Origin of the sequence: Rhizobium sp. NPDC090279, assembly GCF_044769665.1 — a bacterium.
In the GTDB taxonomy this organism is placed as follows: Bacteria; Pseudomonadota; Alphaproteobacteria; order Rhizobiales; family Rhizobiaceae; genus Rhizobium.
The window spans coordinates 285,029-341,795 of sequence record NZ_JBIVYI010000007.1; the positions used below are offsets into that span (position 1 = coordinate 285,029).

General features: G+C 61.3%; 51 protein-coding genes and 1 riboswitch (2 of these 52 cut by a window edge). Of the genes, 33 read left to right on the forward strand and 18 right to left on the reverse strand.

The genetic code is table 11. The annotated features are described in order from the left end of the window. On the forward strand, nt 1-107 hold the final stretch of the coding sequence (locus tag ACIQWP_RS19440; RefSeq protein WP_402790647.1) for a TetR family transcriptional regulator. Its footprint begins 529 nt before the window's first position; 107 of the gene's 636 nt are visible here — the last part of the coding sequence; the start codon falls outside the window, past its left edge; its stop codon occupies nt 105-107. A gap of 49 nt (nt 108-156) precedes the next feature. Here ACIQWP_RS19440 and ACIQWP_RS19445 read toward each other — a convergent pair whose 3' ends face one another. After that, nucleotides 157-627, reverse strand: a complete 471-nt coding sequence (locus ACIQWP_RS19445; RefSeq protein WP_402790650.1) for an Lrp/AsnC family transcriptional regulator — start codon at nt 625-627, stop codon at nt 157-159. Nucleotides 628-738: 111 nt separating this feature from the next. Between ACIQWP_RS19445 and ACIQWP_RS19450 the strand changes: the two genes are divergently transcribed. The 5 genes from ACIQWP_RS19450 (at nt 739) to ACIQWP_RS19470 (ending at nt 6,690) form a co-directional block, all read left to right on the forward strand. Then, nucleotides 739-1,527: a tryptophan 2,3-dioxygenase family protein gene (locus ACIQWP_RS19450; protein WP_402790653.1), complete on the forward strand. Its 789-nt coding sequence runs from the start codon at nt 739-741 to the stop codon at nt 1,525-1,527. 416 nt (nt 1,528-1,943) lie between these two features. Further along, the gene (locus ACIQWP_RS19455) at nt 1,944-3,302 is read left to right on the forward strand and encodes an Nramp family divalent metal transporter (protein WP_402790656.1); all 1,359 of its coding nucleotides are present in this window, start codon (nt 1,944-1,946) and stop codon (nt 3,300-3,302) included. A gap of 132 nt (nt 3,303-3,434) precedes the next feature. Continuing rightward, nucleotides 3,435-5,309: a M23 family metallopeptidase gene (locus ACIQWP_RS19460; protein WP_402790659.1), complete on the forward strand. Its 1,875-nt coding sequence runs from the start codon at nt 3,435-3,437 to the stop codon at nt 5,307-5,309. Nucleotides 5,310-5,459: 150 nt separating this feature from the next. Beyond that, nucleotides 5,460-6,116, forward strand: coding sequence for a TetR/AcrR family transcriptional regulator (locus ACIQWP_RS19465; RefSeq protein WP_402790662.1), 657 nt, complete (start codon nt 5,460-5,462; stop codon nt 6,114-6,116). A gap of 196 nt (nt 6,117-6,312) precedes the next feature. Beyond that, the gene (locus ACIQWP_RS19470; protein WP_402790665.1) at nt 6,313-6,690 is read left to right on the forward strand and encodes a DUF427 domain-containing protein; all 378 of its coding nucleotides are present in this window, start codon (nt 6,313-6,315) and stop codon (nt 6,688-6,690) included. Here the strand turns inward: ACIQWP_RS19470 and ACIQWP_RS19475 are convergent. The 3 genes from ACIQWP_RS19475 to ACIQWP_RS19485 form a co-directional block, all read right to left on the reverse strand. Continuing rightward, nucleotides 6,687-7,757 carry an ABC transporter ATP-binding protein gene (locus ACIQWP_RS19475; protein ID WP_402790668.1) on the reverse strand — a complete coding sequence of 357 codons (1,071 nt, stop codon included), beginning with the start codon at nt 7,755-7,757 and terminating at the stop codon, nt 6,687-6,689. The genes ACIQWP_RS19470 and ACIQWP_RS19475 overlap by 4 nt on opposite strands. A gap of 122 nt (nt 7,758-7,879) precedes the next feature. Beyond that, entirely contained in the window at nt 7,880-8,728 is an 849-nt protein-coding gene (locus tag ACIQWP_RS19480; RefSeq protein WP_402790671.1) for a carbohydrate ABC transporter permease, read from the reverse strand. Beyond that, entirely contained in the window at nt 8,721-9,632 is a 912-nt protein-coding gene (locus ACIQWP_RS19485) for a carbohydrate ABC transporter permease (protein WP_402791011.1), read from the reverse strand. Before ACIQWP_RS19485 ends, ACIQWP_RS19480 begins: the two co-directional genes overlap by 8 nt. On the opposite strand from ACIQWP_RS19485, the gene ACIQWP_RS19490 reads away from it, so the two are divergent. Continuing rightward, nucleotides 9,568-9,735 carry a hypothetical protein gene (locus ACIQWP_RS19490; protein ID WP_402791044.1) on the forward strand — a complete coding sequence of 56 codons (168 nt, stop codon included), beginning with the start codon at nt 9,568-9,570 and terminating at the stop codon, nt 9,733-9,735. The two genes, ACIQWP_RS19485 and ACIQWP_RS19490, sit on opposite strands and share 65 nt — an antisense overlap. Here the strand turns inward: ACIQWP_RS19490 and ACIQWP_RS19495 are convergent. Further along, on the reverse strand, nt 9,732-11,033 hold the full coding sequence (locus ACIQWP_RS19495; RefSeq protein ID WP_402790674.1) for an ABC transporter substrate-binding protein: 1,302 nt from the start codon (nt 11,031-11,033) through the stop codon (nt 9,732-9,734). The two genes, ACIQWP_RS19490 and ACIQWP_RS19495, sit on opposite strands and share 4 nt — an antisense overlap. A gap of 220 nt (nt 11,034-11,253) precedes the next feature. Between ACIQWP_RS19495 and ACIQWP_RS19500 the strand changes: the two genes are divergently transcribed. From ACIQWP_RS19500 to ACIQWP_RS19540, 9 genes are all read left to right on the forward strand, one after another. Further along, the gene (locus tag ACIQWP_RS19500) at nt 11,254-12,456 is read left to right on the forward strand and encodes an ROK family protein (RefSeq protein ID WP_402790677.1); all 1,203 of its coding nucleotides are present in this window, start codon (nt 11,254-11,256) and stop codon (nt 12,454-12,456) included. Nucleotides 12,457-12,496: 40 nt separating this feature from the next. Then, the gene (locus ACIQWP_RS19505) at nt 12,497-13,597 is read left to right on the forward strand and encodes a Gfo/Idh/MocA family protein (RefSeq protein WP_402790680.1); all 1,101 of its coding nucleotides are present in this window, start codon (nt 12,497-12,499) and stop codon (nt 13,595-13,597) included. A 24-nt stretch (nt 13,598-13,621) separates the two neighbouring features. After that, a complete protein-coding gene (locus ACIQWP_RS19510; protein ID WP_402790683.1) occupies nt 13,622-14,263 on the forward strand; it encodes a ThuA domain-containing protein in 642 nt (213 codons plus the stop codon). A gap of 766 nt (nt 14,264-15,029) precedes the next feature. After that, a complete protein-coding gene (locus tag ACIQWP_RS19515) occupies nt 15,030-16,112 on the forward strand; it encodes an ABC transporter ATP-binding protein (RefSeq protein ID WP_402790686.1) in 1,083 nt (360 codons plus the stop codon). Between the two features lie 9 nt (nt 16,113-16,121). Then, nucleotides 16,122-17,192: an ABC transporter ATP-binding protein gene (locus tag ACIQWP_RS19520; RefSeq protein WP_402790689.1), complete on the forward strand. Its 1,071-nt coding sequence runs from the start codon at nt 16,122-16,124 to the stop codon at nt 17,190-17,192. 2 nt (nt 17,193-17,194) lie between these two features. After that, the gene (locus ACIQWP_RS19525) at nt 17,195-18,067 is read left to right on the forward strand and encodes a carbohydrate ABC transporter permease (protein WP_402790692.1); all 873 of its coding nucleotides are present in this window, start codon (nt 17,195-17,197) and stop codon (nt 18,065-18,067) included. Further along, nucleotides 18,064-18,987, forward strand: coding sequence for a carbohydrate ABC transporter permease (locus ACIQWP_RS19530; RefSeq protein WP_402790695.1), 924 nt, complete (start codon nt 18,064-18,066; stop codon nt 18,985-18,987). The genes ACIQWP_RS19525 and ACIQWP_RS19530 overlap by 4 nt, the downstream gene beginning before the upstream one ends. A gap of 33 nt (nt 18,988-19,020) precedes the next feature. Next, entirely contained in the window at nt 19,021-19,287 is a 267-nt protein-coding gene (locus tag ACIQWP_RS19535; RefSeq protein WP_402791014.1) for a DUF2160 domain-containing protein, read from the forward strand. A gap of 70 nt (nt 19,288-19,357) precedes the next feature. Beyond that, entirely contained in the window at nt 19,358-21,088 is a 1,731-nt protein-coding gene (locus ACIQWP_RS19540; RefSeq protein WP_402790697.1) for an ABC transporter substrate-binding protein, read from the forward strand. A gap of 417 nt (nt 21,089-21,505) precedes the next feature. Here the strand turns inward: ACIQWP_RS19540 and ACIQWP_RS19545 are convergent, their stop codons facing one another. Next, nucleotides 21,506-22,801: an ABC transporter substrate-binding protein gene (locus ACIQWP_RS19545; RefSeq protein WP_402790700.1), complete on the reverse strand. Its 1,296-nt coding sequence runs from the start codon at nt 22,799-22,801 to the stop codon at nt 21,506-21,508. Between the two features lie 151 nt (nt 22,802-22,952). Here ACIQWP_RS19545 and ACIQWP_RS19550 point away from each other — a divergent pair, with 151 nt between their 5' ends. The 4 genes from ACIQWP_RS19550 (at nt 22,953) to ACIQWP_RS19565 (ending at nt 27,698) form a co-directional block, all read left to right on the forward strand. After that, nucleotides 22,953-23,975, forward strand: a complete 1,023-nt coding sequence (locus tag ACIQWP_RS19550) for a LacI family DNA-binding transcriptional regulator (protein ID WP_402790703.1) — start codon at nt 22,953-22,955, stop codon at nt 23,973-23,975. Nucleotides 23,976-24,014: 39 nt separating this feature from the next. Next, the gene (locus tag ACIQWP_RS19555; RefSeq protein WP_402791017.1) at nt 24,015-25,871 is read left to right on the forward strand and encodes a DUF2264 domain-containing protein; all 1,857 of its coding nucleotides are present in this window, start codon (nt 24,015-24,017) and stop codon (nt 25,869-25,871) included. Next, nucleotides 25,868-26,893 carry a hydroxyacid dehydrogenase gene (locus ACIQWP_RS19560; protein WP_402790706.1) on the forward strand — a complete coding sequence of 342 codons (1,026 nt, stop codon included), beginning with the start codon at nt 25,868-25,870 and terminating at the stop codon, nt 26,891-26,893. The genes ACIQWP_RS19555 and ACIQWP_RS19560 overlap by 4 nt, the downstream gene beginning before the upstream one ends. Before the next feature lie 217 nt (nt 26,894-27,110). Further along, a complete protein-coding gene (locus ACIQWP_RS19565) occupies nt 27,111-27,698 on the forward strand; it encodes a transglycosylase SLT domain-containing protein (RefSeq protein WP_402791020.1) in 588 nt (195 codons plus the stop codon). 39 nt (nt 27,699-27,737) lie between these two features. Here ACIQWP_RS19565 and ACIQWP_RS19570 read toward each other — a convergent pair whose 3' ends face one another. The 3 genes from ACIQWP_RS19570 to ACIQWP_RS19580 all read right to left on the reverse strand — a co-directional run bounded on the left by ACIQWP_RS19570 (nt 27,738) and on the right by ACIQWP_RS19580 (nt 31,546). Beyond that, nucleotides 27,738-29,003 carry a Gfo/Idh/MocA family protein gene (locus ACIQWP_RS19570; protein WP_402790709.1) on the reverse strand — a complete coding sequence of 422 codons (1,266 nt, stop codon included), beginning with the start codon at nt 29,001-29,003 and terminating at the stop codon, nt 27,738-27,740. 143 nt (nt 29,004-29,146) lie between these two features. Continuing rightward, entirely contained in the window at nt 29,147-30,568 is a 1,422-nt protein-coding gene (locus tag ACIQWP_RS19575) for a mandelate racemase (protein ID WP_402790712.1), read from the reverse strand. 282 nt (nt 30,569-30,850) lie between these two features. After that, nucleotides 30,851-31,546 carry a TetR/AcrR family transcriptional regulator gene (locus tag ACIQWP_RS19580; RefSeq protein WP_402790715.1) on the reverse strand — a complete coding sequence of 232 codons (696 nt, stop codon included), beginning with the start codon at nt 31,544-31,546 and terminating at the stop codon, nt 30,851-30,853. 180 nt (nt 31,547-31,726) lie between these two features. Here ACIQWP_RS19580 and ACIQWP_RS19585 point away from each other — a divergent pair, with 180 nt between their 5' ends. The 6 genes from ACIQWP_RS19585 to ACIQWP_RS19610 all read left to right on the forward strand — a co-directional run bounded on the left by ACIQWP_RS19585 (nt 31,727) and on the right by ACIQWP_RS19610 (nt 38,164). Beyond that, entirely contained in the window at nt 31,727-33,013 is a 1,287-nt protein-coding gene (locus tag ACIQWP_RS19585; protein ID WP_402790718.1) for an ABC transporter substrate-binding protein, read from the forward strand. A gap of 37 nt (nt 33,014-33,050) precedes the next feature. Further along, the gene (locus tag ACIQWP_RS19590) at nt 33,051-33,986 is read left to right on the forward strand and encodes a carbohydrate ABC transporter permease (protein ID WP_402791023.1); all 936 of its coding nucleotides are present in this window, start codon (nt 33,051-33,053) and stop codon (nt 33,984-33,986) included. A 28-nt stretch (nt 33,987-34,014) separates the two neighbouring features. Then, entirely contained in the window at nt 34,015-34,863 is an 849-nt protein-coding gene (locus tag ACIQWP_RS19595; RefSeq protein ID WP_402791026.1) for a carbohydrate ABC transporter permease, read from the forward strand. 73 nt (nt 34,864-34,936) lie between these two features. Next, on the forward strand, nt 34,937-35,962 hold the full coding sequence (locus tag ACIQWP_RS19600; RefSeq protein ID WP_402790721.1) for a Gfo/Idh/MocA family protein: 1,026 nt from the start codon (nt 34,937-34,939) through the stop codon (nt 35,960-35,962). A gap of 7 nt (nt 35,963-35,969) precedes the next feature. After that, on the forward strand, nt 35,970-37,040 hold the full coding sequence (locus tag ACIQWP_RS19605) for a Gfo/Idh/MocA family protein (protein ID WP_402790724.1): 1,071 nt from the start codon (nt 35,970-35,972) through the stop codon (nt 37,038-37,040). 44 nt (nt 37,041-37,084) lie between these two features. Beyond that, nucleotides 37,085-38,164, forward strand: coding sequence for an ABC transporter ATP-binding protein (locus ACIQWP_RS19610; protein ID WP_402791029.1), 1,080 nt, complete (start codon nt 37,085-37,087; stop codon nt 38,162-38,164). 21 nt (nt 38,165-38,185) lie between these two features. On the opposite strand, the gene ACIQWP_RS19615 is transcribed toward ACIQWP_RS19610, so the two are convergent. From ACIQWP_RS19615 to epmA, 7 genes are all read right to left on the reverse strand, one after another. Further along, nucleotides 38,186-40,654 (reverse strand): glycoside hydrolase family 2 protein, encoded by a 2,469-nt coding sequence (locus ACIQWP_RS19615; RefSeq protein WP_402790727.1) that lies wholly within the window; start codon nt 40,652-40,654, stop codon nt 38,186-38,188. Between the two features lie 78 nt (nt 40,655-40,732). Continuing rightward, the gene (locus ACIQWP_RS19620; protein ID WP_402790730.1) at nt 40,733-41,692 is read right to left on the reverse strand and encodes a DUF1839 family protein; all 960 of its coding nucleotides are present in this window, start codon (nt 41,690-41,692) and stop codon (nt 40,733-40,735) included. Between the two features lie 7 nt (nt 41,693-41,699). After that, nucleotides 41,700-42,608: an amino acid--[acyl-carrier-protein] ligase gene (locus tag ACIQWP_RS19625; RefSeq protein WP_402790733.1), complete on the reverse strand. Its 909-nt coding sequence runs from the start codon at nt 42,606-42,608 to the stop codon at nt 41,700-41,702. Nucleotides 42,609-42,613: 5 nt separating this feature from the next. Continuing rightward, on the reverse strand, nt 42,614-43,807 hold the full coding sequence (locus ACIQWP_RS19630) for an acyl-CoA dehydrogenase family protein (RefSeq protein WP_402790736.1): 1,194 nt from the start codon (nt 43,805-43,807) through the stop codon (nt 42,614-42,616). Beyond that, a complete protein-coding gene (locus ACIQWP_RS19635) occupies nt 43,807-44,058 on the reverse strand; it encodes an acyl carrier protein (protein WP_402790739.1) in 252 nt (83 codons plus the stop codon). Before ACIQWP_RS19635 ends, ACIQWP_RS19630 begins: the two co-directional genes overlap by 1 nt. A 358-nt stretch (nt 44,059-44,416) precedes the next feature. Further along, nucleotides 44,417-45,469, reverse strand: a complete 1,053-nt coding sequence (locus ACIQWP_RS19640; protein ID WP_402790742.1) for a lysine-2,3-aminomutase-like protein — start codon at nt 45,467-45,469, stop codon at nt 44,417-44,419. Further along, on the reverse strand, nt 45,466-46,530 hold the full coding sequence (gene epmA / locus ACIQWP_RS19645) for an EF-P lysine aminoacylase EpmA (protein WP_402790745.1): 1,065 nt from the start codon (nt 46,528-46,530) through the stop codon (nt 45,466-45,468). The genes ACIQWP_RS19640 and epmA overlap by 4 nt, the downstream gene beginning before the upstream one ends. A gap of 150 nt (nt 46,531-46,680) precedes the next feature. On the opposite strand from epmA, the gene efp reads away from it, so the two are divergent. Then, nucleotides 46,681-47,250 (forward strand): elongation factor P, encoded by a 570-nt coding sequence (efp, locus tag ACIQWP_RS19650; RefSeq protein ID WP_184704598.1) that lies wholly within the window; start codon nt 46,681-46,683, stop codon nt 47,248-47,250. 108 nt (nt 47,251-47,358) lie between these two features. Here efp and ACIQWP_RS19655 read toward each other — a convergent pair whose 3' ends face one another. Then, entirely contained in the window at nt 47,359-49,209 is a 1,851-nt protein-coding gene (locus ACIQWP_RS19655; RefSeq protein ID WP_402790749.1) for an ABC transporter ATP-binding protein/permease, read from the reverse strand. A 165-nt stretch (nt 49,210-49,374) separates the two neighbouring features. Between ACIQWP_RS19655 and ACIQWP_RS19660 the strand changes: the two genes are divergently transcribed. Beyond that, a complete protein-coding gene (locus tag ACIQWP_RS19660) occupies nt 49,375-50,217 on the forward strand; it encodes an AAA family ATPase (protein ID WP_402790752.1) in 843 nt (280 codons plus the stop codon). A gap of 32 nt (nt 50,218-50,249) precedes the next feature. On the opposite strand, the gene ACIQWP_RS19665 is transcribed toward ACIQWP_RS19660, so the two are convergent. Then, a complete protein-coding gene (locus ACIQWP_RS19665; RefSeq protein ID WP_402790755.1) occupies nt 50,250-51,125 on the reverse strand; it encodes an AraC family transcriptional regulator N-terminal domain-containing protein in 876 nt (291 codons plus the stop codon). A gap of 138 nt (nt 51,126-51,263) precedes the next feature. On the opposite strand from ACIQWP_RS19665, the gene ACIQWP_RS19670 reads away from it, so the two are divergent. From ACIQWP_RS19670 to ACIQWP_RS19690, 5 genes are all read left to right on the forward strand, one after another. Continuing rightward, nucleotides 51,264-52,112 (forward strand): oxidoreductase, encoded by an 849-nt coding sequence (locus ACIQWP_RS19670; RefSeq protein ID WP_402790758.1) that lies wholly within the window; start codon nt 51,264-51,266, stop codon nt 52,110-52,112. Nucleotides 52,113-52,205: 93 nt separating this feature from the next. Further along, nucleotides 52,206-52,283: riboswitch (SAM riboswitch) on the forward strand. 49 nt (nt 52,284-52,332) lie between these two features. Continuing rightward, nucleotides 52,333-53,259, forward strand: a complete 927-nt coding sequence (gene metA / locus ACIQWP_RS19675; protein ID WP_402790761.1) for a homoserine O-succinyltransferase — start codon at nt 52,333-52,335, stop codon at nt 53,257-53,259. A 3-nt stretch (nt 53,260-53,262) separates the two neighbouring features. Next, on the forward strand, nt 53,263-54,456 hold the full coding sequence (locus ACIQWP_RS19680) for a VWA domain-containing protein (RefSeq protein WP_402791032.1): 1,194 nt from the start codon (nt 53,263-53,265) through the stop codon (nt 54,454-54,456). Nucleotides 54,457-54,883: 427 nt separating this feature from the next. After that, on the forward strand, nt 54,884-55,909 hold the full coding sequence (locus ACIQWP_RS19685) for an aldose epimerase family protein (protein ID WP_402790764.1): 1,026 nt from the start codon (nt 54,884-54,886) through the stop codon (nt 55,907-55,909). A gap of 122 nt (nt 55,910-56,031) precedes the next feature. Next, on the forward strand, nt 56,032-56,767 hold the 5' portion of the coding sequence (locus tag ACIQWP_RS19690; RefSeq protein ID WP_402790767.1) for a GntR family transcriptional regulator. The gene runs 38 nt beyond the window's last position; 736 of the gene's 774 nt are visible here — the first part of the coding sequence; it begins with the start codon at nt 56,032-56,034; its stop codon lies beyond the right edge, outside the window.

Consider the following 56,767-nt stretch of genomic DNA (forward strand, 5'->3'; position numbering starts at 1 on the left):
GGCTCCGATCCAGCAAGTCCTTTTCCCTCGTTGATATCGGCGAACGGCTGATACGCAGCCTCATCGCCTCCATGCGCAGCACGAAAGCCGCTGGCGGCCTCCGATAGGGACAAAAGCTGAAACGCTGGAAGCGAAGCCGAGGGATCGCAAGGCGCCTCAGGCGCCGACGTGACGCATGGCTTCGGCAAGAGAGATGTCCGACTTGATCTCCCGCGTCGACATCGATGTCACCGTATGCCGGACGCCCGGGAGCCGGTTGAGCTCCTGCCGCAGCAGCCGGTCGAGTGCGGCCATGTCGGTCGCGAGGATATGCAGGAGATAATCGGCCTCGCCGGTGGTCGCATGACAGCGCCAGATCAACGGATGGCGGCGCACCGCGGCCTCGAAGGCATCGAAGCGCTCGACATCGATCGACACCTGGACGAAGGCTTCCAGCCCGAAGCCGAGCCGGGCCGGGTCGAGAAGCGCCCTGTATCCCCTGATTACCCCCGCCTCTTCCAGCGCCTTCACCCGCTTCCAGCAGGGCGTCTTGCTGAGACCGGCCAGATCGGCAAGCGCGGCAAAGGAGATGCGGGCGTCGGCCTCCAGCGCGGTAATGATCTTGTGGTCGAGCGCGTCCAACTCCATCGTTCTCTCCATCTAGTCCACAACGAACAATCGTACTCTATATCTCCAAATTTGAATGACAAATAGGAACAATGTTCAAGCCAAATTTCGTATCCTTGAAAAGGAGCAAACATGCTTGACGGCCGAGAGCCGGAACTAAAGGGAACGAAGATGGAGAAGAAAGACTATTACGCGCGCATCGAGGCGCCCGAAATGCGCGACTATGGCGTTTACCTGCAATGCGACAAGCTGCTCGCCTGTCAGAAGCCGTTGAACGGCATGGTCAACGGCGACGAATTGCAGTTCCAGATCGTTCACCAGGTCGAAGAACTCTGGATGAAGCTGATGGCCTATACGCTGGTCGATGTCATCGCCTTCATGGAGGAGCGCAACACCCATCGCGTCGTCACCCTCATGGGCCGCGTGCATCGGATCGTGCGCATGATGACGGCCCAGCTCGATCTTCTCGAAACCATGTCGCCAAGGGAATACCAGGAAGTCCGCTTGCAACTCGGCAATGGCAGCGGCCAGGAATCGCCCGGCTTCAAATTCCTGCTGCGCATGCCGCCCGATCTCTGGCACGCCTTCAAGACGAACTATCTCGACATCCCCGGCCTGACGGTCGAGGATATTTATGACGGCAAATACGATCATGGCGACAGCTATGTCGTCGCCGAAGCGCTGGTGGAATATGATGAGCTGTTTCAGAAATTCCGCGCCAACCACATGTATCTGATCCAGCGCTCCATCGGGCTCGGCTCGAAATCGCTGAAGGGCCGGCCGGTCGAGCTGCTGCAGGCCGGCGCGCGCCATCGCTTCTTTCCGGATCTCTGGGACATTCGCGCCGAGATGACCGATCGCTGGGGCAGCGAATATGGCGTCGTCCGCGATTCCATTTCCAAGCACGACGCCGCCGAATAGGCCTCGACCGAAGACCGCCTTCCGCCGACTTGGATATCGAGCGGAAGGCTTTCCCGCTTGCACAAGACCAAAGCCGCAATCAGACCTGCGGCCACGTCGATATCGAGCGCAGCATCGCAGATCTCGCGATGCCGCTTCTCCGAGCCTCCGCTCCAGGTGGGCCGACGCTTCAAGGCTCGACCGGCATCTTTTGCCGAAGCGCCGCACTCCCCGGATTCTCTCTTCGCAAGCTCAAGCTCGCAAGGCGCCAACCGCCGCGTTGAAACGACATGGTCATTAGCCGAGGCGAATGACGGAAAGGCCGGCATTTTCAGCCAAAAAAATGCAACAACCATTGAAATATAGCCTATTGCATAATTCTGATAACCGGCATATTTATTTAGTAACCTCACAGTTCGATCCTCCCGGAGCACAGCATGACGCAAATTCAGGAAGCCGCCACGGAGCGGCGCGCGTGGCAGTTTGCCAGCCGCGACGAGGACGACCGTCCAAGCCTTCCCGAAGTCAATGCAACGGTTAAGGTTCCCCATACCGGCAGCTGGATTCGGCGCCTGATCGCCTTCGTCGGGCCGGGCTACATGATCTCGGTCGGCTATATGGACCCCGGCAACTGGGCGACGGACCTCGCCGGCGGCGCGCAGTTCGGCTACACGCTTCTCACCGTCATCATGCTGTCGAACCTGATGGCGATCCTGCTACAGGCGCTTTCGGCAAGGCTCGGCATCGCCACCGGCCGCGATCTTGCGCAAGCCTGTCGGGATCATTATCCGCGGCCGGTCAATCTGGCGCTGTGGTTTGCCTGCGAGCTCGCCATCATCGCCTGCGACCTTGCCGAAGTCATCGGTACGGCCATCGCGCTGCAGTTGCTCTTCGGAATCCCGCTGATCGGCGGCGCGCTGATCACCGCGCTCGACGCCTTTTTATTGCTGCTGCTGATGAACAAGGGCTTCCGCTACCTCGAAGCCTTCGTCATCGCGCTGCTGATCGTCATCGCCACCTGCTTTGCTGTGCAGATTGCCGCCGCCGCACCGCCCGTTGCGGCGATCCTCGACGGCTTCATCCCCTCGCCCGAAATCGTCACCAATCCTGCGATGCTCTACATCGCCATGGGCATCATCGGCGCGACGGTCATGCCGCATAATCTCTACCTGCATTCGTCGATCGTGCAGACCCGCGCCTACAAGCGCACCGAGGAGGGTCGCCGCGATGCGATCAAATGGGCAACGATCGACAGCACCGTCGCGCTGATGCTCGCGCTCTTCGTCAATGCCGCGATCCTGATCGTCGCAGCCGCCGCCTTTCACACAAGCGGCCACTCCGATGTGGCCGAGATCGGTCAGGCCTATGAGCTGCTGTCGCCGTTGCTCGGCCTCGGCATCGCCTCGACGCTGTTTGCCGTGGCGCTGCTGGCCTCCGGCCTCAACTCGACCGTGACGGCGACGCTGGCCGGCCAGATCGTCATGGAAGGCTTTCTCCGCCTGCGGATTCCGCACTGGGCAAGGCGACTTTTGACCCGTGGCCTCGCAATTATTCCGGTTGTGTTCGTGACCGCCATTTATGGTGAAAAAGGCACTGCGAACCTGCTGGTACTGAGCCAGGTCGTCCTGTCGATGCAACTACCCTTCGCGGTCATTCCCCTGGTCCAATTCGTGACGAATCGCGAGAAAATGGGCAGTTTCACCGTCTCCAGAAGCGTCGCCGTTCTTTCATGGACAATCGCCGCGATCATCCTGGTGCTGAACCTCAAACTGCTCTACGACACCATCTTCGGTTGACGAATCATTGTTAACGCGCGAATCTGGGCCTGTGGACGATCACGGCAATTAACGGCCTCGTAATATTTGCCTAGATTTTGCCATGATTTGCCCTAGTTTGGGCCCACCGCTATCTGCAGGGTTCCTCACTTCATGGCCGAAAGTCCATTGCGCGTCCAATTTCCTGCAGAAGCTGCGATGCAGGCGCGGCCGCATCACGATTTTCATATTCCCTTTCTGCCCCGCTCTGCGCATCTGCGCCATCTGATCGCCATCGGTCTCGCCGGCACCGCATCCTTCGGCCTGCTCGCCACCGTGCTCTATCCGCTGCTGGCGCGGCACACGATCGAACAGGCCGTGCCGGTGCATACGAGCCAGCTCGCGCGCCCTCAGCCAGCCATGCGTAAAGCCAGCCGGCTGGCCGCAAAGCAGCGCTTCGACGGCTCCCGCTTTGCCCAGGTGGCCGAAAAGCTGTCCAGCGGCGAAACCCGCATTTTCACCTATCATCGCACGACACTGGTCTTCAAATCCGACGAAGCCGCCCTCGTGCGCGCCAATGCCGGCGCCATGAACGCTTCTTATGGCGATGAGCGCGCCGACAACATCGTGTTTTCGCCGCCGTCGCTTTCGGATATCCGCCACGGCATCTATCCGCAGAGCAGCACGCGTTACGATGCAGTGCGCCGCTCTCGCTTCCCCGTTCGCGGCGTGCCGCTGAACGTTAGCGTATCGCGCGCGACGACCGGCGAAACCGGCCGCGAGTTCCACAGGCTCGTTTCCATGCCGAAGGACAAGCAGGATCTGCAGGACATTCTGGCATCCGCAGGCCTCAGCAGCGATGCCGGCGACGAACTGCAGCGCGCGCTGGAAACCGACACGGTTTCCCCCGGCGACAGCCTGGAACTGCTGCTTGAGAAAAAAGGCCCCAATGCCCGCCCGAAGCTGATCATGGCGCGCTTGAGCGGCGACAAGACGCCGGAGCGCGTCGTCGCCCGCGACGATGCCAATGGTTTCGTTGCGATGGCCAATGACAGGCTGTTTTCCACGCTCTACAGCGAAAGCCAGGTCGACGCTCCGTCTTCAACGGAGGTTGCGGCGGTCGATCTCAAGGGCGTCGACGAAACCGACGAGACGGCGGTCAGCACCAAGCTCGAAAGAGCCGGTCTAAGCAAGGAATATGCCTCGCAGCTCATGAAGCTCGCCAAGGCCAAGGGCATTTCACTGACCAGCATCGACGACGCTCCCGATAGCGTCGATCTGCTCTTCCGCAAGGCGGACGACGGCCGCAGCGAGCTGATGTTCATTGAATTCCATGCCGATGGCGACACGCATCGCTTCTATCTGCACAAGAATGAGGGCGAAGGCCCCTCGGAGTTCTATGATGAACGCGGCCATTCGATCGCCAAGTCGCTCGTCCACCGCCCCGTGCCGAACGGCACGCTCGGCGACGGTTTTGCCTGGCGCATCCATCCCATTCTGGGCGTGAAGAAGTTCCACAACGGCGTCGATTTCCGCGCGCCGATGGGCAGCCCGATCCAGGCTGCCGGCGACGGCGTCGTCGAGAAGATCTCCTGGGAAACCGGCTACGGCAAATATGTTCGTATCCGTCACGACGGCGGCTATGAAACCACCTACGCCCATATTTCCGCGACGCCATCGGATCTGCGCGTCGGCCAGCGCGTCACGCAAGGGCAGATCATCGCCTATGTCGGCTCGACGGGCTACTCCACCGGCCCGCACCTCTATTACGAGCTACGCGTCAACGGCCGCTACGAAAACCCTCTGACGGCGCAATTGCCCGCCGGCACCAACCTGACCGGCAAATCGCTCGACAGCCTGCGTTCGCAGGTCAGCCACGTCGAGAACATCATGAGCTATCTCGATGTTCCACCGGCTCGCGACAATTCCCCCGCCCCCTTTGCCAGCTTCGATCCGGGACCTGATGCAGGGCCTGACTTCGGTCCGAACATGGGACCGAATTGGGGACCGGGCCTGGGGCCGAACCATTTCGGCGCACCTTCTCCCTAAGCCGGCCGGAAATCCGCGCACGGACTGTCCCTTCCGATTGCCGCAGGCGACAATGGCGCCTTCATGCCGAATGCGATAACAATCTTCCTGTACGTCGCCATGGAGAAGATATCGCCGCGCACTATCTGACGGGATACCGGGTATCGCCATATGGCAATCCGCAAGGAGCAGAAATTGGCGCGCAAGCCGTTGCCGGAACGAAAACCCATGCTGCCGAATGAAAGCAGGCGACTGCGCGCCGATGCGCGACGCAACTATGACAAGCTGATCGAAGCCGCAGCGCAGGCCTTCGCCAGCCACGGCACCGCAGCCTCCCTGGAAGACATAGCGCGGCGCGCCGATGTCGGGATTGGCACGCTCTATCGCCATTTTCCGAGCCGCGAACACCTGGTGGAAGCGGTTTATCGTCATGAAGTCGAAGCGCTGTGCGATGCCGCCGAAGAGCTTTCGCGCGAGCGCGCGCCCGATGAGGCTCTGGAGGAGTGGATGAACCGTTTCGTCGGATACATCGCGACGAAACGAGGCATGGCCGACAGCCTGCGCATCCTTGTCAACAGCAACTCCAAGCTCTTTGCCGACAGCTACGGCAAGGTGCCGATCGTGCTCTCAAGCCTGATCGACCGCGCAGTAGCCGCCGGCTCGATCCGCGCCGATGTCGACAGTACCGATGTGCTGCACGCATTGTCAGGCACTTATTCGACGCCCAGCTCACCGGAATGGTATGACCGGTCCCGCCGCCTCGTGCGGCTGCTGATGGATGGCCTGCGCTGGGGCGCCCCGAAAACGCGGGCGCAGCAAGAGGCCTGATAATCGGCAGGACGCTTCCTATATGCTTTTAAACCGAGATCGTCAGGCGAGTTTCTTGCTACCGCAGTTTCGTGCTTGGCCCCTCACCCCAACCCTCTCCCTGTAATGCGGGGAGAGGGTTGGGGTGAGGGGCCGGACATATAGGCAAAACAGAACCAAGCTTCGCCTACTTTCATCAAAGCTGAGGAGAACAAGAATGTCCGAAAAGCTGGTCAAGATCCCCGGTCCTGATCATCCGATCACGATCGAGAAGAAGCAGGCGCATGTCACCGTTTCGGTCGCCGGCAAGGTGATTGCCGACACGCGCGAGGCGCTGTCGCTCAAGGAAGCGTCCTATCCGGCCGTGCTCTACATCCCCCGAAAGGATGTCGACATGTCGTTGCTGGAAAAGACCAATCACGAAACCTATTGCCCCTACAAGGGCGAGTGCTCCTATTACAGCATTCCGGCCGGCGGCGAGCGCTCGGTGAACGCCATCTGGACCTACGAAAATCCGTATCCCTCGGTCAGCGGGATCAAGGACTATATGGCGTTCTATCCCGACCGAGTCGACGTGATCGACATCGTGACCTAAAGGGCAAGTCCGCTCGACGCGTCGAAGACGTAGACCTGTTCCGGGCTGATCGAAACATTCAGCGGCTGGCCATAGCGCACCGGCGCCTCGCCATCGACGACGGCCGTCACCTGCTCGCCTGCGAGATCGAAGAGCACATGCGTCTGCGCGCCCGTCGGCTCCACAAGCAGCGTCTGGCCGCTGAGCTGAGAGCCGTTGCTTGCGAGGCTTAGATGCTCGGGCCTGAGGCCGATCTTGACGCTCTGGCCCGGCTTCACCTTGCGCTCGCCCGCGATGCGGATCGGCGTGCTGTCCTTCAGCCGCACGGCCGGCGCACCATCGACGCCATCCACCACGCCATCGAGGAAGTTCATCGCCGGCGAGCCGATGAAGCCGGCGACGAAGAGATTGGCCGGCTTGCGATAAAGCTCGATCGGCGTGCCCTGCTGTTCGATCTTGCCCTGGTTCAGTACGACGATGCGGTCGGCGAGTGTCATCGCCTCGATCTGGTCATGGGTCACGTAGACGGAGGTGGTCTGAACCTTCTGGTGCAGCGCCTTGATCTCCGAGCGCATCTGCACGCGCAGCTTCGCATCGAGGTTGGAGAGCGGCTCGTCGAACAGGAAGACGGCGGGGTTGCGCACGACGGCGCGGCCCATGGCGACGCGCTGGCGCTGGCCGCCGGAAAGCTGCGCCGGCTTGCGGTCGAGCAGCTTCGTCAAATCGAGCATGCGGGCGGCTTCGCTGACCCGCTGTTCGATGACCTGCTTGGTCTGGCCCGAGAGCTTCAGGTTGAAGCCCATGTTCTCGGCGACCGTCATATGCGGATAGAGGGCATAGGACTGGAAGACCATGGCGATGTTACGCTCGCGCGGCGTCATGGCGTTGACCACCTGCCCGCCGATCGACACATCGCCGTCGGTAATTTCCTCGAGCCCGGCGATCATCCGCAGCAGCGTCGATTTTCCGCAGCCCGAGGGGCCGACCAGCGCTATGAACTCGCCGTCGTCGATCGAAAGCGAGATATCATGGATGACCGTGAGCGCGCCATAGGCCTTGTGGATGTTGTGCAGTTCGACGGATGCCATGGTTTTTGCTCCAGTAAGAGCAATTCCAGGAAAAGTGCGTAGCGGTTTTCCGTCCGGAATTGCTAGAAAACAGAGAGATAGAGCGGTTCAGAGTTTCCTCGAAAAGCTGAACCGCTCTAGGCTCAGGATTTCACGGCGCCGGCGGTGAGGCCGGCAATGATGTGCTTCTGCGCCAGGAAGAAGACGATGATGGTGGGCAGGATAGTCAGCGTGATAAAGGCGAGCACCAGCTCCCATTCCGTGCCGAACTCGCCGCTATAGACCATCATGCCGAGCGGCCAGGGATAGATCGAATCCGAATTCAGCATGATCAGCGGCAGGATGTAGCTGTTCCAGCTGCCGACGAAGGAGATGATGCTGACCGTGGCGATGATCGGCCGCGAGAGCGGCAGCGAGATATGCCAGAAGAAACGGATATAGCCGCAACCGTCGACAAAGGCGGCCTGGAACAATTCTTCCGGAAGGTTTCGAAAATAATTGCGGAAGAGCAGGATGCTCATGCCGAGCCCGAAGGCCACCTGCGGCAGCACCACGCCCCAATAGGTATTGAGCAGGCCGAGATCGCGGATGCGGATGAACAGCGGCAGGATGGCGGTGGCCGCCGGAAACATCAGGCCGATCAGGAAATAGTTCAGCAGGAAGTTCGAGCCGAAGAATTTCACATGCGCGAAGGCGAAGGCGGCCATGGCCGAAACCGACAGCGTCAGGAACACGGTGAGAACGGCGATAATCAGCGAATTCATCATCTGCCGCCAGTAGCGGTCGCCGAACAGGATGCCGGTGTAATTCTCGAAATGCCATTCGGCCGGCAGGCCGAAGGGATTGGTTCGGAGATCGCCGAGCGACTTGAAGCCGCCAAGCGCGGTCGTCAAGAGCGGGATCAGCACGATCGCGGCGATGACGGTCAGCGACACGTAGAGATAGATCTTCGTGCCGGTGCTCAGTCGAACGGATGTGGCCATATCAGTCATTGCGCATAAATATCCGTTTGTAGCCGAAGGCGAGGGTGACGCAGATCACGAACAGCACGACGCCGACGGCGCTGCCGAGGCCGACCTGCATGCGGGTGACGCCGAAATTGTAGAGGAAGGTCACCATCGTCTGCGTCGAGTTGAACGGTCCGCCGCCGGTGAGCGGCATGATCATGTCGAAGAGCTGCAGCGATCCGACAACGGCGAAAAACACCGAAAGGCGCAGCGTCGAGCCGAGCAGCGGCAGGGTGACGTAGCGGAACTTCTGCCAGCCGGTGGCGCCGTCGATCTCGGCAGCCTCCAGCACGCTCTTGTCGAGCGATTGCAGTCCCGCGATGAACAGCATCATGTGGAAGCCGAAATATTTCCACACGATGACGCCGAGCACGGCGTACATCGCCAGATCCTTGTCGGCGAGCACATAGGGCGTCGCGGTGCCGAGGAAATGCGCGATCGCGGCAAAGAGGCCATAGTCACCATCATAGACGAAGCGCCAGATCAGGCCGGCCGCCACTTCCGCCAGCACATAAGGCAGGAAGAAGATCAGCCGGAAAAGCACGACACCGCGGATACGGTTTGCCAGCATCGTCGCCAGCCAGATGGCCAGCGGCACCTGGATGGCGATCGAGACGACGATGATGAGGGCGTTGTTCTTGAGCGACGTCAGGAACGCGCCGTTCTTGAACAGCACCTCGAAATTGCGCAGGCCGACGAACTCCGTCGGCGGACCATAGCCGTTCCAGCGATAGAAGCTGTACCAGGCCGCCTCCCCCATCGGCAGGATGACGAAGATGGTGAAAAGCAGCAGGGCTGGCGGCAGAAACAGCAGGATAACAGGCATGCGACCGCGCGCAGCCGGCGATTTTCGCTTTGCGGCGGGCCTCGCTGTTGCGACGGAGGGCATGGCGGTCGTGGCGCTGACATCGGTCATGGGCGGTCTCGACGATTGCAATTCAAAGAAAGACCGGCGCCGGCACAAGGGAGCGGCCGGCGCCGGATGCCGCTAGAGCTGGTCCTGTTCGAAGGCGTCCTGAACCTGCTGCGCGCCATCCTTCGGAGTGATCTGGCCAGAGACGATGCCGACGGAAATGTCGTTGACGACACGGCCGACGGAGGGACCGAGATCCTGGTCGAAGAAGTTCTGGTGCCAGGTCGAATGCGCCAGCTGATCGGCCGCTCCGCGCATCAGCGGCGACTTGATGCCGTCCTCCGCGCCGACAGCAACCGGAATGATCAAGCCGGACTGGGCAATCGTGCGCTCATTCTCGGCATTCGTCAGATAGGCGAGAAAATCGAGGGTCTCGGGCGGAGCCTTCTTGGTGACGGCCCAGCCATTCAGGCCGCCGAGCGTATCTGTGGGAGCGCCGGCGCCACCGGTCACAGCCGGGAAGGCGAAGCGGCCGATATTGTCGTCGGCAAGGCCCTTGCCGTCGCCCGAATTGACGCGCTGGGTGGCCACCGTCGTCTCGAAGCTCAGGATCATCGCCGCCTTGCCGTCACCGAAGACGCCAAGCGTCTGCGGCCAGGTGGCGCCGAGATAGCCGGGCTGGAAGGGATCGAGCTTGCCGAGCTCGGCAAGCTGCTCGCCGGCCTTGATGATGGCCGGGTCGGTAAAGCCGTTGCCCTTGCCGTTCTTGGCGTCGTTGAACACCTGCTGACCGCCGTCGCGCATGACGAGGTAGCTCCAGTAGAAGTGGATCGGCCACTTCTCGCCGCCACCGCCGGCGATCGGCACGATGCCCGCCGCCTTGATCTTCTTCACCGCGGCCAGATAGTCGTCCCAGGTCTTGATGGCGTCGGCATCGACGCCGGCCTTGGCGAAGAGAGCCTTGTTATAGAAGAAGGAAACGGTGCCCATCTGATAGGGCACGGCGCTGACCTTGCCGTCAAACGTCAGGCCCTTGATGGCGGCCTGATTGTAGCTCTTCTTCCAGGCGCCGTCCTTGGCATCCATCGCCGAGGTCAGATCGAGCAGCGTGCCGGTCTGCTGCTGCTGCTTCAGCACACCGCCGCCCCAGCTATAGAACAGGTCCGGAGCGTCCTTCGACTGCAAAAGGGTCGGCAGCTTGGCCTTGAAGGCTTCGTTGGCGAGGAACTGCATCTCGATCTTCGTGCCCGGATGCTTGGCCTGATATTCGTCGGCGATCTTGCGCCAGATGGCGACGTAGGCCGGATTGGCTTCGAGATGCAGCCACTTCACGGTGGTCTCGGCGGCAGCGCTCGTCACGCCGGCCAGAATCGCCAGTCCGCTCGTAGCGGCAATCGCAGCAATGCGAAGGGCTTTGGCCCCACGTAGATGGATCATGATTTTCTCCTCCCAAGGGAACCAAGAGCCTCAATATTTTTTCCCTTATGCGGAATAATTCAACGGAGCTTTGGCGAAATGTCAACCGGCACCGCTAAATTTTTGGCAGATTGGCGGCAAAATGGCTTGACATTGGGCAAGTGCCATAGGTTATTTAATTCGCACCCCGTTAAAAATACCAGTCCGCAGCCGAGCGGGTCCGTCATTCGGCACCAGTCTCATGAAAACAGCAGATCCCGAGCTTATGCGGGCGATAAACCGCTTCAATGTGCTGGATACGATCCGGCGGGCGGGCTCCATCGCACGTATCGAAATCAGCGACCGCACCCAGCTTTCGACCACGACGGTCTCAGCGATCACAGCGTCGCTGCTGGATGACGGGCTGATCCTGGCGCGCACCGAAGGCGACCTGCGAGAGGCGGCGACCCGCGGCCGGCCCCGCGTCATGCTGGAACTCAATCCGGATGCCGCGCGCGTCGTCGGCGCGAAAATCGCCGCCAACCGCATGGTCTTCGTCGTGACGGACTTCTGCGGCGAGGTTCTTTCGACGCTGACGCTGGCGCTGCGTGTCGACCGACAACCGATCGGCGTCATCGCCGATCTGATCGAGGATGGCGTGCGTCGCTGCGTCGTCGATGCCAATCTGGCGCTGGATGAGATCGATTCGGTCTGCCTCGGCCTGCCCGGCGTCATCGAGCATCGCACGGGCCATGTGCGCACCAGCCCGATCTTCCGCGAAAGCGGCGTCGATTTTGCCAAGGAAATGTCCGAGCGGCTTGGTGTCACGACCATCGTCGAAAGCGACGCGCACGCCATCACGCTCGCCCATCACTGGTTCGGCAAGGCGAGAGATCTCGATGACATGGTGCTGGTGTCGCTGGAACAGACGCTGGGGCTCGGCGTGCTGCATGGCGGCCAGCTCTTTCGCGGCGCCGGCGGCCTCAGCCATAATCTCGGCGATCTCGTTCTCGGCATCGGGCCGCACGGCATGGTCAGGCTGGCGAGCCTTGCCGGCGAAAGCGCCATTCTTGGCGATCAGCCGAGCGGCCGCTTCGCCGAAGCCATCCGGCTCGGCCAGGGCATGGCGCATGCAAAGACGCTGATTGCAGCCGATGACAATATGCTGATCGGCGCGGCGATCCGCGCCGGTGAAGCCTGCGGCACGGCGCTTGCCAATATTGTCACGCTCTTCGCCCCGCCGCGCGTCATTCTGGTGGGATCGAGCCTGGCGCTCGGCCAACCGTTCCTCGACAGCCTGCGAGAGGCCTATTCGCTGGCCATCCCACCGTCGATCAAGGGCGTGACCGAACTGGTTTTCGATCAGTCCACCGACGAGACCTGGGCGCAGGGTGCTGCGGTCGTCGCGCTACGCGAACTCTACGAATCGCCTTGGGGAACGACAGGGCCGGCACCGGCCCTCTGATCCCTAGGGACAGCAAAGACAATACATTTGGAGGAAGTCTATGAACAAGGTCGGCATCGGCATTATCGGCTGCGGAAACATTTCCGGCGCCTATCTCAAAGCGATGAAATCCTTTCCCATTCTCGACATCAAAGGCGTCGCCGACCTCAATCGCGAACTGGCGGAAGCGAAAGCCGCTGAATTCGGCCTGAAGGCGGTCGATATTGCCGCCCTGCTGGCCGACTCCTCGATCGAGATCATCGTCAACCTGACAGTCCCGAAGGCGCATGTCGCCGTCGGCCTGCAGGCGCTGGACGCCGGCAAGCACACCTATTCGGAAAAGCCGCTCGGCATCAATTTCGCCGAGGGCAAGAAGCTTGCGGATGCGGCGGCGGCCATGGGCCTGCGCATCGGCGCGGCCCCCGATACCTTCCTCGGCGGCGGCCACCAGACGGCCCGCGCCATCATCGACGAAGGCGCGATCGGTATCCCGGTCGGCGGCACCGCCACCTTCATGTGCCCCGGCCACGAGCGCTGGCATCCGAATCCGGCTTTCTATTATGAAGTCGGCGGCGGACCGATGCTCGACATGGGTCCCTATTACATTACCGATCTCGTCAACCTGCTCGGTCCTGTCTCGCAGGTCGCCGGCTTTGCCGTCACCCCGCGCAAGGAGCGCATCATCACCAGCGAGCCGCGCAACGGCGAGCACATCCCCGTGCATGTGGCGACCCACGTCGCCGGCGTCATGGCCTTTGCCAGCGGTGCAGTCGTACAGATCGGCATGAGTTTCGATGTCGCCGGCCACAAGCATGTGCCGCTCGAAGTCTACGGCACCGAGGGCACGTTGATCGTGCCCGACCCGAACCATTTCGGCGGCGCCGTCGAGTATCTCAAGAAGGGTGGCCAGTTCGAGGAGCGCGAGGTTGCGGCTCCCTATGCCGACGGCAATTATCGCTCGCTCGGCGTCGCCGATCTGGCCCATGCCATCCGCTCCAACCGGCCGCACCGCGCCAATGGCAGCCTGGCGCTGCACGTGCTCGAGGTCATGGAAGCCTTTCAGACCGCGTCCGAAACCGGACGCACGGTCACCATCGCGACGCAAACGGAACGCCCGGCCCCTCTGTCCGAGTCCCTCGTGGACGGAAAAATCGGCCGCTAACGATACAATTTCAGGAGGACTATCATGCGTGAAGCACTTATCGTCTGGGGCGGCTGGAGCGGCCATGAACCGCAGGAATGCGCCCATATCATCCGCGACATGCTGGAGGAGGACGGCTTCAAGGTCTACCTCGAAAACAGCACCGAAGCCTTCGCCGACCCTTCGATCCACGATCTCAGCCTGATCGTGCCGATCGTCACCATGTCGAAGATCGAGAAGGAAGAGGTGAAGAACCTTGCCGATGCCATCGAAAGCGGCGTCGGCATTGCCGGCTATCACGGCGGCGCCGGCGACTCGTTCCGCGAAAGCGTCGAGTACCAGTTCATCATCGGCGGCCAGTGGGTGGCCCATCCCGGCAATATCATCAACTACACGGTCAACATCACACGCCCGGACGACCCGATCATGGAGGGGATCACCGATTTCCCCTACACGTCGGAGCAATATTACATGCATGTCGACCCATCGAACGAGGTGCTGGCAACCACGACCTTCACCGGCGACCACGCCTACTGGATCGACGGCGTCGTCATGCCGGTCGCCTGGAAGCGCAAGTATGGCAAGGGCCGCGTCTTCTATTCCTCGCTCGGCCACCAGGCCAAGGAATTCGACGTGCCGCAGATGAAGGCCATCTTCCGCCGCGGCGCCAACTGGGCCGCGCGCTAAGCATCCTGAAATTTCGAAGATGATCGCCCCTCATAGTGCATGAGGGGCACCCTTGCATCTGCCGTCCGATGACGGCGCGATCGCACGCGCGACTGATCTCATCATTTCGAGCAATTCGCGAGCGGCCGGGCAGACGGCCTTGAACGACGCTCCTGCAGGATCTCCACCTATATCCTGCTCTCGAACACCTCCCCCTATCTTACCCCGGAAGTTGCACCCCTTTGCGTTCCGCGCCAAGCTCCGGCATCCCGTTTTGAGCGCACGACCGCCGGGATGGGCCGCTAGGCTCCGGGTGGCGGCGGCCGGCGTGGACGCATGGAAAAACCTGCCAGGCTCCATTCGCAATTCCAATCAATTGCTTACCAGGTTGGTGGCAAATCGCTGAAACACGCCTGAGATGAGATTTATGAAGCGAAACTGAAACGCGGCCAGTTTTCGTTTGACATTCCTTTATCTTCATTTATCGTCATTCTTGTTTCGATTTTCGTGTGTGGGATATAAATCGAAACAGGGGGAGGGGTAATTGTCCGAAAGTCAGATCAAGACGGAAGAAGGCTTGGCTTGTGGCATTAGCCGCACCACCATCAACGCCGCGCGGCGCAATTCCGGCCAGCGCTACGTTTCCGCAGGCAGATCGGCGCAATTCACTTCCAAACAATCATAATTTCAGCAACAGCCGCCGTCTAGCGACGGCATTTCCGGACGGATCAGTCTCTTAGCAATCCTCGCGGCAGCATTGATATGCGGCGCATGGAAGGAATCTATCGTGCTTGAACTCAAGGGCGTATCGAAGTCGGTCGGCGGCGAGACGCATATTGCGGAAACAAATCTGACGCTGCAGCGCGGCACGCTGAACGTGCTGCTGGGGCCGACACTTTCGGGCAAGACATCGCTGATGCGGCTGATGGCCGGCCTCGACAAGCCGACCACGGGCACGATCCATGTCGACGGCGCCGATGTTACCGGCCAGCCGGTGCAGCGCCGCAACGTCGCCATGGTCTATCAGCAGTTCATCAACTATCCCGCCATGACCGTCTATGACAACATCGCCTCGCCGATGCGGTTGAGCGGCGCAAGCGCGGCAAAGATCGATGAGGAAGTGAAGAAGGCGGCCGACCTGCTGCGTCTTGGCCCCTTCCTCGATCGCCTGCCCTTGAGCCTTTCCGGCGGCCAGCAGCAGCGCACGGCGCTCGCCCGCGCCATCGTCAAGAATGCCGGGCTGGTGCTGCTCGACGAGCCGCTCGCCAATCTCGACTACAAGCTGCGCGAGGAGCTGCGCGCCGAATTGCCGAAGATCTTCGCCGAATCCGGCGCCATCTTCGTTTATGCCACCACCGAGCCATCCGAAGCGCTGCTGCTCGGCGGCAATACGGCAACGCTGTCGAGGGGGCGCATCACGCAATTCGGGCCGACCATCGAGGTCTTCCGCAATCCGAAGGACCTGATGACCGCCACCACCTTTGCCGATCCGCCGCTGAACACGATCGCACTCGACAAGCGCGGCCGGGAATTCGTGCTTGATGGCAATATCCGCTTGCCCGTACCGAAGGGCTTGGAACACCAGCCCGACGGTCGCTACACGATCGCCTTCCAGCCGCATCATCTGGCGCTTGCACCGCAGGCACCGGAAGCAGTTGCCGCTCCGGCAAGGGTCATGGTGACCGAGATCACTGGCTCGGAGAGCTTCATCCATATCGATTTTGCCGGCCGGCGCTGGGTGATGCTGACCCAGGGCGTCCAGCATATCGATGTCGACGATGCGATCGACGTCTATATCGACCCGCGCCACATCATGGTCTTCGACACCGATGGCGCCGCCGTCACTCCCGTCCTGCAACAAGCCGCCTGAGGAGAGACCATGGCCCGCATCGACCTCGACCACATCAGGCACGCCTACAACGACCACCCGAAATCCGACGCCGATTACGCGCTGAAGGAAGTCAATCATAGCTGGGAAGACGGCAGCGCCTATGCGCTGCTCGGCCCCTCCGGCTGCGGCAAGACCACGTTGCTGAACATCGTCTCGGGTCTGGTGCAGGCCTCCGAGGGCCGCATCCTGTTCGACGGCAAGGACGTGACGCGTCTGTCGACCCAGGAGCGCAACATCGCCCAGGTCTTCCAGTTTCCGGTCGTCTACGACACGATGACCGTCTACGACAATCTCGCCTTCCCGCTGCGCAACCGGCATGTTCCGGAAGCGGACGTGAAGCGCAAGGTCGATGAAATCATCGAGATGATCGGCCTTTCCGATAGCGCCCACCGCAAGGCGCGCGGGTTGACCGCCGATGCCAAGCAGAAGATTTCCCTTGGACGCGGTCTCGTGCGCTCCGACGTCAACGCCATCCTGTTCGACGAGCCGCTGACCGTCATCGACCCGCATATGAAATGGGTGCTGCGCTCGCAGCTGAAGCAGCTGCATCGCCGCTTCGGCTTCACCATGGTCTATGTCACCCACGACCAGACGGAGGCGCTGACTTTCGCCGACAAGGTGGTGGTCATGTACAACGGCGAAGTGGTGCAGATCGGCACGCCGAACGACCTGTTCGAGCGCCCGCGCCACACCTTCGTCGGCTATTTTATCGGTTCGCCCGGCATGAATGTCATGCCCGTCGAAATCGAGGGCAGCAGCGCGCGCCTCGGCAACCGCACGATCGCGTTGCCCGGCGCGCCGCTTGAAAAACGCACCGGCCGTTCCGAACTCGGCATCCGCCCGGAATTCGTCCGCATCGGCCGCGACGGCATGCCCGCTACCGTCACCAAGGTCGAGGATCTCGGCCGCCGCAAGGTGGTGCGCGCCAAGCTCGACGGTCAGGACATCGTCGCGGTCATCGGCGAGGACCAAGTGGTGCCGGCCGAGCCGCACATCGCCTTCGATCCCGCCGGCATCAATATCTACGCCGACTCCTGGCGCATCGAGATGGGAGCCTGACGATGGACAAGACCTGGAACAACAAAGCCTGGTTCATGCTCATTCCGGTTCTGCTGCTGGTCGGCTTTTCCGCCGTCATTCCACTGATGACTGTCGTGAACTATTCGGTGCAGGACACCTTCGGCAACAACGTCTTCTTCTGGGCGGGAACGCAGTGGTTCGAAGAAATCCTCCAATCCGGCCGCTTCTGGGATTCGATGATCCGCAACCTGATCTTTTCCTTCGTCATCCTGGCGATCGAGGTGCCGCTCGGCATCTTCATCGCCCTCAACATGCCGAAGAAGGGTGTCGGCGTGCCCGTATGCCTGGTACTGATGGCCCTGCCGCTGCTCATCCCGTGGAACGTCGTCGGCACGATCTGGCAGGTCTTCGGCCGCAGCGATATCGGCCTGATGGGCTATGTCCTCGTCAATCTCGGCATCGATTACAATTATGTCTCCGACCCGGCCGACGCCTGGGCGACGATCATCCTCATGGACGTCTGGCACTGGACGAGCCTTGTCGTGCTGCTTTGCTATGCCGGCCTTGCCTCCATTCCCGATGCCTTCTACCAGGCCGCCAGGATCGACGGCGCGTCGCGCTGGTCCGTCTTCCGCTACATCCAGCTGCCGAAGATGAACCGCGTGCTGCTGATCGCCGTGCTGCTGCGCTTCATGGACAGTTTCATGATCTATACCGAACCCTTCGTCGTGACAGGCGGCGGCCCCGGCAACTCGACGACCTTCCTTTCGATCGATCTCGTGAAAATGGCGCTCGGCCAGTTCGACCTCGGCCCGGCGGCAGCGATGTCGCTCGTCTACTTCCTGATCGTGCTGCTGCTCTCCTGGGTCTTCTACACCGTCATGACCAATTACGATGCGGGAGCAAGCCGATGAGCGGCAAACCCCTTTCCACAACAGCCGGCGACGCCGCCATACACAAGCTGGCCACTTCTGATGTTGCCGCTGGCGCGACTGCCGCGACGAGCGCGCGGGTCAGCCGCCGGCACGGCGAGAAGGGCCGTTGGGCTTGGCTGGTGCCAGCGATCTACATCATCTTCCTGCTGCTGCCGATCTACTGGCTCATCAATATGAGCTTCAAGACCAACGAGGAGATCATCGGCGGGCTGACGCTCTATCCGCACCAGCCGACTCTTCGCAACTACGCGATCATTTTCACCGATCCGTCCTGGTACAAGGGCTATATCAACTCGATCACCTATGTCGTCATGAACATGGTGATCTCGGTTGCCTGCGCCCTTCCCGCAGCCTACGCCTTCTCGCGCTACCGCTTCCTCGGCGACAAGCACGTGTTCTTCTGGCTGCTGACCAACCGCATGGCGCCGCCGGCGGTCTTCGCCCTGCCCTTCTTCCAGCTCTATTCAGCCTTCGGCCTGATCGATACCCATATCGCCGTGGCGCTGGCGCACTGCCTGTTCAACGTGCCGCTGGCAGTCTGGATACTTGAAGGCTTCATGTCCGGCGTGCCGAAGGAGATCGACGAAACGGCCTATATCGACGGCTATTCATTTCCGCGCTTCTTCATCAAGATCTTCATTCCGCTGATCGCAAGCGGCATCGGCGTCGCCGCCTTCTTCTGCTTCATGTTCTCCTGGGTGGAACTGCTGATCGCCCGCACGCTGACGGTGACCGACGCCAAGCCGATCGCCGCCATCATGACGCGCACGGTCTCTGCCGCCGGCATGGACTGGGGCCTGCTTGCCGCCGCCGGTGTGCTGACGCTGATCCCCGGTGCGCTCGTCATCTACTTCGTCCGCAACTACATCGCCAAGGGCTTCGCGCTCGGCCGCGTCTGAAGGGAAACCGCTGTGAATACTGACTTTTCCTGGATGGCCTGGACGCTGCCGACGGCGCTGTTCTTTGCCACGATCTTCGCACTGCTGATCGGCATGGCGGTTTGGGAATATGTTTCGCCGGGCGGCAATCCACGCCTCGGCATCCTGCGCTTCGAAACGACGCGCGGCGACCGGCTGTTCATCTCGTTGCTCGGCGCCGCCTTCATTCATCTCGCTTGGCTTGGCCTGGGAGGGCCCAGCCTCTGGTGGGCTCTTGCTCTTTCCGTGGTCTACGCCATCGGCGTCTTCCGTTTGGTCTGAAGCAAACCGATACGGCGGCCGGGGGGTCTGGCCGCCCTGAAATGCACTCGCAACCTGTAGGGAGGATTATATGCGAAGACATCTCTTGACGACGACGGCTGTCGTCCTGCTGGCCCTGGCCGGCACGGCCCATGCCGGCATGGATGAGGCCAAGACATTTCTGGACAAGGAGGTCGGCGATCTCTCGACGCTCTCGCGCGCCGACCAGGAAAAGGAAATGCAGTGGTTCGTCGATGCGGCCAAGCCCTTCAAGGGCATGGAAATCAAGGTCGTTTCGGAAACGCTGACGACCCACCAGTATGAATCGCAGGTTCTCGCACCGGCCTTTACCGCCATCACCGGCATCAAGGTCACCCATGACGTCATCCAGGAAGGCGACGTCGTCGAGAAGATCCAGACGCAGATGCAGACCGGCCAGAACCTCTATGACGGCTGGGTCAACGATTCCGACCTGATCGGTACGCATTGGCGCTACAAGCAGGTGCGCAACCTGACGGATTGGATGGCCGATGAGGGCAAGGACGTCACCAACCCCAATCTCGACATCGCCGACTTCATCGGCAGCAGCTTCACGACCGCGCCGGACAAGAAGCTCTACCAGCTGCCCGACCAGCAGTTCGCCAACCTCTACTGGTTCCGCTACGACTGGTTCAACGACCCGAAGAACAAGGCTGATTTCAAGGCGAAATACGGCTACGAGCTCGGCGTGCCGGTCAACTGGTCGGCCTATGAGGACATCGCCCAATTCTTCACTGGCCGCGACGTCGACGGCAAGAAGGTCTTCGGCCATATGGACTATGGCAAGAAGGACCCGTCGCTCGGCTGGCGCTTCACCGACGCTTGGCTCTCGATGGCCGGCAACGGCGACAAGGGCCTGCCGAACGGCCTGCCGGTCGACGAATGGGGCATCAAGGTCGACGCCAATTCCCGCCCTGTCGGCTCCTGCGTCGCCCGCGGCGGCGATACCAACGGACCGGCTGCGGTCTATTCGATCCAGAAATATCTCGACTGGCTGAAGGCCTATGCTCCGGCGGAAGCACAGGGCATGACCTTCTCCGAATCCGGCCCGGTTCCGGCACAGGGCAACGTCGCCCAGCAGATCTTCTGGTACACGGCCTTTACCGCCGACATGGTCAAGCCCGGCCTTCCGGTCATGAATTCCGACGGCACGCCGAAGTGGCGCATGGCGCCCTCGCCGCATGGCGTCTACTGGAAGGATGGCATGAAGCTCGGCTACCAGGACGTCGGCTCCTGGACGCTGATGAAGTCAACCCCGATCGACCGCGCCAAGGCCGCATGGCTCTACGCGCAGTTCGTGACCTCGAAGACGGTGGACGTGAAGAAGAGCCATGTCGGCCTCACCTTCATCCGCGAATCCACCATCCGCGACAAGAGCTTCACCAAGCGCGCACCGGAACTTGGCGGTCTGATCGAGTTCTACCGCTCGCCTGCCCGCGTGCAGTGGTCGCCGACCGGCACGAACGTTCCCGACTATCCGAAGCTGGCGCAGCTGTGGTGGCAGGCAATCGGCGACGCCGCATCGGGTGCCAAGGATGCCCAAGGCGCCATGGATGCGCTTTGCGCCGATCAGGAACGCGTCATGCAGCGCCTGGAACGCGCAGGCGTCCAGGGCGATATCGGCCCGAAGCTCGCACAGGAACACGATCTCGCCTACTGGAACGCCGATGCCGTCAAAAACGGCCATCTCGCTCCGCAGCTGAAGATCGCCGACGAGAAGGAAAAGCCCGTCACCATCAACTATGACGAGCTGGTCAAGAGCTGGGCCGACGCGAAGAAATAACCGACCATCTATGGAGATGCGGCGGCGCCGGGGTCTGAAAGGACCCCGGCTTTTTTCGGCGTAAAGCTTGTGAGAGCGCGGCATCGGCGCAGCCAGGGATATGTGCTGCCGAGCCACCACCAATCCACCCAAGGATAGTCACGAGCTTGCGCAAGATGTTTGTTTGGCTTGGCATGGGAACTGATGGCGGAGTTCGAGGAGGGGGCACCCCTCCGTCACTCCGTGACATCTCCCCCACAAGGGGGGAGATTGGTGGCTTGCGGCACCGACTTTCCTCAAACCAACATCGTATCCGCAGAAACTGAAAGACGTTGCATTACGGAAAGTGGCTGCAAACTCATAACGATCCCCCCTTGTGGGGGAGATGTCGCGACAGCGACAGAGGGGGTTGCCGGCCATTCAGCACATTATGAAGCCTCAGCTCTTCCGCTTCAGTTTCGTCGCGCCTTCTTCCACCAGCCTCTTCGCCGCCTCGGCGACCGTGATCTTGCCGAAGGCGAGCTGGTCGGCGACGGGGCGGGCAACGTTCTGGTCGAACTCTCCCGAACCCAGAGGTGCCGGCACGGGATAGGTGCCGACCTGATCCTTCAGCAGCTCGATATATTGCACCGTCTGCTGCTCCACAGGATTGAGCGTCGGCAGGATGGCGGCGCGCACCACGGGCGACATCGGCACGCCGCGTTCTACGCCGAGAATCTTGCCGGCATCGACATCGTTGACGAAGAAATTGATGAATTTCGCCGCCGTTTCACCATTCTTGCTGGTGGCGCCCACGCTCCAGATCAGCGCCGGGCGATAGTAGTGGCCGGAAGGGCCATCCTTCTTTTCGCGCGGCAGCATGGTGACCGCGAGCTTGCTCTTGACCACGAGTTGATAGCCGACGAGCTGGTTGGAATAGGCCATGCCGATGGCCGATTTTCCGAGCGCAAGGCAATTGCTCTCGATGACGTTCTGGTCGAGCGTCTGGACATCGGCGGAGACCGTGCCACCGCGTTTGCGCAGCTCTTCCCAATAGCTGTACCATTCCTTGGCATCGTCGACGCCGAAGCCGAGCCCACCTTCCTCGGTGAAGAGGCTCTTGCCGCGCTGGCGCAGCCAGACATCGAGGACATAGTTGTAGCGCGCGCCATACGGGCCGCCCCAATAGCCGCGCTTGCCGGCCGCCTTGGTCATTTCCACTGCGAGATCGGCATATTCGGCCCAGGTCGTGGTCGGACCGGGCGGCGTCAGGCCGGTCTTCTTGAACATGTCCTCGTCATAGAACATGGCGAAGGAATTGAGCCCGAGGCCGACGCCATAGAGCTTGTTATCCACCGTGGTCAGCTTCAGCACGTCCTTGCCGAAACTGTCGACATTCAGCGTCGAGGGCACGAACTGGTCGAGCGGCATGCAGGCGCCGCGCTTGGAATAATCGGAAATCGTGCTCGGCTCCAGCTGGAAGACATCGGCGATGTTCTGGCTGGCCATGCCGGTCGCAAGCTTCGCCCAATAGCCGTCGCCGCTGATGCTCTCGCCGATGACGGACAAATCGGGGTTCTTGCTGTGAAACAGCTCGGCGACAGCGACCGTACGCTTGCCGCGATCGGGCGAGCCCCACCACATGGCCCTGAGCTGCGTGGCGTCGGCAAAGGCGGGCATCGCCCCACCTCCGAGCGCGAGACCCGCGGCGGCTCCGGCAGTTCCAATCATGAATGAGCGGCGATTCATGCGCATGAGATTCCTCCTTCTCTTGCGTTGTCGTCCGCGACGATCTCCCCGACGCCTTCAGCGGACAAGTTGGCGCGACGATATGCAACTTCACAGCATTGTGCAATAAAAAATCTTTCTATTGCAAATTTGCATAATTTTGCATAGCGTTTGCGACATGAACGATATTCGCTCCAAACGCATCAGGCAGGCCGATATTGCCGTTGCTGCCGGCGTCTCCGTTTCCACCGTGTCGCGGGTTCTCACCAATGAACCCGGCATCAGCGAGACGATCCGTCAGCATATCTTCAAGGTGGCGAGCGATCTCGGCTATCCGTTGAAGACGGCAGCCGAGGCGACGGCTGGCGGCTTGGCCCTGATTGCCAGCGACAGCGTCACAGGCGGCCTCAGCGTTTTCTACGAAGGCATTCTGGAAGGGCTGCGCGCAGGCGCTGCCGAGCGCGGCATGCGCTTCGACATCCGCCTCGTCCGCGAGGCCCGCACCGAGCCGGACCTGGTGAAGGAATATCTGCAGGCCGCCGGCGCCGAAGGCCTCTTTCTCGTCGGCATCGACCCCTCGGAGGAGCTGTGCCGCTGGCTCGAGACAAGCGGCACGCCGACCGTGCTCGTCAACGGCACCGATCCGAAGCTACGCTTCGACGGTGTTTCGCCCTCCAATTTCTTCGGCGCCTATAACGCAACCCGACGCCTGCTCGACGCCGGCCACCGCCGCATTCTGCATCTGACCGGCTCGCATCGCCAGACGATCCGCGAGCGCATCCGTGGCTTCGAGACTGCTATCGCCTCGGTCGAGGGCGCTCATGGCCGTCTCGTACCCATGAACTTCCGGGGCAGTTCGAGCCACGAGGCCCATGACAGCACCGCCGCGATCCTTGCCGAGGGCGAGGGCTATACCGCCGCCTTTTGCATGAATGATTTCATCGCCGTCGGCGTGCTCGACGCCGTGATCGAGGCCGGCCTGCGCGTTCCGGAGGATTTCTCGATCGTCGGCTTCGACGATTTGCCCTGCGCGCTGATGACCAACCCGCGGCTGGCGACCATGCGCGTCGACCGCGCGGCGCTGGGACGGGAGGCCATCGGCCTGTTGGTCGCGCGCTTCCGCGATCGCGACGCTCCGGCCCGTCAGATTTGCCACGGCGTTCCAGCGATTGCCGGCGGCACCCTTCCACCTGAAACCTGACCCTTCCCCGCAGCGGAAACAATCGAGAGAGCCATGCCGATGATCTACGACCCCGCCAGCACCAATCCGCTTGCCGGCAATCCACTGAAGACCCTGACGGACATGCGCCGCGCGCTGACCGACCTCTTCGATCCGCTGCTGCCCTATTTCTCGGGAGGCAATGCCCGGGTCCGCATCGACGGCGCCGGCGCGCATTTCGACCGTGCGGCTGCCGATCTAGAAGGTTTTGCCCGTCCGCTCTGGGGCCTGGCGCCACTCGGCGCCGGTGGTGGCGACTTCCGCCATTGGGACCGCTTTGCCGAGGGCCTCGCCAATGGCGTCGACCCAAAGCATCCGGAATATTGGGGCGCGATCAACGGCCGCGATCAGCGCATGGTCGAGCTTGCAGCCCTCGGTTTTGCGCTCGCTTTGGTGCCCGAAAAGATCTGGGAGCCGCTCGATCAGCGTGCGCGAGACAATCTCATCGCCTATCTCAAGCACGCCCGCACCTTCGATTATGCCGACAACAACTGGAAATTCTTCCGCATCCTCGTCGATATCGCGCTCGCCCGGCTCGGCGCCTCCTTCGACCGCAGCCTGACCGAAAACTATCTGAACGAACTTGACGGCTTCTATATCGCCGATGGCTGGTACCGCGACGGCGATGTCAGGCGCATCGACCATTACATTCCCTTCGCCATGCACTTCTACGGGCTGATCTATTCCAAGCTCGTCAAGGACGACCGCGCCGAGCGCTACCGTGAGCGCGCAGTGCTCTTCGCCAGGGATTTCCGCCACTGGTTCGCGCCCGATGGCGCCACGATCCCCTTCGGCCGCAGCCTGACCTATCGTTTTGCCTGCGCGGGCTTCTGGTCGGCGCTCGCCTTCGCCGATGTCGAGGCGCTGCCCTGGGGTGAGATCAAGGGGCTTTGCCTGCGGCACCTGCGCTGGTGGGCCGACAAGCCGATCGCCAATCGCGACGGCACGCTGCCGATCGGCTTTGCCTATCCCAACCTGCTGATGTCGGAGAACTACAATTCCGCCGGCTCGCCCTATTGGGCCTTCAAGGCTTTCCTGCCCTTGGCGCTACCTGAGACACATCCATTTTGGACAGCGGAAGAAAAGCCGTCAGAAAATGAGCCGGCTATCGTTCCGCAAAAGCATCCCGGCATGGTCCTGATGCGCAGCAAGGCTGACGTCGTGGCGCTCTCCTCTGGCCAGGAAAACCAGCAGATGCGCTTTGGCGCGGAAAAATACTCGAAATTCGCCTATTCCGCCCGCTACGGCTTCAGCGTCGAAAGCGACGAACGCATCTTTGCCGGCGGCGCCTTCGACAGCACGCTCGCCTTCAGCGATGACGGCCTGCACTACCGCGTCCGCGAGACCAATGAAGAGGCAAAGCTCGCCGGCAATACCCTCTATGCCAAATGGTCGCCCTATCCCGACGTGAATGTGGAGACATGGCTCATCCCCGCCTCACCCTGGCATGTCCGCCTGCACAAGATCACCACGCCGCGTCCGCTGCAGACAGCCGAAGGCGGCTTTGCCATCGCGCGGCGTGATTTCGAGGCCGACACGCTCTCTTCCAAAACCGGTGCCGCCTATGCGATCGGCGAGGAGGATTTCAGCGGCATCCTTGATCTCGGCTCGACGATCGCACGCGAGGGCATCGCACAGAAGGCGCCGCCGAACACCAACCTCATCGTCTCGAAGACCCTGGTGCCGCAGCTACGTGGCACCATTCCCGTAGGCGAGACCATGCTCGTCTCCGCCGTGCTTGCGGAGAAGGACCCCACAGCCGTCGATCATGCCTGGAGCACGCCGCCTGTCCGACCCGATATCGATGCCCTGCGCGCTCTCGTGAAAGACAGAGGCATTACAGTCAGCGCCATAGAAGCGCCCGGTCGCCTGCCATGAGGCAATTCCTCTCGGGCCGCCCGGCCATCGCCTTTGCCATGCAGCCATCACGCACGCAGCATGTTTTGCCGGAGGCGCTCATTCAGCGCCTCGATACCATCGGCCGCGTGCTGGATGCCGCACCGATGCAGCGCTTCGATGACGAGCGCGCCGGCAAGTTGCTCGGCGAAACCGAAATCCTGGTCACCGGCTGGGGTTCGCCGACGATCGACGCAGCCGCACTGGCGCAAGCACCGCATCTGAAGCTGGTGGTCCACGCCGCCGGCACGGTGAAGGGCCTGCTCGGGGATAGCTTGTTCGATCGCGGTATCCTGGTCAGTCATGCCGCCCAGGCCAATGCCCTGCCGGTCGCTGAATTCACGCTTGCCGCCATTATCTTCGCCGGCAAGAAGGTCTTCCGGTTCCGCGATTTCTACGTCGCCGACCGCAGCCGCAAACGAACCGTGCCGATGCAGGCCGAAGCCATCGGCAATTACGGCCGCACCATCGGCATCATCGGTGCCTCGCGCATCGGAAGGCGGGTGATCGAGCTGCTTTCGCCCTTCAACTACCGTATCCTACTCTACGACCCCATGGTCGGCGAGGCCGAGGCCGCGACGCTGGGCGTGGAGAAAACCGAGCTGGACGCCTTGATGGCATCGGCCGACATCGTCTCGCTGCATGCACCTTCCCTGCCCGTCACGCGGCATATGATCGACGCCCGTCGCCTCTCGCTGATGAAGGACGGAGCAACCTTCATCAATACGGCGCGCGGTGCGCTGGTTGATGAGACAGCGCTGCTCTCCGCGCTGAAAACAGGCCGCATCGACGCGATCATCGACGTCACCGATCCCGAAATTCCGGAGGCGGCATCGGCCTTCTATGACTTGCCGAATATCTTTCTGACGCCGCATATCGCCGGCGCCGCCGGGCTCGAACGGACCCGCCTCGGCGAAATGGCGGTCGACGAAGCCCTCCGCTTCATCGAGGGCAGGCCGCTGCTCTACGAGATCCGCCGCGAGGACATGGCGCGCATGGCATGATGCGACGCAGCAAATCCACGAAAACACCCTGAAATCGCCCCATTTCGGCACAGGCGAAAAACCGGTTTTTAATCATTCCGCGCTAGCAATCTCGTGAGCGCATGACCCCTAAAACTTCGGTTTCGAATTTTTGGAAGGGATCATGCATCAACAGGTTGTTGCTGCGTCCTTTGCGCATCTTCAAGACGCGCGGCGCGGCAATGAAGAGGTTCTAGTCATGCGTACCCGCGTCCTTTCCATTCTGGCCGTAATGCTGCTCGGCGTGCTGGCGGGCTGTGCCACAGCGCCGTCGCGTACCCGCAACATCTGCGCGATCTTCGATCAGCGCGATGGCTGGTTCAACAATTGGCAACGGGCGGCGGAGCGCACAGAGCGCAAATACGGCGTGCCGGTGCCGATCCTGATGGCGACGATCTATACCGAATCCGGCTTCCGGCCCCGCGCTCGTCCACCGAGGCGCTATTTGCTCGGCTTCATTCCCTGGAAGCGCCCGACGACCGCCTATGGCTATTCGCAGGCGCTCGACGGCACCTGGGACAAATACAAGCGCGAGACAGGCAACTGGACGGCAAGCCGCACCAATTTCTCCGACGCCATCGACTTCGTCGGCTGGTATCACTACCAGACGCACCTGCAGACGGGGGTTGCCCTGAATAATTCCTACGACCTCTATCTCGCCTATTACTCAGGCCCCAAGGGTTATCTGCAGGGAACGTGGCGCGGCAATTCGACCGCTCTTGCCGGTGCCAGGCGCTTCAACGGCATGACACGAATTTACGCGCAACAGCTTCCGAGCTGCAACTAATTGCGACAACGGTTTCAATGAGCACGGAAGGCCACGGCCTCAGGGCCGCGGCTCCAGCAGATTGAGACCATCATCTTTACCCCAGATATCGGCAATCGATACCTGCTGCCCGGTGCGGCTGCTCTGCAATGCTGCGATCCCACAGAGAACCGACATCGCACCTGCCCGCGAGCCGGCGCGCTGCTTAAGCTCGTCATTCGGGCCGGAACGCAGCAGCATGTTGCGCAGCCGGTCGTCGCCGCCATAGTGCCCGCCGGACGAATGCGGCACCCAGATACGCTCGACATCGCCGAAATTCTTCATCACGACGATCTCGTCGGCGGGGGGCGTCGTCCAGTTCTGCTTCTCGTATTGGCGCAGCTCGATGCGGCCCTTGTGGCCGTTGAAGGCGATGTGGTGGCCTTCGATCGGCATATAGGTATTCAGCGAATAGGAGACATTGACGCCGCTGCGATAGCGGATGGAAGCAACCATCGTATCCGGAATATCGATATCCTCGCGGAAGACGCAGGCATCGCGCACGTAGCCGTCAACGGTCGACGGCTCTTCATAGAGGCTTTCGAGCAGCGGCGTCGCGCTGATATCGAGATAGTAGTCACACTCGTCCTTGTACCGACAGTGACGACAGCGCTCGCCGCGGAACGGACCCTTGCGGCCGTAATGCTTCAGGTCGGCAAAGGCTGCGACCGTTTTCGGATCAGAATCCAGATACCAGTTCAAGAGGTCGAAATGGTGCGTCGCCTTGTGAACGAAGAGACTGCCCGAGTTTTCCGTGAAGGCGTGCCAACGGCGGAAGTAATCGGCTCCGTGGCTGGTATCGAGATACCAGTGAAAATCGACTGACGTCACATCGCCGATGACGCCGGAATTGATCAGCTCCTTGATCTTCGCCGCCGTCGGCGCGAAGCGGTAATTGAAGGAAATATCCAGCCGTTTGCCGGTGCGCGCCTCGGCATTGAGGATGCGCTTGATCTTGTCGACGGTCGTCGTCATCGGCTTTTCGCTGATGACGTTGGCGCCGGATTCCATCGCCTTGACGATCAGATCGTCATGGGTGGAATCGCGCGTGCAGACGATGACCAGATCCGGCTTCTCCACCCGCAACAGCTCATCGAAATCGGTGTAAACCGGCACGGATGCGCCGATATACTCAAGCGCCCGCCTGGCGCGCATGGCATTGAGGTCGCAGACCGCGACGAGCTCGACCTCGTTGTTCCAGCGCTCTACCAGATCCTTACCCCACATGGTCGCGCCGCGATTGCCGGTACCGACCAGAACGTAACGCTTCTTCGATGACGACTGCATGTCTCTTCCTCCGGAGTCTGCAAACAGCGATGATGAGGCCTTGGTGGCCTGAATTCATTTCGGCGGTAGACCCCTCTCCCCACTCGCGGGGAGAGGGGCCTTGCTTGAGAGGACTGAAAGCTCTCGCGACGCAGACCGAAATCCTACGCTGGCGACCTCTCCATCGCCGCCCAATCCGGCTCGACCGATGAACCCAAGCCGACAGCATTGATGACCGAGCCAATAGCAAGTTGCCCGCCCTCGATCCGCAGCCGCGTCCGGCCGTTACTGACGCGATAGAGATCGGGATGCGCCCCGGCAAAGGCGGCCTGCTCCGCCTCCGGCGCGCCGGCCATGCCGTCGACATAATGATGGCCGTTGCGCTCGATATGCGTCATTCCGATCAGGGAGGCGAGCGCCAGGTCCTGCTGCACGGCAAGACCGCCCTGCGTCGTCAGATCCTCCGCCGACATGAAATAGGATGTGCCATCCTCCGCACTCCATTTGGCGACGCGCGCCCGGTTCAATAGCGAGCGATAGAAACCCTTGCAGGATTTCGAGGAGATGCCGGTATAGCCGAGCCCTCTGGCGGTCACAAAAGCATCGATATCGGCGTCGGATTCGTCGATCTCCACCGGCTTGAAGGCGGCAAGCGCTTTCACCGGCTTCTCGAAGGCATGGGCGCGGGCGATCGGCTGCTCGACGAACAGGATCGAGGAAGCAAACCGCGCGAGCCTCGGCTCCTCCTTCACGCGGGCGAGCAGATCGGCGACGGCTTCGGCGGACGAAAACTGCTCGTTGCCGTCAAGCGTCACCGAGTAGTTAGGCACCTTGGCGTCGATGACGGCAGCGACGCGGCAAAGCCGGTCGATATCGGCATCCGGCGCACCGGAAACCTTGACCTTGAAGAAGGTCAGGCCGTAGGCGTCGATCGCCCCCTCGAAACTTTCCGGCAGCCCGTCGTTCAGACCCTCGCCTGCCGGAATATCGCCTGACACGATGGCGTCGACCAGACCGACGGTATGGCGCGCGGCAAGGCTCGCCGCCGGCTTCAAGGTCGCGAGGAAACCGGAGAGGTCGAAGCCCGAAAGATCGCGCGCCGTGGAGGCGTCGATACCTGGGCGGTTCGCCTTGATCGACTGCGCAACGGTCAACCCTTCCAGCCGGCACAGAGCGTCGAGGATCGCCCGGTTGGCGAGCGCGAGGCCGAAGGAGGCGACCAGGCCGTTCAGCTTTTCAGCCGCCGCTCGGGCATGATGCGAGGCCTCGACACCCGCATGCAGCCCGAAAGCCGTCCCCGACCCCACACTCCCAAGCGCGTCAAGCGCCAGCGCGAGCGAGCGGCGCAGCTGGTTTTCATTGTCGGCATTCGAAAGCTCGGGCGACTTGTCGAACCATTTCGGCACCATCAGCTCGGCCGCCATCCCCCGCGCAGAGCGACCTTGCCCATCCTCGGTGCGTACGCGCAGAAAAATCTGCCGCGCCTCGCGCAAGGTCGCCGCACCAAAACGGAAGGGAAGCCGCAGCCTGACCGGGCGCTCGAACGCCTCTGCCTCGACAAGCCTGATGTTCAATGGATCGGTCATGATGTTAGGCAGCTCCCGTGATGGTCAGGCAAGTCGGTTGGCATGGGGGCCATTCGTTCGTTGCGGAAACGGTTCTTGAAATCTCCAGCCACGTCGCATTGCAGCCAGCACGCTTCACGATTTTCCTCCATGCCCGATTCCCTCCAGAATCAGGAAAAGCAAATGCTTGCTCATCCAAGCAATGTAACCATATGGTTACAAGATCGCGCGATTACTGTGACCCTGTCAATCACCTTTTGAAATTTTGTCGAAAGTGCCGCAACCCACGCATTTCAGGACTGGTTAGGTGCGGATCGAAGCAAGCGTGACGGCAACGATGTGTTCGCCCCAGGCATTCAGCTGATCCGGCGCTGTCAGCTTGCGCGCAAAAATCGTGGACAGCGTGTGACGGTTCGACAGATAGAAGAAGCCAAGCGCGGCGATCGTCAAGTAGACGGATATGGGATCGACCGCCGGCCGGAAAATGCCCATCGCCTCCCCGCGGCGTAGCACATCCGCAAGCTCGTCGATCAGATGCGAATGCATGGCCGAGACTTTTTCCGATCGCTGCAGATAATGCGCATGATGCAGGTTTTCGGTGGCAAGCAGGCTTAGAAACTCCGGATGCGCGAGGAAATGCCGCCAGGTGAACAAGGCGAGTTCCCGCATCCCCTCCTCGGGATGGCGGCGCGCCAGATCAAGCTGCTTTTCCGCGTTGCGGATCGTCGCGTAGGTCGCTTCCAGCACGGCGAGATAGAGCCCCTCCTTGTCGCCGAAATAGTGATAGAGCATCCGCTTGTTGGTCTGCGCCCGCGCCGCGATCGCATCCACACGGGCGCCGCCGAAACCATGCGCGGCAAATTCCTCCGTCGCCGCGTCCAGAATCGTCGCATGGGTGCGTTGCGGATTGCGCGACACCTTCTTCGATCGTTTCTTTGCGGTCTTGTCGGCATCCCCTTCCGCTGCATTTTCAGTCTGTTGCCTCGCCCTGCCCGCCATGGACGATCTCCTTCCCGGTCGGTGCCTCTGCGATGGATGCCGCCGGCTCCCGCATGCCCCGTTTTGATTGCAATGCGATTGGCGCTTGACAGCGGTCGCGTTTCTATCCAACTTGTAACCAAATAGTTATATCATGCAAAGCAGTTCGTAAATCATCGGTTCGCTGGGGAGGAGACCAGGATGACGTTGACGATCGACCGCCGGCAGTTGCTTGCCGGCATGGCAGCCACGCTGGCTTTCAGCACTATAGGACTTTCCCGCGCCAATGCGGCAACCGCGATGCGCCTTCTTTGGTGGGGATCGAAGGAGCGGAGCGACCGCACGTTTGCGGCGGTAAAGGCCTATCAGGCCAAGAATGCCGATGTCACCATCGCCGGCGAATCATTCGGCTGGGACAGCTACTGGACGCGGCTCGCCACCCAGACCGGCGGCGGCAACGCCCCCGATCTCATCCAGATGGATTATCGCTACATCTTCGAATATGCCCGCCGCGGCGCGCTGCTCGATATGACGCCCTATCTCGGCAAAAGCCTCAAGATCGAGGATTTCGGTACCGCCAACATCGATTCCGGCAAGGTCGACAACAAGATCTACGGCGTCAGCCTCGGCGTGAATTCCTTCATGGTCGTCGTCAACTCGGCCGCGTGGACTGAGGCCGGTGTCGAGCCGCCGCATGACGCCATGAACTGGGAGCAGGTCGGCGATGCCTGCGCCAAGCTGACGGCAGCCAAGAAGCGGCGCGGCTTCTACGGCATGGCAGATGCAAGCGGCGGGGAGCCGGCGCTGGAATGCTGGCTGCGCCAGCGCGGCAAGGCGCTCTATACGACGGATGGCAAGCTAGCCTTCGAAGCCAAGGACGCGACCGAGTGGTTCGATCTGTGGGGCCATATGCGCAAGATCGGCGCCTGCGTGCCGGCCGACGTCCAGGCGCTCGACCAGCAGACCCTTGAAACCGACATGCTCGTCACCAAGAAGGCAGCGATGAGCTTCGCCCACTCCAACCAGTTCGTGGCCATTCAGGGTCTGAGCAAGGAAAAGCTCGAAATCGTCTCCTATCCGGTCGCAGGTGCGGACAGCAAACCCGGCCAGTATCTGAAACCGTCCATGCTGATGTCGGTTTCGGCAACATCTGCGAACAAGGATGCCGCCGTCGCCTTCGTCAATTATCTGGTGGAAGATCCGGAGGGCACCAAGACGCTTGGTCTCGAGCGCGGCGTCCCCGCCTCCCCGAAAATCCGCGATCTTCTGACCCCGGATCTGGATGCTGTCAGCAAGCAGGTCGTTGATTATATCGGCCGATTGACGCCGCATGTCGGCGCATTGCCGCCATCTCCGCCGAACGGCGCCGGCGAGAATTCATTCCTGCTGAAGAAGATCGCCGAAGAAGTGGCTTTTGGTAAAACCAGCCCGCAGGACGCTGGCACCAAGTTCACCGAACAGGCAGCAGCAAACATTACGCGAGGCTGATACCGTGGGTACAAACAGCAAGAGCGTAGCCGGCGGCTTGGCCGTCGGTGCGCCCGCGCCGTTGCGCGTGGAAACCACCTATAAGGCGCCGAGCGCGTTTGCGCGCAACGCACCCGGCTACCTCTTCCTCCTGCCCTGGTTCATCGGCTTTTTCGGCCTGACCCTCGGGCCGGCGATCGCCTCGCTCTATCTTTCCTTCACCGACTACAATCTGCTCCAGTCGCCGAACCTCGTCGGCATCGACAACTATGTGCGGATCGCGACGGCGGACGACAAGTTCCTGTCGTCGCTGAAGGTAACGCTGTTCTACGTCGTCTGCTCCGTGCCGCTGAAGCTTGCCTTCGCGCTTCTGGTGGCGCTGCTGCTGAACCGTGGCATCAAGGGCCTGCCGGTCTACCGCGCCATCTTCTACCTGCCGTCGCTGCTCGGCTCCAGCGTTGCCATCGCAGTGCTGTGGCGGCAGATCTTCGATGCCGACGGCATCGTCAACACCCTGCTCTGGTATCTCTTCGGCATCAACGGGCCGAGCTGGATCTCCAATCCGGATTACTCGCTCTACACGCTCGTTATCCTGGCCATCTGGCAGTTCGGCTCGCCGATGATCATCTTCCTCGCCGGCCTCAGGCAGATCCCGACGGATCTTTACGAAGCCGCCAGCCTCGACGGCGCCTCCAAGGCAAGGATCTTCTTCAAGATCACACTGCCGCTTTTGACGCCTGTCATCTTCTTCAACGCCGTGGTCCAGACCATTGACGCCTTCAAGGCCTTCACGCCGGCCTATGTGATTTCCTCCGGCACCGGCGGTCCGATCGATTCGACGCTGTTTTACACGCTCTATCTCTATCAGGAAGCCTTCGGCTATTTCCGCATGGGCTATGCCGCCGCCCTCGCCTGGGTTCTTGTTGTCATCATCGCCATCTTCACCACCTTCTCCTTCCTCTCCGCTCGTTATTGGGTCCACTACGATGACTGATGCGAAACTCACCCATTTTGCCGAGGACATGAAGCCGCCGCGCGAGCGCCCATGGTTCCTGTCCGTTCTCATCCACGTCGCCCTCGTCGCCGCGTCGATCGTGATGCTCTATCCGCTGCTGTGGATGCTTTCCGGCTCGATCAAGGACCAGAACGAGATCTTCGGCACGGCATCGCTGATCCCGTCGCAATTCGACTTCAGCGCCTATGCCCGCGGCTGGTTCGGCGGCCAGGTGACCTTCGGCAAATTCGTCTGGAATTCGGCCGTCATCGCCGTGCTCTCGGTCATCGGCAACGTCATCTCCTGCTCGCTCGCGGCTTACGCTTTCGCCCGGCTGAACTTCTGGGGCAAGAATTTCTGGTTCGCGCTGATGCTCGGCACGCTGATGCTGCCCTATCACGTCACGCTGATCCCGCAATATATCCTCTTCCTGAAGCTTGGCTGGGTGAAGACGATGCTGCCGCTCGTCGTGCCGAAATTTCTCGCGGTCGACGCCTTCTTCATCTTCCTGATGGTGCAGTTCTTCCGCGGCATTCCGCGCGAGCTGGACGAGGCCGCCATGATGGACGGCTGCAGCGCCTGGCGCATCTACTGGCGCATCATGCTGCCGCTGTCGCTTCCCGTTCTTGCGACGGCCGCCATCTTCTCCTTCATCTGGACCTGGGATGATTTCTTCGGGCCGCTGATCTACCTCTCCGACATCAATACCTACACGGTGCAGCTCGGCCTGCGTTCCTTCGTCGACTCCACCGGAAGTTCCGACTGGAGCAGCCTGTTCGCCATGTCGAGCCTGTCGCTGATCCCGGTCTTCCTGATCTTCCTGTTCTTCCAGAGGCTGCTGATCGACGGCATCGCCACCGCAGGCCTCAAACGCTGATTATGAACCCCGCGATCCCGAGCACCCAAGGCTTGGGATCGTAACCAAAGAAACCCATTGAAAGGAATGTCGCATGAGCGCGCTGCGCTTTGCCGCCATCGGCCTCAATCACGATCACATCTACGGCCAGGTCAACGTCATGCTGCGTGCCGGCGCGGAGCTGGTCGCATTCCACGCTATCGAGGATGACCTTGCAGCCGTCTTCGCCGGCCGCTTCCCGCAAGCGAAACGCGTTGCCGACAAGAGTGAAATCCTCGAGGATCGCTCGATTGCTCTTATCGTCAGTGCGGCCATTTCCAGCGAGCGCGCCGCCCTTGCCATCGAGGCCATGCGCCACGGCAAGGACGTGATGCTCGACAAGCCCGGCATGGTGACGCTGGATCAGCTCGCGGACGTGCGCAAAGTGCAGGCCGAGACCAAGCGTATCGTCTCCATCCTCTATTCCGAGCATTTCGAGACGGCATCGACGGTCAAGGCCGGTGAGCTGGTGAAGGCAGGCGCGATCGGCAAGGTCATCCACACGACGGGCCTTGGGCCCCATCGGCTACGCAAGCCGACCCGGCCGGACTGGTTCTTCGACCGCAAGCGCTATGGCGGCATCATCACCGACATCGCCTCGCATCAATGCGAGCAGTTCCTGTTCTTCGCAGATTCTCTCGAAGCCGAGGTACTGTCGGCCACCGTTTCGAACCGCGCCAATCCCGAAACACCTGGCCTGCAGGACTATGGCGATTTCCACCTACGCACGCCTGACGTCACGGGCTATGTCCGCGTCGACTGGTTCACGCCGGATGGTCTTTCCACCTGGGGCGACGGCCGTCTCTTCATTGTCGGCACCGAAGGCACGATCGAGCTGCGCAAATATATCGACGTTGCCGGCCGGCCCGGCACAGATCATCTCTTCCTCACCGATAGCAAGGGTATGCAGCACATCGATTGCACCGGCTTCGATCTGCCCTACGGCCGTCAGCTTGCCGCCGACATCAGAGACCGCACCGAAACGGCGATGGGCCAGGACCATTGCTTCAAGGCGATGGAGCTGGCGCTGAAGGCGCAGGCGCTGGCCGAAGCAACGTCGCTCAACAGCATTCAGAGGTAATCCGCATATGTCCGACGTAAAGAAAGTCGCGATCATCGGCCTCGGCATCGGCCGCTCCCACATTACCGAAGGCTATCTGCCGCACTCCGATCGCTACGAAGTTGCCGTCCTTTGCGATCTCAACGAGGAGCGCCTGAATGCGGTCGGCGACGAATTCGGCATCGAAAAGCGCGTCAGGGATTTCTCCGAAGTCCTCGACATGCCCGATATCGACATCATCGACATCTGCACGCCGCCCGGCTCGCATTTCCAGCTCATCATGCAGGCGCTATCAGCCGGCAAGCATGTGGTCTGCGAAAAGCCGCTTGTGGGATCGCTCGCCGACGTCGACGCCGTCATCGCCGCCGAGAAGACATCGAAGGGCCGGCTGATGCCGATCTTCCAGTATCGCTACGGCGACGGCATCCAGAAGGCCAAGCGCATTGTCGACGCCGGCATCGCCGGCAAGGCCTATGTCGCTACGTCGGAGACCCATTGGGTGCGCGGCGCCGATTACTACGCCGTTCCCTGGCGCGGTAAATGGGAGACCGAGCTCGGCGGCGTGCTGATGACGCATTCGATCCATCTGCACGACATGCTGACCTATCTGATGGGGCCGATCGCAGGTCTCTTCGGCCGCGTGGCCACCCGCGTCAACGATATCGAAGTCGAGGATTGCGCCAGCGCCAGCCTGCTGATGGAAAACGGCGCGCTCGCCACCATCAGCGCCACGCTAGGCTCGCAGGAGCAGATCAGCCGCCTGCGTCTCGTGTTCGAGAACGTCCTGATCGAGAGCAATCACGAGCCCTACAGCCCCGGCTCGGACCCCTGGAAGATCATTCCCGCCAATGACGAGGTCGCCGCGAAGATCGATGCGCTACTCGCCGACTGGACGCCGATCCCGATCCGCTTCAACACGCAGATGAAGCTGTTCCATGAAGCATTGGTCTCCGGCGGACCGCTGCCGGTGACGACAGCCGATGCGCGCCAGGCGCTGGAGCTGGTGACGGCCTTCTATGAATCATCAGAAACGCGCACCGAAGTCCGCTTTCCTGTCGGGCCGGAAAGCGCGAAGTATAAGAGCTGGAGGCCGGTATGAACGTTGCCCCGGTAGCCATCAGGACGAACAAGGAGCAAGCACCCATGGCGACAAGCGTCTCGCTGCAGAAGGTTATCAAGCGCTACGGCGAACTCCAGGTCGTCCACGGCATCGATCTTGAGATCGAACCGGGGGAATTTACTGTCTTCGTCGGCCCGTCCGGCTGCGGCAAGTCCACGCTTCTGCGCATGATCGCCGGGCTGGAGCCGATTTCCGGCGGCGGCCTCTATCTCGACGGCAGCCGCATGAACGATGTCCCCGCCTCCAAGCGCGGCATCGCCATGGTCTTCCAGTCCTATGCGCTCTACCCGCATATGTCTGTTTACAAAAACCTCGCCTTCGGCCTCGAAACCGCGGGCATGAAGAAGCACGAGATCCAGCCCCGCGTCGAAAAGGCGGCCGAGGTCCTGCAGATCACCCAGCTGCTGCAGCGCAAGCCGAAGCAGCTTTCGGGCGGCCAGCGCCAGCGCGTCGCCATCGGCCGCGCCATCGTGCGCGAGCCGAATATCTTCCTGTTCGACGAGCCGCTTTCGAACCTCGATGCCGAGCTGCGCGTGCAGATGCGCGTCGAGATAGCCCGGCTGCACCAGCGGCTCGGCAACACCATGATCTACGTCACCCACGACCAGACCGAAGCCATGACCATGGCCGACAAGATCGTCGTGCTCAACGGCGGCAAGATCGAGCAGGTCGGCGCTCCCCTCGATCTTTACAACAAACCGAAGAACAAGTTCGTCGCCGGCTTCATCGGCTCGCCGAAAATGAACTTCCTCGACGCGAAGATCGTCGCCTCCGACGATGGTTCTGCCGTCATCGATCTCGCCGGCCAGACGGTTCGCCTGCCGCGCCGGCTGGGCGGCCTCCAGCCGGGTCAGCCCGTTACCCTTGGCGCTCGCCCAGAACATCTGAACGTCGGCGATCGTGGCGTCGGGCTCGGCAATGCCCGCGTCGATCTCGTCGAGCACCTCGGCGGCCAGACGATCCTCTACGTCACGCTGCATGGCGGTCAGGCACTGACGGTCGCGCTGGAAGATCAGCAGAGCATCCGCGCTGGCGAAACGGTCAGCATCCATATCGACCCCGAGCGCTGCCATCTGTTTGGCCCGGACGGTGTAACGCTATAATCGAAGCATGCTGCGGATCGATCAAACCTCGACGATACGCCGGCTGCCGATGGAACGGATCTGGCCGGATGGAATGACATCGGCCGGAACGCCCTCCCGTCGGTACAGCCGAAGCCGTCTGTTGCCCGGCGCAAGATGAAACCAGTCATCGTCAGCCCGATAGGCTTCCAGATCGATCTGTACCGATTGCGCCAGCCGGTCGGTGCTAAGATCAAGGAACCAATCCTCGCCGTCTTGAACGACCGATGCGGTGATCTCGGCATCGTGAAACGCCTTGGTCCGGCCAAGCGGGAAATAAAAGGCCTGAGCGATGACAGCACCGGTTGCCGACGCCGTCAGGCGCGCGACCGTGACGTCATGCGACGGCGGTCCGAAACGGAAGGCATAGGTCGTGTCGAAGAAGGCACCGAAAAGTTCAGTGCAGGCTATCTTTTGCCTGCCGCGAGCCTCGAGCGCCAGATCGCGGCCACCACCGACGACGATCTGGCGGCCATCGCGCAGGCAGGAGACCTCGGCGGTCAGATCGAGCGCCGCAGCGCTCTCGTTGATGACATGCACGTCGAGACCGTTGGTGCCCTCGTCCATCAGCAGCACCTGCACCGGCCGGAAGGCGCGGCGCAGCCCATACCAGACCGGCTTCGGCTCGCCGGTCGAATCGATCACACCCCAGCCGGCACCGGGAAGCAGGTCCTGCAGCGTCCAGACGAGCGCGCCGTTGCAGCCGGAACCAAGCCGCCGCCACTCGGCATACGTCTCCTCGGCCACTTCGCCGGTCACGGCGCGCGAGAGGTTGAGATAGAGATCGGGGTCCTCCCGCCGCAGCCGGTTGGGCTCGAAGCCGTAGAGTTCCTGAAGATAATGATCGCGCACGTCCTCGAAATCCCAGGACGCGCCGCGATCGCGCGGCACGCGCTCTTTCCATAGTGGGCTATGGACTGCCGAGACCGGCAGATGCTGGCCGAGCGTCCGGGCTTGCGGCACAAGCGCGAAGGCCAGGCTCTCGGCGGCGAAGCGGACCTCGGCGCGGCGCGCATCGGCAAGCGGCCGCATATAGGCGCCGACGCCATAATAATGCGTGACGCCGGCATTCGGCGAAAACGGCATGGCACCGCCGGAGGGCGAATTGACCACGTAGGGCACGTCAGGCCGCAGCGATTGCACCAGCAGCGGGATGATCTCCTCGACAACAGGGCTTTTCCAGAACTGTTCCGGCAGGCCCATCATCGCGGCTTGCTGATGGATCTCGCTGCCGCCGCAAAGGACCGCCAGCGAAGGCGAGAGACGCGTGCGGCTCAGAAGCTGTGAAACCTCCGCCTGGATATGGGCATTGAAGGCCTTGTCGTTCTTCGGATAGTCGAAATTGGCAAACATGAAATCCTGCCAGACCAGCAGGCCGAGTTCATCGCAGAGGCGGAAGAAATCCGGCGTCTCATAGGCCATGGTGCCGCCGATGCGGATCATGTTCATGCCGGCCTCGGCGGCCAGCCGCAGCCAGCTCTGGTAATCATCGCGACCGCCGGGCAGGCGCACGATATCCGCCGTGGTCCACACGGCACCTCGGCAGAAAATCCGCTCGCCGTTGACGATCAAAGCGAAATCCTGGCCATCGGCACCGCGATCGACCGACAGCCGGCGAAAGCCGGTCTGCCCGCGGCTATGCTCGACGCCATCGACGACGAGCGTAACATCATGAAGCTGCGGCGCGCCATGCGTATGCGGCCACCAGGGAGCCACATCTGGAATTTTCAGGATTGCGGTATAGCGCCCAGCACCATCTTTTTCGAAGGCCTGCTCCGCCTCCCCGCACCGCAAAAGCAGCTCGTTGAGATCGCCCTCGATCGAAAGCGAGGCATAAAGCCTGCCTTCGCCATTCTCGAGCAGATCCGGCCGCAGCGAGAGATCACGAATAACGGGCGCGCCCGGTCGCAGCAGCGAAATCGGCCGCCATGGACCGACGGCCTGAACCTCGGGGCACCAGCCGGGCATATGGCCGAGCAACGTCGTGCGCACCATCCGCAGACCCTGCGGCGTGATCATCTGCGGCCGCCAGCGCGCACGAGGCCCAGGCTCGGAGAGCCTAGGCTCCAGCGCACGGAAGCAGAGCGCCAGCTCGTCGCCGCCTTGCAGGGTGACGTCGACATCATGGGCCTCGAACATGCTTTCGGAGATGAGGATTTTCTGGCCATTGAGGAAAACTTCGCACAGCGTCGCCAGCCCCTCGAGCCGCAAAACCGCCTCGCCGGCCTCGGCATCCACCAGACGGCAGATGTACCAGGCATCGCGGTCGTGAAGCGGCTGGGGCCTTGACCGGTCGAAGCGCCCGGCCTTTTCCAGGGCCTCCGCCACCGTGCCCGGTACGGCCGCCGGGATGAAGCCTGACGCCAGCGGCACATCGGAAGGCGAGATGCAGGTGCCTGCATCCGTCAATACCAGATTCCAACCTTCGCTCAGCCGCATTCCACCGCCGAGATCCGCCAAGCGCCCGCCCATGACACCTTTCCGGGGAATGTCCCCCGCCCCAATATGTTCAGAAATAACCCAGCCGTATCGCGTTCGGACGGAAGCCGGTCAAAGCTTCCGTTCGAGCGTTTCCATCATGGCATCCCACGCATCGGCGGCCGGATCAAGCGCTGTGCGCAGTGGTTCGAATTTCTTGCGCGTGATGGCGCGAGCAAGCTGGAACTGCACCGACTTCGCCGTCTCGGAAATTTTCCGCGCCTCGCTGGCCGCATCGGACGTTTCAGCCGAGAGCCAGTCGAAGTGACTGCCGGCAAGCTCGAAATTGGCGCCGAGCTGACGCAACGTGTTGAAGGCGTATTTGTGGAAGAAGCCGAAAGGTCGTTCGGCGATCGCCTCCACTTGTGCGGGGAAGACTTCGGCGAAGGCGCGGACCGGATTGGTCTGTGGCCGACGGCGGAAATGGAAGGACAGGAGCTGCCGCGCCGTCTGACGGATCGCGGCTTCGGCCGGCGCCTTCTCGGGGAATTTCGCAAATTCCGTGTAGGGCAGGAAGGGCAGGTCTTCATCCGTGAGATGCAGCTGGAAAAGCCCGTCGAAATCCTCGCCGGACAGCTGGAAGAAGCCGCCATTGTGGAAGTAATCGAGCGTGCGGCCGTCCATGTCGAGCCGGTTGATCGCCACCGTGGTCTTGCCGTGTTCGCGGCGATAGCCGACGCCCTGCGTATCCGGCATGAAGAAGGAGTCCATCTCCACCAGGCAGAGCCGACCGCGGCCGATCTGCTCGGCGACATGATTCTGCACCTTGTCGTAGATTGCAAGCTCGGTGCAGCGCACGCTGTAGAGCGCTTCGAGATCTTCGAGCGGCACCTTGAAGAAGGTGAATTGATCGCCCTCGAAATCCTGTGTCAGCGTGAAGCCGAGCATGGCTTCCGGCGGCAGCTTCAGGCTCGAAAGCACTTCGATCCAGAGATCGATGTAGCAGTTGGTCTCGGGCCACATGCGTTCGCTGTCGTGCAACGCATGTGGCTTGTAGGCGGCGGGTTCCAGCCCCTGAAAGACGACAGCCATGGAAGGCTCAGCCCCACAGCGCCTTGCGCACGCTCTCGGGCCATTCCCTGACGTCGAGACCGTGGGTGTGGAACAGCGCCAGCGCAATGCGCTCCAGGCCAAAGCCGACGCAGGCCGTGTGAACGACGCTGCCATCGGCAAAGTTCAGGCCCCACTTCGTGCCGAAGGCATCCTGGTGGTAGTTGAAGCTCATGCAGGCTGTGGGATTGGCGGTCGAGGTGATCGGGATCAGCAGCTCGAACTTCAGGTTCTGGTCGCGCTGATTGTTGGCAAGCATCTTGCCGGCGCGGCCGAAGAACGGGTCGTTGGCGACGTCGATGGTCACGTCGAGGCCGACGGCCTTCATCATCTCGACACCGCGATCCATCCAGCTCTGGCGGAAATCGGTCACATGCTTTTCGCTGCCCATGCAGACATATTCGCGCATGCGGAACAGCTGCTGGCGGGCCGGGTCCTTGGAAGGTTCGTGGCGGAAGCAGTAGGACTGCAGGTCGAAGAGCGCGCCGTCTTCCGGAATGGCGCCGCGCTTGGCAACCGTCGGATAGAGCGGATAGCAGGCCGCCGGCGTCAGCACGATATCGGTCGCCTGCTGGTCTTTCGTCCAGTCGTCGCCGACTTCCATGCATTTCAACAGGCTCATATGGTCGAGCTCGTTGCCGCAGAAGCTGTGTACGGTGCCGGCAAGCTGCGGGAAGCTCTTCATGTAGCCGCTGATTTCGAAGAAGGCGCGGTTCATGCCGGGCGGAAAGCGGATGGCTTCGGCCCCATCGGCGCCGCCGAACGTGTCGATCAGACGCTCGAAGGCGGAAATGACGTCTTCGAACTGGCCGCTGCGGCCATAGAGGCCATCAACGCCGGTGTCGATCAACAGGCCGGAATCGAAAAGACGGTCGAGAAACGATGTTTGCATATCCATGACGATTACCCCAACAGGCTGGAATCTTGTTTGTGGACGAGCAGCATGGTCGACGTATTGCCGAGAATGCGGTCATTCGAGATCATCAATTGCGCCGAGTGCGCGTCGCGCAGGTGGCGGCCGAGGCTGTAGGGCGTACCGTTCTTGTAGCCCATGATGCCGCAGATCAGCATCGCATGGTTGATGATCGGCAGGATCATCTCCGACGACGCGATCTTGACGTTGTTCATCGCCACGGCAAAGGCCATCGACGACAGGCGGTCCGCGTCGAGCTTCGCCTCTTCATAGGCCTTCAACCCGGCGACGACGTTGGACTTGACCATCTGCAGCATGCTGGAGGCCTCGGCCAGACGCAGCGCGCCGGGCGGCGGCGCACCGGGAGACTTGCGGGCGGCGGCACGCACGAAGGCCTGCGCGCGGGAAACCGCGTCGGCGGCAATGCCGTACCACACGCCGCTCCACAGCAGGTGCGAACTTGCCAGCATCGATTGCGCGGCAATCTCGGCAAACGGCTTCGGCAGGATCTGCTTGGCCGGAGCCTCACCCTTGAAGAGGAAGCCGTCTGAGCAGGTGCCGCGCATGCCGAGTGTATCCCACTCGACCGTACGCTTGATGTCGTACTGATCCCTAAGGAAGCAGGTCAGCACCTGATCGGAGGAGGCCGCCTCGGCATGGCTGCGCGAGGTGATCAGAATGGCGTCGGCATGGGCGCCGTAGGAGATGACGGTCGCATCCTTCTCGAGGGTGCAGGTGTCGCCTTCGACCTTGATGGCGCAGATGCTGTTGCGCAGGTTGCCGCCGATCCCGCCTTCGGTCGTCGCCGAGGCGAGAAGCAGCTGTTCCCTGGCGATGCGGCGCATGAACTCGCGATGCCAGTCGCTGTCGGCGCCGTGCTCGACCAGGCTCGAGAGCTTGATCTGATGCATGGCGAAAACCATGGCGCTGGCGGCGCAGGCCTGACCGAGGATCGAGCAAAGCTCGGCGATTTCGGTCATCGACGCGCCTTCGCCGCCGAGATCGGCGGGGATCTGGATGGAAAGCAGCTTTTCGGCGCGCATGGCGTCGACAGCTTCGCGTGGAAACCGGCCCTCAATGTCGACGGCATCGGCGTGTTGGCTGGCGATCGCCGCGACGCGGGCGGCGCGCACCGCCGCTCCCTCGCCCGTCCCAACCTCAAGTAAAGCGACCGCCGCACTCATTACGCGACCTTTCTACTGTCGAGGATCATGCCGACGGTTCTTTCGATCGCGGCGATGCTGGCGAAGGACTTGCGGTTCAGCAGATTGTCCGGGAATTCGATGTCGAAGGCTTCCTCGATGCCAAGCATCAATTGTACGGAAGCGAAAGAAGACAGCCCCGTCGCATAGAGATCAGCGTCATCATCAATCTGATCGATAGCAACGGGAAGGGTGCCGAACTTGGCCAGCAAATCGCGAATCGTCTTGTTCATAGTCTAGTCCCTCCTGGCAATGGCAAGCATAACCGCAGTTACACAATCTTATCGTTCGCCAAGAAGTAACAGGCAAATTAGAACATTCCGCTAAGCGACGTGGTAAATACAAACAACTTATACTTCGTAGAAAATTGCTATATTCGATACTTTTCCCATTGAAATTTACGAAGTGTAAGCCATGTAAGTCGCAGCACCAGAACATACATTAAATATATCTAATATTGAAGCGTGACAATTTTTGGAAGAATGCGATTCGCAAGAAGGTTAACGCGCCAAAATTCACCGCCACGTTTTATTCGAAAAACGCCATCACAATCAGAGCGGCAGTGAAAGTATAGACTTGCGGCAACAGGCTCTAGCCTTCCGGTGGATAGATATGCTCGCCGCCGCGATAGTCCGAAATAGAATAGCAACCTTCGCGCAACTCGCGAACCGAGTTCCGACCGATATCGGCCTTGCCGTAGCCACCTGGGATATCGAGAATATAGGTCGGCTGGCAAAGGCCGGAGATACGGCCGCGCAATGCAGCGACGATTGCCTGTCCCTCGGCGATGGTCAGGCGGAAATGGCTGGTGCCGGGCGCAAGGTCCGGGTGATGCAGATAATAGGGCTTCACCCGCGTTTCGACGAAAGCCTTCATCAGCGCCGCCAGAACGTCCGGATCGTCATTGACGCCCTTCAGAAGAACCGATTGGCTGACGAGCACGATCCCCGCATCGACAAGCCGGGCGCAGGCGGCGCGCGCCTCCTCCGTCAGTTCTCGCGGATGATTGGCATGCAGCGCCACGTATATGGTCTTGCCGCTCGCCTTCAATGCCGCGATCAGCGCCGCATCGACCTTCAAGGGGTCGACGACGGGGATGCGGGTGTGGAAGCGGACGATCTTCACATGGTCGATATCGGCAAGCTGCCTGAGGATTTCTTCGAGCCGCCGCGCAGAAAGCACCAGCGGATCGCCGCCGGTCAGGATGACCTCCCAGATCTCCCTGTGATCGCGGATATAGGCAAAGGCGCCATCCAAGGCATCGCCGTCCAGAGTCCCGAGCCCCTGCGGCCCGACCATTTCGCGCCGGAAGCAGAAGCGGCAATAGACCGGGCAGACATGCACAGCCTTCAGAAGCACGCGATCGGGATAGCGATGCACAATGCCTTCGACCGGGCTATGCGCGTGATCGCCGATCGGATCGGCGCGCTCTTCGGGCGTGACGATCAATTCGGCCGCATCCGGCACGAATTGCCGGGCAATGGGGTCGGAAGGATCGGCGGGATCGATCAAGCGCGCAACGGTCGGGGTCAACGCGACGGCATAGCGCTCCGCGACCGCTTCGAGCGCAACAGCCTGATCGGCCTCAATCAATCCGGCACGCTCAAGCTCGCCGATAGTCCGGATCGGGCGCATCACGTTCATGCGTCATACTCCACGACCGGCGCCCACAGCACCTGCTCGATCCGCGAGGCACCGGTTGCCAACATGACAAGCCGGTCGAAGCCGAGCGCGATGCCGCTCGCTTCGGGCATGACCGCAAGCGCTTCCAGAAACTCCTCGTCCAGCGGATAGGTCTCGCCATAGACACGCAGCTTTTCCGCCATCTCGATCTCGAACCGACGTCGCTGCTCGCCGGCATTGGTGAGCTCGCCGAAGGCATTGGCAAGTTCGACGCCGCAGGCATAAAGCTCGAAACGCTCGGCAACGCGATGGTCGGCTGCAGACGGTCGGGCAAGGGCCGCCTCGGAGACAGGGTACTCGTCGAGAATGGTGGCGCGGCCGAAACCGAGATTGGGTTCGATCTTTTCGACCAGTACCCGGCTGAAGAGATCGGGCCAAAGATCGTCGTCGGCAATGCGAATGCCCGCCCGGCGCATATCCGCCGCCAGACGCTCGCGATCCGTCGACCCATCGAGGCCGATGGAGGCAAAGAGGTCGATGCCGGCATAGCGCTCGAAAGCGGCGGCAACGCTGATGCGGTCGGGCATCAGGAACGGATCTACCTCGGCGCCGCGATAGGTAAGCTTCTTCGCGCCCACCGTTTCCGCCGCCAGCGCCAACAGCGCCGAGCAGTCGGCCATCAGAGCCTCATAGCTTTCGCCGGCGCGATACCATTCGAGCATGGTGAATTCCGGATGGTGCAGCGGCCCGCGCTCGCGATTGCGGTAGACATGGGCAAAGCAGGCTATACGGTCCTCGCCGGCGGCCAGCAGCTTCTTGCAGGCAAATTCCGGCGATGTGTGCAGATAAAGAGGCAATGCCTTGCCGCCGGTCGTCAAAGCTTCGGTCTCGAAGGCGTGCAGATGCGCCTCGTTGCCCGGCGATACCTGCAGCGTTGCCGTATCCACTTCGATGAAGTCGTTGCGCGCGAAGAAACCCCGCAGCGCGGCCTGGATGGCATTGCGGCCGATAAGGAACGGCCGCCGGTCCGCATGGACATTGCGGCTCCACCAGGAGGACGCTTTGCTCGTCTTTGGCTTCATTCCTAGCTTTCTTCCGCGCGCCGACCGCGTTGGGGGTGGCAATTTCCGTTGATTTAGGGTAGTTGCGCCCCCAAGCAAACAAAAGCTGCGTCTCGGAGAGCATTTCACAGTCCCTCTACGACGCAAAACGCAGCGTTACAAGGAAGTCTTATGGTCAAGGTCATCGCCTCTTCCGTCCGCAAGGGCAACGTTCTCGACGTCGACGGCAAGCTCTACGTCGTTCTCACCGCCGCGAACTTTCATCCGGGCAAGGGTACGCCGGTCACCCAGGTCGACATGCGCCGCATCGTCGATGGCGTGAAGGTCTCCGAGCGCTGGCGCACGACCGAGCAGGTCGAACGCGCCTTCGTCGAAGACGTCAACTTCCAGTATCTCTATGAGGACGGCGAAGGCTTCCACTTCATGAACCCGGCCACCTACGACCAGGTCGTCGTCGACGTCGACACCATGGGCGACCAGAAGGCCTATCTGCAGGAAGGCATGACCTGCATCCTGTCGATCCACGAAGGCATTCCGCTGGCGCTCGAATTGCCGCGCCACGTGACGCTTGAGATCACCGAGACCGAGCCGGTCGTCAAGGGCCAGACGGCATCCTCTTCCTACAAGCCGGCCATGCTGTCGAACGGCATCCGCACCCTGGTGCCGCCGCACATCAACGCAGGCACCCGCGTCGTCATCGCGACGGAAGACAATTCCTACGTGGAACGCGCCAAGGACTGAGCGATCAGCTTTCCACCGCATTGAAGAACGCCTCGTCCTGGTGACGGGGCGTTTTGCGTTTCGGGCGGGTCGAAACCACGCCGGCTTGCCAACATCTGCAAAATCGCATTACGGCGTGTTGGCTTTCTTCTCTTCTTTCGGCTTCGCATCGGCGGATTCGGAAGGAGTATTGGTCTCGATGCTGTGCTCGTGCGGCGCCAGGGCCTGCAAATGCAGGACGCGCGGCGACATCGCGTGCATATAGGCCTCGGAGCGGCCGATATAGATCATGGTCGCATCCGTGAGTTCCGCCAGCATGGCGCAGGCCTTCGCCTGAACTTCGGCCTCCAGCCCCTCAAAGGCATCGTCAAGGACGATCCATTTCGGCTTAGCCAGCAGCAGATGCGCAAAGCCGACGGCTTTCTGCTCTTCGGTGTCCAGCAACCGGTCCCAGCGGGCCTGCGTGTCGAGACGGCTCTTCAGGCGGCTGAGGCCTACCCTGTCCATGACCTCATCGACGGCGGCGTCGTCATAGGCGTCCCTATCATCCGGGAAACAGATTGCCTCCCTGAGCGTGCCGGTCGGCACATAGGGCGTGTGCGGCACGAACAGCATGTCCTCCATCGGCGGCAGGCTGACCGTTCCCGCGCCGCTATACCATTGATGCGCCAACACCTCGAACAGCAATCTCCGGTTTACGCCGTGATCGCCGTTGATCATGACGTGCTCGCCGGCATTGATCGTCACCGTGCCCTCGGCGATCAGGAAACCATTCTCCGTGGCCTCGTCATTGGTCTTCGTCGAGACCTCCAGGTCGGTCCACACCATCTTGCCGGGCTCGGCCTTCTCGAAGACGAGGGTGTGCGGCATCGGCGTCTTGTCGTCCATCTCCGTCAGCGCCTTGCGGAAATCGGTGACGCGCATCAGCGTGGCGCGCCATTCGGCGATCGGGCCGAAATTGGCGACATACCAACGCAAGGCCGAATTGACCTGATTGAAGGCGCCGACAGCCACCATCAGCTGGCCGAAGGTCAGCCCGCCGGAGAAATAGGCGGGTGCGGCAACGAGGATGGGGATGATCAGCACCAGCCAGCCGTAACCGGCGGAAACCCAGGTCAGGTTTGTGTTGGCGATGGCGAGCTGGCGGATGACGGCAAGAACGGCCGAGATATCGAGATTGATCCGCCGGCGCTCGTTTTCCTCGCCGCCGGCAATGGTGATCGCCGGCATGTGCTCGTTGGCATGCATGAGCGCGAAGCGCAGCTCGGCCTCTTTCGAATAGCGATCCGCATTCAGGCGCACCAGGCGACGGCCGACGAACTGGCTGAGGAACGAAGCCGATCCGGCATACAGGATCGCTGCCCAGACCATATAGCCCGGAATGGAAAAATTCATGCCTCTGAGATGAAAGACCATGCCGCTGGACAGCTCCCAGAGCACGCCGATGAAGCTCAGGAGCAGGATCGTCGCCTGCACCAGACCGATGGCGAGGCCTGTGGTACTTTCGGCCAGATTGCGGGCATCCTCATGGAGACGCTGATCGGGATTGACGCCGATGAGGCCGGAGGAGGCAAGGCGAAGCGCCCGCTTGGCCTGCAGCCACTGGTTCACCAGGTCCCTCGCCAGGCCTTCGCGCATATAAAGCGCGGTCATCTGGTTGAGCCAGGCCTGGATGACGTTGAGGACCAGAAGCGAGCCGGCGATGATGGCGAAGACGCCGAGCTGATGGAAGAAGGCGGTGATATCGCGCCTTGCCAGCGAATCGTAGAAGGGCGCATTCCAGTTGTTGAGCAACACCTGCACATAGGCCGTGCCCAATATGATCACGAAGAGCGCGACGGTCAGGGAAATGATCTTGATGCGTACCGGCGAATTCCAGAAGGCGGAGAACATCATTCTCAGCCGAAAGAAGAGGCTCAAATCATATCCGACCTGCTCATTTCCCTGGATATTCGGCTTGGCTTGCGCTTCAACTGCCATCAGCACTTCCCTGCGACGCACATCCCGTCAGTTAATCATGACCCGCCCCCATGTCTATCCTTGCAATAGATCAGTGCGATCACGTTCCTATATACACGGTTTCGCGCCTTGAACCGAATTAGGTCAGCAACTAGCTTGCCCGTGAAATGTTGAGAAAGCCTTCCGATGCAATTTCAAGGAACTGCCGACTATATCGCCGACAAGGACCTGATGGTGGCCGTTAACGCCGCCATCCGGCTGGAGCGCCCGCTTCTTGTAAAGGGCGAACCCGGCACGGGCAAGACGGAACTGGCCCGCCAAGTCGCTGCCGCCCTTGGCCTGGACCTCATCGAGTGGAACGTCAAATCGACGACGAAGGCGCAGCAGGGCCTTTACGAATATGATGCGGTATCGCGCCTGCGCGACAGCCAGCTCGGCGACATCAGAGTTCACGACATCAGCAACTATATCCGCCAGGGCAAGCTTTGGCAGGCCTTCACCGCGCCGAAGAAATGCGTGCTGCTGATCGACGAAATCGACAAGGCCGACATCGAATTCCCGAACGACCTCTTGCAGGAACTCGACCGCATGGAATTCCATGTCTACGAAACCGGCGAGACCATCCGGGCCGCGATCCGGCCGATCGTCATCATCACCTCAAACAACGAGAAGGAGTTGCCGGACGCGTTCCTGCGCCGCTGTTTCTTCCATTATATCCGCTTTCCCGACGCGGAGACGTTGACGCGCATCGTCGAGGTTCACTATCCCGGCATCAAACAGGCCCTTGTCCATGCCGCGCTGACGCAATTCTTCGAAATCCGCGACGTGCCGGGCCTGAAGAAGAAGCCTTCGACCTCCGAAGCCCTTGACTGGATACGCCTGCTGGTCGCCGACGACGTCGATCCCGCCACTTTGCGCGCGGATGCGAAGAACGCGCTGCCGAAGCTGCATGGCGCGCTGCTAAAGAACGAGCAGGATGTCCATCTCTTCGAACGGCTGGCCTTCATGGCGCGCGGGCAGGGCAAATAGCGCCGCAGGCCTTCGGTCGATATGGAGGTGGCCTATCCCTGCTCCAGAGGCAATGCGTCTTCTCTCGGTGAGACACCGAACATCATTTTATATTCTCGATTGAACTGGGACTGATTTTCATATCCCACGTCGAACGCAATCGTACCGATCTTGGCCTGCTTCAGCATGATCTGTCTGCGAGCTTCATGGAGGCGAAGACGTGTCCTAAATTGCAGCGGGCTAAAGGAAGTGGCCGCTTTAAAATTTCGATGAAAAGACGTGACGCTCATGCCCGCCTCACTCGCAAGCTCCTCTATCTTCAGCGACTTGCGAAAATTCGTGCTGATCCACGCGGTAGCGCCCGCGATACGCGCCAGGCGGGAGCCGGCCGTTCCGAGCTGGCCGACCATGGCGCCGAGTTCGCCTTGCAGTAAGCGGTAGTAGAGTTCCTTGTGAATCAAGGGCGCGAGTGTCTTGATGTCCCCCGGCCGGTCGAGAAGCCGCACCAATCGCTCGACCGGCTCCAAAATGTCGACGGTTAGAGTTGCAGTGTCGACGCTGCTTTTGCCGCCCAAAGGAATTTCGGCAACGCCCTCGACGATGGCTTCAGCCACCATTTTCGCATCAAGATCAATCGTGAGCGACAAATGCGGTCTCGATGGCTCCGCCTCGACGACATTGGCCGACACCGGAACATCGATGACGACGACAAGGTAGTGTTCCGGCCCTATCTCGACTCGACGATGCCCTACCAGGATCTGTTTGCGGCCTTGAAGAACGATGCACAAGCGTGGGTCGTAGAAGCTCCTTACCGGCTTTGTGACCTGGTTGCTTCGAAACAGGGTCAGTCCCGGCACCAAGGTAGGCGTCCTGCTACCCCGGCAGTGAAACTGAAGCAAATCGATTAGCCGTTCTTGCGCCGTTTCCATGCATCACTCGCAGGTGCTCGATGTTGGTTTGGTAGGATTGTATTTAAAGATGGTGGTTTTGATCTAGGTTCCCCGACCTCCCGAGGCAATATCTGAGGAGCAATGCCATGAATTTTTGAAGGCATGAAAGGAACAATGATGACGAATGAAAACCCTGTCTGGCTCATCACGGGAGCATCGTCCGGCCTTGGCCGCGCAATTTGCGTGGCGGCTCTGGAGGCTGGATTTTCCGTAGCTGCTACCGCCCGCCACCCCGACAGCCTCGGGGATATCTCGGAGCGATTTCCGCAGAAGCTGACAATAAAGAAGCTTGACGTTACGGACCATGCCAACGTCATGCAGGTGGTTTCGGATATTGAAGCAAGCCTTGGCGGTATCGACGTATTGGTCAACGCGGCTGGCTATGGCTACCTTGCCGCCATCGAAGAGGGCGAAGACCGGGAAATCCGTGCGCAGTTCGAGACCAATGTTTTTGGTCTGCTCGATGTCACGAAAGCTGTTCTTCCCGGGATGCGAGCGCGACGCAGCGGCACGATCGTCAATATCTCCTCTCTTGGTGGCCTCGTGGCTTTTGGTGCGACAGGATATTACCATGCCACAAAATTTGCGGTGGAAGCTCTATCCGAGTCGCTGTCCCACGAGGTCGCGCCACTTGGCATCAAGGTGCTGATTGTCGAACCAGGCGCTTTCCGCACCGACTGGGCGGGCCGGTCGATGGTCGAATCCCCGATTGTGATCGACGACTACACGGAAACAGCCGGGAAGCGGCGGGCAGCAACCCGGGCTGCATCCGGATCGCAACCGGGCGACCCCGCCAAGGCGGCATCAGCCATCATTGAGGCCGTCAGTTCGAAGGAGCCGCCGCTTCGGCTGCTGCTTGGCGCATCAGCCCTCAGGGTAGCCTACGGACGTCTCGACAGCCTCAAGGCAAACTTCGACGCCTGGCGGGACGTCACAACAAGCGTGGATTTCCCTCAGCAGTCATGACGGCAGCGCCTGGAACGCCTATTGACACGATGTCCGCCGCGACCTCCGGCGCCAGGAGCTTGCCCATTGACCCACTGCCGCAGCAGGTTTATGGAACTCTATTGTGGTGATTTGGCCGGCCGGCTTGCAGCCACGTTAAATAAATCGCTAAAGGGCCGCGTGCGGACCGGTAGCGATTCATGATCGCGGCCGGTTTTTTTGTATTTGGCGAGTGAAAACAATGCCCATCAAGATTCCCGATACACTGCCCGCATTTGAAACCCTCCAAACCGAGGGCGTGCGGGTGATGACCGAAACGGTGGCGTTCCGTCAGGATATCCGCCCCCTTCAGATCGGGCTTCTCAACCTCATGCCGAACAAGATCAAGACCGAGGTCCAGATGGCGCGCCTGGTCGGCGCATCGCCGCTGCAGGTGGAGTTTTCCCTGGTGCGCATCGGCGCGCACAAGGCCAAGAACACCTCCGAGGAGCACCTGCTTGCTTTCTACGAGACCTGGGAAGAGGTGAAGCACCGCAAGTTCGACGGCTTCATCATCACGGGCGCGCCGATCGAGCTGCTGGACTATGAAGACGTCACCTACTGGAACGAAATGCAGGAGATCTTCGACTGGACGGCCACCAATGTCCATTCGACGCTCAACGTCTGCTGGGGCGCGATGGCCGCAGTCTACCATTTCCACAACGTGCCGAAATATACGCTGACGGAGAAGGCATTCGGCGTCTACCGCCACCAGAACCTGAAGCCCTCCTCGGTCTACCTCAACGGCTTCTCCGACGATTTCGCCATTCCGGTCTCGCGCTGGACGGAAGTGAAGCGCGCCGACATCGAAAAGGTGCCCGGCCTGCAGATCCTGATGGATTCGAGCGAGATGGGCGTCTGTCTCGTGCATGAACAGGCCTGCAACCGGCTCTACATGTTCAATCACGTGGAGTATGATTCCACCTCGCTGGCGGACGAGTACTTCCGGGATGTGAATGCGGGCGTGCCAATCAAGATGCCGCACAACTACTTCCCGCACAACGACCCGGAAATTCCGCCGCAGAACCGCTGGCGCAGCCACGCGCACCTGTTCTTCGGCAATTGGATCAACGAGATCTACCAGACCACGCCGTATGATCTGGAGGAGATCGGCCAGGAAAGGACTTGAGCCCTGTTCATTCCCTTCTTCCTGAAGCTGAAGGAAGCGAAGGTGCCGGTGACGCTCCGGGAGTTCCTGTCGCTGCTTGAGGGAATGGAAGAAGGGATTGCCGACTATGACGTCGAGGCCTTCTACTATCTGGCCCGAACGACGCTGATCAAGGACGAGCGTTTCATCGATCGCTTCGACCAGGTCTTCGCCGACTATTTTCGCGGTGTCGAAGCGATCGGCGGCGATGCCGATGGGGAAACGGTTGAGCCGAGGTCCATCCCCGAAGAATGGCTGCGCAAGCTCGCCGAGCGGTATCTGACCGAAGAGGAAAGACGAGAAATCGAGGCGCTCGGCGGCTTCGACAGACTGATGGAGACGCTGCGTCAGCGGCTGGCCGAGCAGCAGGGCCGGCATCAGGGCGGCTCGAAATGGATCGGCACGGCCGGCACCTCGCCCTTCGGAGCCTATGGCTACAATCCGGAAGGCGTGCGCATCGGCCAGGAAACCTCGCGCAACCGCCGCGCGGTGAAAGTCTGGGATCGCCGCGACTTCAAGAATCTCGACGATGGCGTCGAGCTCGGCACTCGCAATATCAAGGTGGCGCTGAAGCGCCTGCGCCGCTGGGTGCGCGAGGGAGCGGCCGAGGAGCTCGATCTCTCCGGCACTATCCGCTCGACCGCCGAACATGGCTATCTCGATGTCCAGACGCGGCCGGAGCGCCGCAACGCCGTCAAGCTCCTGATGTTCTTCGACGTCGGCGGCTCGATGGACGACCATATCCGCGTCGTGGAAGAACTCTTCTCTGCCGCCCGCTCGGAGTTCCGGCATATGGAGTATTTCTACTTTCACAACTGCCTCTATGAAGGCGTGTGGAAGGACAACCGCCGCCGCCGGGTCGACATCACGGCAACGACCGACCTCATCCGCACCTTCGGCCCCGACTACCGCGTCGTCTTCGTCGGCGACGCCTCCATGAGCCCTTATGAGATCACCCAGGCCGGCGGCTCGGTGGAGCACTGGAACAAGGAGGCCGGCGAGACCTGGCTTGCCCGCATCACCGGCCATTTCCGCAAATGCATCTGGATCAACCCCGTGCCGGAAAACTACTGGGGCTATACGACCTCGATCTCGATCATCCGCCGCCTGATGACCGACCGCATGTATCCGTTGACGCTCGGCGGGCTGGAAAAGGCGACGAGGGAATTGTCGCGGTGAGCATTGCTGCCGCGTACCGCTTCTCCCCTTGGGGGAGAAGGTGCCGACAGGCGGATGAGGGGGAGTGCCAAGAGCACGAAAATCCACCTATTCAAATCGGTAAGCCCCCTCATCCGACCCTTCGGGCCACCTTCTCCCCAAGGGGAGAAGGAGCTTGCGCCGCCGACATGCCTCATGTGCGATTGCCCCGCCGCTGTCGTCCCCTCTCCCCGCAAGCGGGGAGAGGGTTGGGGTGAGGGGCCGTTGTGGAAATCAGCGGCCTGTCATCGGCATTCCACACTTCCGGCGCAGCGTAACGCTCGAAAGCCTGACAGAGCCTTGATCGGCCAACCCCCGCCCCTAGATTTCGCAAGGGAATCGGTTGCGGAACGATGAGAATGGGGGCAGGGTCTGGCCTTGCATATTCGATAGCTATGGATGAGCTGATATGACGGAAAGCACTTTGCAGCGGGAAGTTTTTGGGACCACGGCCGACGGAGACACTGTCTATCGCGTCAAGATATCAGGCGGCGGTCTGACCGCGCATATCATGTCATGGGGCGCGGTCATCCAGGATCTCCGGCTTGACGGCCACGAGCCGGCCCTTCTGCTCGGCTTCGACGATTTTGCCGATTATCCCGCTCATTCCTCTTATTTCGCCGCCACGCCGGGCCGCTGCGCCAACCGCATCGGCGCCGGACGCTTCACGCTCGACGGCAAGCAGTACCAGCTCGAACTCAACGAGAAGGGCGTCACCCATCTGCATGGCGGCAAGGACAATATCGCCAAGCGCAACTGGACGATCGTCGAGCATGCCGTCGATCGCGTCGTGCTGAAGATCGTCGATCCCGACGGCCGCGCCGGCTATCCCGGCAACTGCACGATCCAGGCGACCTATCGGGTGCATGGCAACGGCGAACTGTCGGTAACTTACGAATCGACGACCGACCAGCCGACCCTCGCCAATGTCTGCCAGCACGCCTATTTCAATCTCGACGGCCGCGACGACGCACTCGGCCACGACATCATGATCGCCGCCGATCACTATACGCCGACCGATGAGAAGCAGGTCCCGACGGGTGAAGTTCGCTCGGTCGATGGCACGGTGTTCGACTTCCGCGAGATGTCGCCGATGAAGCGTTTCGATGGTAGCGAACAGGCGCTCTACGATCATAATTTCTGCCTTTCGCGCGAACGTACGGCCAAGCGCTCCGTCGTGCTGGCTCGCAGCGTCAATTCCGGCGTGTCGCTGGAGGTCCGCACCACGGAGCCCGGCGTGCAGTTCTATACCGGCTTCAAGCTCAACGTGCCGGTTCCCGGCCATGATGGCCGCAAGATCGGCCCCTTTGCCGGCTTCTGCCTGGAAACCCAGGTCTGGCCCGATGCCATCAACCACGAAGGTTTCCCCAATGCCGTGCTCCGCCCGGGCGAGGTATTGCGGCAGGAAACGGATTACATCTTCACCAAGAACTGAGCAGGACGTGCCCTGCTCTGTTGAAATTCGGCCGGGCGTCCAAAGCGCCCGGCCGATTCTTTTTTGCACTGCGAACAGATTCACCTTGTGAATTGGTTCTAAATAGGTTCTATATAATAATCATGGATAGAACCAGTTTGATCGCCGAATTGAACAATCGCGGTCTCGGCGACGGGACCGGAAGCGGGCCGCTTTATAAGCGTCTGGCGCAGGCGCTGACGGGCCTTATCCAGGAAGGGTTGCTGAAAGCCGGAACGGCTCTGCCTGGCGAGCGCGATCTTGCCGGTGCCTTGCAGATCGGCCGCGTGACGGTGAGAACCGCCTATCGCGACCTGTTGGCTTCAGGCGTCATCGAATCCCGCCACGGCAGCGGCACCTTCGTTTCGCAGCATGTCGAGCGCATCGAGCAGCCGCTCTGGCGCCTCTCCTCCTTCTCCGCCGATATGCGCTCGCGCGGCCGCGAACCGGCAGCCCGCATCCTCCAGCGCACGATCAGCGCCCCGGCGCCGGAGGAATCCTTCCTGCTCGGTCTCGGCCTCGACGAACCCGTGCTGCGGCTCGACCGCCTGCGCCTCGCCGACGGTCAGCCGCTTGCCATCGAGCGCGCTGTCGTTCCCATCAAGTTTCTCGGCGAAGGCGCCGTATCGGAAGGCTCTCTTTACGATGCGCTGGCCGCCAATGGCTTCAAGCCCGTGCGCGCGCAGCAGAGGCTGACCGCGGTAACGCTGGACCCGACCTCCGCATCGATCCTGACCGTCAAGGCCGGGGCCCCGGCGCTGCTGATCGAGCGCGTCTCCCGCCTCGCGGACCAGCGCGTCGTTGAATATACCCGCTCGCACTATCGCGGCGATGCCTATG

What these genes read in the sequence shown, in the direction of transcription:
- ACIQWP_RS19665 (WP_402790755.1), bottom strand. Translation starts at nt 51,125, where the DNA reads ATGGAAACGGCGCAAGAACGGCTAATCGATTTGCTTCAGTTTCACTGC.
- ACIQWP_RS19495 (WP_402790674.1), bottom strand. Translation starts at nt 11,033, where the DNA reads ATGATCCATCTACGTGGGGCCAAAGCCCTTCGCATTGCTGCGATTGCC.
- ACIQWP_RS19520 (WP_402790689.1), top strand. Translation starts at nt 16,122, where the DNA reads ATGGCCCGCATCGACCTCGACCACATCAGGCACGCCTACAACGACCAC.
- ACIQWP_RS19620 (WP_402790730.1), bottom strand. Translation starts at nt 41,692, where the DNA reads ATGGCTGTCGTCTTTCAGGGGCTGGAACCCGCCGCCTACAAGCCACAT.
- ACIQWP_RS19585 (WP_402790718.1), top strand. Translation starts at nt 31,727, where the DNA reads ATGACGTTGACGATCGACCGCCGGCAGTTGCTTGCCGGCATGGCAGCC.
- ACIQWP_RS19475 (WP_402790668.1), bottom strand. Translation starts at nt 7,757, where the DNA reads ATGGCATCCGTCGAACTGCACAACATCCACAAGGCCTATGGCGCGCTC.
- ACIQWP_RS19625 (WP_402790733.1), bottom strand. Translation starts at nt 42,608, where the DNA reads ATGGATATGCAAACATCGTTTCTCGACCGTCTTTTCGATTCCGGCCTG.
- ACIQWP_RS19510 (WP_402790683.1), top strand. Translation starts at nt 13,622, where the DNA reads ATGCGTGAAGCACTTATCGTCTGGGGCGGCTGGAGCGGCCATGAACCG.
- ACIQWP_RS19640 (WP_402790742.1), bottom strand. Translation starts at nt 45,469, where the DNA reads ATGAACGTGATGCGCCCGATCCGGACTATCGGCGAGCTTGAGCGTGCC.
- ACIQWP_RS19485 (WP_402791011.1), bottom strand. Translation starts at nt 9,632, where the DNA reads ATGCCCTCCGTCGCAACAGCGAGGCCCGCCGCAAAGCGAAAATCGCCG.
- ACIQWP_RS19660 (WP_402790752.1), top strand. Translation starts at nt 49,375, where the DNA reads ATGCAATTTCAAGGAACTGCCGACTATATCGCCGACAAGGACCTGATG.
- ACIQWP_RS19490 (WP_402791044.1), top strand. Translation starts at nt 9,568, where the DNA reads ATGCGACCGCGCGCAGCCGGCGATTTTCGCTTTGCGGCGGGCCTCGCT.
- ACIQWP_RS19470 (WP_402790665.1), top strand. Translation starts at nt 6,313, where the DNA reads ATGTCCGAAAAGCTGGTCAAGATCCCCGGTCCTGATCATCCGATCACG.
- ACIQWP_RS19465 (WP_402790662.1), top strand. Translation starts at nt 5,460, where the DNA reads ATGGCAATCCGCAAGGAGCAGAAATTGGCGCGCAAGCCGTTGCCGGAA.
- ACIQWP_RS19545 (WP_402790700.1), bottom strand. Translation starts at nt 22,801, where the DNA reads ATGCGCATGAATCGCCGCTCATTCATGATTGGAACTGCCGGAGCCGCC.
- ACIQWP_RS19685 (WP_402790764.1), top strand. Translation starts at nt 54,884, where the DNA reads ATGACGGAAAGCACTTTGCAGCGGGAAGTTTTTGGGACCACGGCCGAC.
- ACIQWP_RS19540 (WP_402790697.1), top strand. Translation starts at nt 19,358, where the DNA reads ATGCGAAGACATCTCTTGACGACGACGGCTGTCGTCCTGCTGGCCCTG.
- ACIQWP_RS19550 (WP_402790703.1), top strand. Translation starts at nt 22,953, where the DNA reads ATGAACGATATTCGCTCCAAACGCATCAGGCAGGCCGATATTGCCGTT.
- ACIQWP_RS19460 (WP_402790659.1), top strand. Translation starts at nt 3,435, where the DNA reads ATGGCCGAAAGTCCATTGCGCGTCCAATTTCCTGCAGAAGCTGCGATG.
- ACIQWP_RS19630 (WP_402790736.1), bottom strand. Translation starts at nt 43,807, where the DNA reads ATGAGTGCGGCGGTCGCTTTACTTGAGGTTGGGACGGGCGAGGGAGCG.
- ACIQWP_RS19580 (WP_402790715.1), bottom strand. Translation starts at nt 31,546, where the DNA reads ATGGCGGGCAGGGCGAGGCAACAGACTGAAAATGCAGCGGAAGGGGAT.
- ACIQWP_RS19605 (WP_402790724.1), top strand. Translation starts at nt 35,970, where the DNA reads ATGTCCGACGTAAAGAAAGTCGCGATCATCGGCCTCGGCATCGGCCGC.
- ACIQWP_RS19570 (WP_402790709.1), bottom strand. Translation starts at nt 29,003, where the DNA reads ATGCAGTCGTCATCGAAGAAGCGTTACGTTCTGGTCGGTACCGGCAAT.
- ACIQWP_RS19530 (WP_402790695.1), top strand. Translation starts at nt 18,064, where the DNA reads ATGAGCGGCAAACCCCTTTCCACAACAGCCGGCGACGCCGCCATACAC.
- ACIQWP_RS19505 (WP_402790680.1), top strand. Translation starts at nt 12,497, where the DNA reads ATGAACAAGGTCGGCATCGGCATTATCGGCTGCGGAAACATTTCCGGC.
- metA (WP_402790761.1), top strand. Translation starts at nt 52,333, where the DNA reads ATGCCCATCAAGATTCCCGATACACTGCCCGCATTTGAAACCCTCCAA.
- ACIQWP_RS19455 (WP_402790656.1), top strand. Translation starts at nt 1,944, where the DNA reads ATGACGCAAATTCAGGAAGCCGCCACGGAGCGGCGCGCGTGGCAGTTT.
- efp (WP_184704598.1), top strand. Translation starts at nt 46,681, where the DNA reads ATGGTCAAGGTCATCGCCTCTTCCGTCCGCAAGGGCAACGTTCTCGAC.
- ACIQWP_RS19600 (WP_402790721.1), top strand. Translation starts at nt 34,937, where the DNA reads ATGAGCGCGCTGCGCTTTGCCGCCATCGGCCTCAATCACGATCACATC.
- ACIQWP_RS19670 (WP_402790758.1), top strand. Translation starts at nt 51,264, where the DNA reads ATGACGAATGAAAACCCTGTCTGGCTCATCACGGGAGCATCGTCCGGC.
- ACIQWP_RS19450 (WP_402790653.1), top strand. Translation starts at nt 739, where the DNA reads ATGCTTGACGGCCGAGAGCCGGAACTAAAGGGAACGAAGATGGAGAAG.
- ACIQWP_RS19595 (WP_402791026.1), top strand. Translation starts at nt 34,015, where the DNA reads ATGAAGCCGCCGCGCGAGCGCCCATGGTTCCTGTCCGTTCTCATCCAC.
- ACIQWP_RS19560 (WP_402790706.1), top strand. Translation starts at nt 25,868, where the DNA reads ATGAGGCAATTCCTCTCGGGCCGCCCGGCCATCGCCTTTGCCATGCAG.
- ACIQWP_RS19445 (WP_402790650.1), bottom strand. Translation starts at nt 627, where the DNA reads ATGGAGTTGGACGCGCTCGACCACAAGATCATTACCGCGCTGGAGGCC.
- ACIQWP_RS19565 (WP_402791020.1), top strand. Translation starts at nt 27,111, where the DNA reads ATGCGTACCCGCGTCCTTTCCATTCTGGCCGTAATGCTGCTCGGCGTG.
- ACIQWP_RS19610 (WP_402791029.1), top strand. Translation starts at nt 37,085, where the DNA reads ATGGCGACAAGCGTCTCGCTGCAGAAGGTTATCAAGCGCTACGGCGAA.
- ACIQWP_RS19500 (WP_402790677.1), top strand. Translation starts at nt 11,254, where the DNA reads ATGAAAACAGCAGATCCCGAGCTTATGCGGGCGATAAACCGCTTCAAT.
- ACIQWP_RS19555 (WP_402791017.1), top strand. Translation starts at nt 24,015, where the DNA reads ATGATCTACGACCCCGCCAGCACCAATCCGCTTGCCGGCAATCCACTG.
- ACIQWP_RS19480 (WP_402790671.1), bottom strand. Translation starts at nt 8,728, where the DNA reads ATGACTGATATGGCCACATCCGTTCGACTGAGCACCGGCACGAAGATC.
- ACIQWP_RS19635 (WP_402790739.1), bottom strand. Translation starts at nt 44,058, where the DNA reads ATGAACAAGACGATTCGCGATTTGCTGGCCAAGTTCGGCACCCTTCCC.
- epmA (WP_402790745.1), bottom strand. Translation starts at nt 46,530, where the DNA reads ATGAAGCCAAAGACGAGCAAAGCGTCCTCCTGGTGGAGCCGCAATGTC.
- ACIQWP_RS19615 (WP_402790727.1), bottom strand. Translation starts at nt 40,654, where the DNA reads ATGGGCGGGCGCTTGGCGGATCTCGGCGGTGGAATGCGGCTGAGCGAA.
- ACIQWP_RS19525 (WP_402790692.1), top strand. Translation starts at nt 17,195, where the DNA reads ATGGACAAGACCTGGAACAACAAAGCCTGGTTCATGCTCATTCCGGTT.
- ACIQWP_RS19575 (WP_402790712.1), bottom strand. Translation starts at nt 30,568, where the DNA reads ATGACCGATCCATTGAACATCAGGCTTGTCGAGGCAGAGGCGTTCGAG.
- ACIQWP_RS19535 (WP_402791014.1), top strand. Translation starts at nt 19,021, where the DNA reads ATGGCCTGGACGCTGCCGACGGCGCTGTTCTTTGCCACGATCTTCGCA.
- ACIQWP_RS19655 (WP_402790749.1), bottom strand. Translation starts at nt 49,209, where the DNA reads ATGGCAGTTGAAGCGCAAGCCAAGCCGAATATCCAGGGAAATGAGCAG.